Source organism: Arthrobacter sp. 10T416, assembly GCF_056394165.1.
The window spans coordinates 1-55492 of sequence record NZ_JBFTHI010000003.1; the positions used below are offsets into that span (position 1 = coordinate 1).

At 68.8% G+C, this 55492-nt stretch carries 51 protein-coding genes and 1 pseudogene (1 of these 52 cut by a window edge); 21 read left to right on the forward strand and 31 right to left on the reverse strand.

What is annotated here, in order from left to right; genetic code table 11:
* Window positions 1–217 precede the first annotated feature (217 nt).
* A complete protein-coding gene (locus AC1DBE_RS05165; protein WP_476969810.1) occupies window positions 218–1222 on the forward strand; it encodes a CHAD domain-containing protein in 1005 nt (334 codons plus the stop codon).
* A 55-nt stretch (window positions 1223–1277) separates the two neighbouring features.
* Here the strand turns inward: AC1DBE_RS05165 and AC1DBE_RS05170 are convergent, their stop codons facing one another.
* The 3 genes from AC1DBE_RS05170 to AC1DBE_RS05180 all read right to left on the reverse strand — a co-directional run bounded on the left by AC1DBE_RS05170 (window position 1278) and on the right by AC1DBE_RS05180 (window position 4150).
* Window positions 1278–1988: an HAD family hydrolase gene (locus AC1DBE_RS05170; RefSeq protein WP_476969811.1), complete on the reverse strand. Its 711-nt coding sequence runs from the start codon at window positions 1986–1988 to the stop codon at window positions 1278–1280.
* The gene (locus AC1DBE_RS05175) at window positions 1975–2277 is read right to left on the reverse strand and encodes a YegP family protein (RefSeq protein ID WP_476903185.1); all 303 of its coding nucleotides are present in this window, start codon (window positions 2275–2277) and stop codon (window positions 1975–1977) included. The genes AC1DBE_RS05170 and AC1DBE_RS05175 overlap by 14 nt, the downstream gene beginning before the upstream one ends.
* A 109-nt stretch (window positions 2278–2386) precedes the next feature.
* The gene (locus tag AC1DBE_RS05180) at window positions 2387–4150 is read right to left on the reverse strand and encodes a glycoside hydrolase family 15 protein (protein ID WP_476969812.1); all 1764 of its coding nucleotides are present in this window, start codon (window positions 4148–4150) and stop codon (window positions 2387–2389) included.
* Between the two features lie 102 nt (window positions 4151–4252).
* Between AC1DBE_RS05180 and AC1DBE_RS05185 the strand changes: the two genes are divergently transcribed.
* Window positions 4253–5335 (forward strand): App1 family protein, encoded by a 1083-nt coding sequence (locus AC1DBE_RS05185; protein ID WP_476969813.1) that lies wholly within the window; start codon window positions 4253–4255, stop codon window positions 5333–5335.
* Here AC1DBE_RS05185 and AC1DBE_RS05190 read toward each other — a convergent pair.
* The 3 genes from AC1DBE_RS05190 to AC1DBE_RS05200 all read right to left on the reverse strand — a co-directional run bounded on the left by AC1DBE_RS05190 (window position 5332) and on the right by AC1DBE_RS05200 (window position 7888).
* Window positions 5332–6879, reverse strand: coding sequence for a GH1 family beta-glucosidase (locus tag AC1DBE_RS05190; protein WP_476969814.1), 1548 nt, complete (start codon window positions 6877–6879; stop codon window positions 5332–5334). The genes AC1DBE_RS05185 and AC1DBE_RS05190 overlap by 4 nt on opposite strands.
* A gap of 120 nt (window positions 6880–6999) precedes the next feature.
* Window positions 7000–7386: a hypothetical protein gene (locus AC1DBE_RS05195; protein ID WP_476879730.1), complete on the reverse strand. Its 387-nt coding sequence runs from the start codon at window positions 7384–7386 to the stop codon at window positions 7000–7002.
* A gap of 76 nt (window positions 7387–7462) precedes the next feature.
* Window positions 7463–7888 carry an Hsp20/alpha crystallin family protein gene (locus AC1DBE_RS05200; protein WP_476879734.1) on the reverse strand — a complete coding sequence of 142 codons (426 nt, stop codon included), beginning with the start codon at window positions 7886–7888 and terminating at the stop codon, window positions 7463–7465.
* A 139-nt stretch (window positions 7889–8027) separates the two neighbouring features.
* On the opposite strand from AC1DBE_RS05200, the gene AC1DBE_RS05205 reads away from it, so the two are divergent.
* Window positions 8028–8315: a MerR family transcriptional regulator gene (locus AC1DBE_RS05205; RefSeq protein ID WP_476879729.1), complete on the forward strand. Its 288-nt coding sequence runs from the start codon at window positions 8028–8030 to the stop codon at window positions 8313–8315.
* Window positions 8316–8342: 27 nt separating this feature from the next.
* On the opposite strand, the gene AC1DBE_RS05210 is transcribed toward AC1DBE_RS05205, so the two are convergent.
* Entirely contained in the window at window positions 8343–9125 is a 783-nt protein-coding gene (locus AC1DBE_RS05210; protein WP_476879728.1) for a phosphatase PAP2 family protein, read from the reverse strand.
* A 122-nt stretch (window positions 9126–9247) separates the two neighbouring features.
* Between AC1DBE_RS05210 and AC1DBE_RS05215 the strand changes: the two genes are divergently transcribed.
* Both AC1DBE_RS05215 and AC1DBE_RS05220 read left to right on the forward strand, forming a co-directional pair.
* Entirely contained in the window at window positions 9248–10345 is a 1098-nt protein-coding gene (locus tag AC1DBE_RS05215; RefSeq protein ID WP_476969815.1) for a DNA alkylation repair protein, read from the forward strand.
* 102 nt (window positions 10346–10447) lie between these two features.
* Window positions 10448–10657: a hypothetical protein gene (locus AC1DBE_RS05220; RefSeq protein ID WP_476879726.1), complete on the forward strand. Its 210-nt coding sequence runs from the start codon at window positions 10448–10450 to the stop codon at window positions 10655–10657.
* 54 nt (window positions 10658–10711) lie between these two features.
* Here AC1DBE_RS05220 and manD read toward each other — a convergent pair whose 3' ends face one another.
* From manD to AC1DBE_RS05255, 7 genes are all read right to left on the reverse strand, one after another.
* Window positions 10712–11941, reverse strand: a complete 1230-nt coding sequence (gene manD, locus AC1DBE_RS05225; protein WP_476969816.1) for a D-mannonate dehydratase ManD — start codon at window positions 11939–11941, stop codon at window positions 10712–10714.
* Window positions 11942–11993: 52 nt separating this feature from the next.
* Window positions 11994–12968 carry a sugar kinase gene (locus tag AC1DBE_RS05230; RefSeq protein ID WP_476969817.1) on the reverse strand — a complete coding sequence of 325 codons (975 nt, stop codon included), beginning with the start codon at window positions 12966–12968 and terminating at the stop codon, window positions 11994–11996.
* Window positions 12965–13636, reverse strand: a complete 672-nt coding sequence (locus AC1DBE_RS05235; protein ID WP_476969818.1) for a bifunctional 4-hydroxy-2-oxoglutarate aldolase/2-dehydro-3-deoxy-phosphogluconate aldolase — start codon at window positions 13634–13636, stop codon at window positions 12965–12967. The genes AC1DBE_RS05230 and AC1DBE_RS05235 overlap by 4 nt, the downstream gene beginning before the upstream one ends.
* A 5-nt stretch (window positions 13637–13641) precedes the next feature.
* A complete protein-coding gene (dgoD, locus tag AC1DBE_RS05240; RefSeq protein ID WP_476969819.1) occupies window positions 13642–14790 on the reverse strand; it encodes a galactonate dehydratase in 1149 nt (382 codons plus the stop codon).
* 7 nt (window positions 14791–14797) lie between these two features.
* Window positions 14798–15679 (reverse strand): carbohydrate ABC transporter permease, encoded by an 882-nt coding sequence (locus AC1DBE_RS05245; protein ID WP_476969820.1) that lies wholly within the window; start codon window positions 15677–15679, stop codon window positions 14798–14800.
* On the reverse strand, window positions 15676–16638 hold the full coding sequence (locus AC1DBE_RS05250; protein ID WP_476969821.1) for a carbohydrate ABC transporter permease: 963 nt from the start codon (window positions 16636–16638) through the stop codon (window positions 15676–15678). Before AC1DBE_RS05250 ends, AC1DBE_RS05245 begins: the two co-directional genes overlap by 4 nt.
* A 108-nt stretch (window positions 16639–16746) precedes the next feature.
* Complete coding sequence (locus AC1DBE_RS05255) at window positions 16747–18036, reverse strand: ABC transporter substrate-binding protein (RefSeq protein ID WP_476969822.1); 1290 nt, start codon at window positions 18034–18036, stop codon at window positions 16747–16749.
* Window positions 18037–18170: 134 nt separating this feature from the next.
* On the opposite strand from AC1DBE_RS05255, the gene AC1DBE_RS05260 reads away from it, so the two are divergent.
* A complete protein-coding gene (locus tag AC1DBE_RS05260; RefSeq protein ID WP_476879718.1) occupies window positions 18171–18911 on the forward strand; it encodes a FadR/GntR family transcriptional regulator in 741 nt (246 codons plus the stop codon).
* Between the two features lie 64 nt (window positions 18912–18975).
* Here the strand turns inward: AC1DBE_RS05260 and AC1DBE_RS05265 are convergent, their stop codons facing one another.
* Together AC1DBE_RS05265 and AC1DBE_RS05270 are read right to left on the reverse strand one after the other, a co-directional pair.
* On the reverse strand, window positions 18976–20007 hold the full coding sequence (locus tag AC1DBE_RS05265) for an aldo/keto reductase (RefSeq protein ID WP_476969823.1): 1032 nt from the start codon (window positions 20005–20007) through the stop codon (window positions 18976–18978).
* Between the two features lie 51 nt (window positions 20008–20058).
* Window positions 20059–20931: an NAD-dependent epimerase/dehydratase family protein gene (locus AC1DBE_RS05270; protein WP_476879650.1), complete on the reverse strand. Its 873-nt coding sequence runs from the start codon at window positions 20929–20931 to the stop codon at window positions 20059–20061.
* A gap of 199 nt (window positions 20932–21130) precedes the next feature.
* Here AC1DBE_RS05270 and AC1DBE_RS05275 point away from each other — a divergent pair, with 199 nt between their 5' ends.
* Window positions 21131–21577 carry a universal stress protein gene (locus AC1DBE_RS05275; RefSeq protein ID WP_476969824.1) on the forward strand — a complete coding sequence of 149 codons (447 nt, stop codon included), beginning with the start codon at window positions 21131–21133 and terminating at the stop codon, window positions 21575–21577.
* On the opposite strand, the gene AC1DBE_RS05280 is transcribed toward AC1DBE_RS05275, so the two are convergent.
* Both AC1DBE_RS05280 and mgtA read right to left on the reverse strand, forming a co-directional pair.
* Window positions 21574–22905 (reverse strand): phosphoribosyltransferase family protein, encoded by a 1332-nt coding sequence (locus AC1DBE_RS05280; RefSeq protein ID WP_476969825.1) that lies wholly within the window; start codon window positions 22903–22905, stop codon window positions 21574–21576. The two genes, AC1DBE_RS05275 and AC1DBE_RS05280, sit on opposite strands and share 4 nt — an antisense overlap.
* A gap of 99 nt (window positions 22906–23004) precedes the next feature.
* Window positions 23005–25752, reverse strand: a complete 2748-nt coding sequence (gene mgtA, locus AC1DBE_RS05285) for a magnesium-translocating P-type ATPase (RefSeq protein WP_476969826.1) — start codon at window positions 25750–25752, stop codon at window positions 23005–23007.
* Window positions 25753–26071: 319 nt separating this feature from the next.
* On the opposite strand from mgtA, the gene AC1DBE_RS05290 reads away from it, so the two are divergent.
* Entirely contained in the window at window positions 26072–26806 is a 735-nt protein-coding gene (locus tag AC1DBE_RS05290) for a GAF and ANTAR domain-containing protein (protein WP_476969827.1), read from the forward strand.
* Here AC1DBE_RS05290 and AC1DBE_RS05295 read toward each other — a convergent pair.
* The 5 genes and pseudogenes from AC1DBE_RS05295 to AC1DBE_RS05315 form a co-directional block, all read right to left on the reverse strand.
* Window positions 26803–28901 (reverse strand): annotated as a pseudogene (locus AC1DBE_RS05295) (putative bifunctional diguanylate cyclase/phosphodiesterase). The gene AC1DBE_RS05290 and the pseudogene AC1DBE_RS05295 sit on opposite strands and share 4 nt — an antisense overlap.
* A 12-nt stretch (window positions 28902–28913) precedes the next feature.
* Window positions 28914–29657, reverse strand: a complete 744-nt coding sequence (locus AC1DBE_RS05300) for an esterase/lipase family protein (RefSeq protein ID WP_476969828.1) — start codon at window positions 29655–29657, stop codon at window positions 28914–28916.
* Window positions 29654–30451 (reverse strand): alpha/beta fold hydrolase, encoded by a 798-nt coding sequence (locus AC1DBE_RS05305; protein ID WP_476969829.1) that lies wholly within the window; start codon window positions 30449–30451, stop codon window positions 29654–29656. Before AC1DBE_RS05305 ends, AC1DBE_RS05300 begins: the two co-directional genes overlap by 4 nt.
* Before the next feature lie 108 nt (window positions 30452–30559).
* Window positions 30560–30943 (reverse strand): DUF1304 domain-containing protein, encoded by a 384-nt coding sequence (locus AC1DBE_RS05310; protein ID WP_476969830.1) that lies wholly within the window; start codon window positions 30941–30943, stop codon window positions 30560–30562.
* Between the two features lie 90 nt (window positions 30944–31033).
* Window positions 31034–31411, reverse strand: coding sequence for a cupin domain-containing protein (locus AC1DBE_RS05315; RefSeq protein WP_476969831.1), 378 nt, complete (start codon window positions 31409–31411; stop codon window positions 31034–31036).
* A 132-nt stretch (window positions 31412–31543) separates the two neighbouring features.
* Here AC1DBE_RS05315 and AC1DBE_RS05320 point away from each other — a divergent pair, with 132 nt between their 5' ends.
* Complete coding sequence (locus AC1DBE_RS05320; protein ID WP_476880077.1) at window positions 31544–31789, forward strand: hypothetical protein; 246 nt, start codon at window positions 31544–31546, stop codon at window positions 31787–31789.
* 55 nt (window positions 31790–31844) lie between these two features.
* On the opposite strand, the gene AC1DBE_RS05325 is transcribed toward AC1DBE_RS05320, so the two are convergent.
* The gene (locus tag AC1DBE_RS05325) at window positions 31845–32273 is read right to left on the reverse strand and encodes a VOC family protein (RefSeq protein WP_476969832.1); all 429 of its coding nucleotides are present in this window, start codon (window positions 32271–32273) and stop codon (window positions 31845–31847) included.
* Between the two features lie 148 nt (window positions 32274–32421).
* On the reverse strand, window positions 32422–32988 hold the full coding sequence (locus tag AC1DBE_RS05330) for a type 1 glutamine amidotransferase domain-containing protein (protein ID WP_476969833.1): 567 nt from the start codon (window positions 32986–32988) through the stop codon (window positions 32422–32424).
* A gap of 1299 nt (window positions 32989–34287) precedes the next feature.
* On the opposite strand from AC1DBE_RS05330, the gene AC1DBE_RS05335 reads away from it, so the two are divergent.
* Window positions 34288–35685, forward strand: a complete 1398-nt coding sequence (locus AC1DBE_RS05335; protein ID WP_476969834.1) for a DUF320 domain-containing protein — start codon at window positions 34288–34290, stop codon at window positions 35683–35685.
* A gap of 169 nt (window positions 35686–35854) precedes the next feature.
* Window positions 35855–36106 carry a DUF2630 family protein gene (locus tag AC1DBE_RS05340; protein WP_476880081.1) on the forward strand — a complete coding sequence of 84 codons (252 nt, stop codon included), beginning with the start codon at window positions 35855–35857 and terminating at the stop codon, window positions 36104–36106.
* A gap of 99 nt (window positions 36107–36205) precedes the next feature.
* On the opposite strand, the gene AC1DBE_RS05345 is transcribed toward AC1DBE_RS05340, so the two are convergent.
* Entirely contained in the window at window positions 36206–36907 is a 702-nt protein-coding gene (locus AC1DBE_RS05345) for a FadR/GntR family transcriptional regulator (RefSeq protein ID WP_476969835.1), read from the reverse strand.
* A 129-nt stretch (window positions 36908–37036) separates the two neighbouring features.
* Here AC1DBE_RS05345 and AC1DBE_RS05350 point away from each other — a divergent pair, with 129 nt between their 5' ends.
* The 4 genes from AC1DBE_RS05350 (at window position 37037) to AC1DBE_RS05365 (ending at window position 42834) form a co-directional block, all read left to right on the forward strand.
* Window positions 37037–38422 (forward strand): SLC13 family permease, encoded by a 1386-nt coding sequence (locus tag AC1DBE_RS05350; protein WP_476903189.1) that lies wholly within the window; start codon window positions 37037–37039, stop codon window positions 38420–38422.
* 65 nt (window positions 38423–38487) lie between these two features.
* On the forward strand, window positions 38488–39741 hold the full coding sequence (locus tag AC1DBE_RS05355; protein WP_476969836.1) for a CaiB/BaiF CoA transferase family protein: 1254 nt from the start codon (window positions 38488–38490) through the stop codon (window positions 39739–39741).
* A 1-nt stretch (window position 39742) separates the two neighbouring features.
* Window positions 39743–41260, forward strand: a complete 1518-nt coding sequence (locus tag AC1DBE_RS05360; RefSeq protein ID WP_476969970.1) for a carboxyl transferase domain-containing protein — start codon at window positions 39743–39745, stop codon at window positions 41258–41260.
* Between the two features lie 122 nt (window positions 41261–41382).
* Entirely contained in the window at window positions 41383–42834 is a 1452-nt protein-coding gene (locus AC1DBE_RS05365; protein WP_476969837.1) for a S8 family peptidase, read from the forward strand.
* 141 nt (window positions 42835–42975) lie between these two features.
* Here the strand turns inward: AC1DBE_RS05365 and AC1DBE_RS05370 are convergent, their stop codons facing one another.
* On the reverse strand, window positions 42976–44457 hold the full coding sequence (locus AC1DBE_RS05370; protein WP_476969838.1) for a purine-cytosine permease family protein: 1482 nt from the start codon (window positions 44455–44457) through the stop codon (window positions 42976–42978).
* Between the two features lie 147 nt (window positions 44458–44604).
* Between AC1DBE_RS05370 and AC1DBE_RS05375 the strand changes: the two genes are divergently transcribed.
* Window positions 44605–45819, forward strand: coding sequence for a DUF4232 domain-containing protein (locus AC1DBE_RS05375; protein WP_476969839.1), 1215 nt, complete (start codon window positions 44605–44607; stop codon window positions 45817–45819).
* Here AC1DBE_RS05375 and AC1DBE_RS05380 read toward each other — a convergent pair.
* Window positions 45816–46895, reverse strand: coding sequence for an LLM class flavin-dependent oxidoreductase (locus AC1DBE_RS05380; RefSeq protein WP_476969840.1), 1080 nt, complete (start codon window positions 46893–46895; stop codon window positions 45816–45818). The two genes, AC1DBE_RS05375 and AC1DBE_RS05380, sit on opposite strands and share 4 nt — an antisense overlap.
* A 346-nt stretch (window positions 46896–47241) precedes the next feature.
* Here AC1DBE_RS05380 and AC1DBE_RS05385 point away from each other — a divergent pair, with 346 nt between their 5' ends.
* From AC1DBE_RS05385 to AC1DBE_RS05400, 4 genes are all read left to right on the forward strand, one after another.
* Complete coding sequence (locus AC1DBE_RS05385; RefSeq protein ID WP_476969841.1) at window positions 47242–48588, forward strand: ammonium transporter; 1347 nt, start codon at window positions 47242–47244, stop codon at window positions 48586–48588.
* Window positions 48589–48643: 55 nt separating this feature from the next.
* A complete protein-coding gene (locus tag AC1DBE_RS05390; RefSeq protein WP_476969842.1) occupies window positions 48644–50518 on the forward strand; it encodes a Na+/H+ antiporter in 1875 nt (624 codons plus the stop codon).
* Between the two features lie 130 nt (window positions 50519–50648).
* Window positions 50649–50966: a DUF6221 family protein gene (locus AC1DBE_RS05395; protein ID WP_476969843.1), complete on the forward strand. Its 318-nt coding sequence runs from the start codon at window positions 50649–50651 to the stop codon at window positions 50964–50966.
* Window positions 50967–51024: 58 nt separating this feature from the next.
* Window positions 51025–51666: an NADPH-dependent F420 reductase gene (locus tag AC1DBE_RS05400; protein ID WP_476969844.1), complete on the forward strand. Its 642-nt coding sequence runs from the start codon at window positions 51025–51027 to the stop codon at window positions 51664–51666.
* A 23-nt stretch (window positions 51667–51689) separates the two neighbouring features.
* Here the strand turns inward: AC1DBE_RS05400 and AC1DBE_RS05405 are convergent, their stop codons facing one another.
* From AC1DBE_RS05405 to AC1DBE_RS05415, 3 genes are all read right to left on the reverse strand, one after another.
* Window positions 51690–52286, reverse strand: a complete 597-nt coding sequence (locus AC1DBE_RS05405; RefSeq protein WP_476969845.1) for a DnaJ family domain-containing protein — start codon at window positions 52284–52286, stop codon at window positions 51690–51692.
* Between the two features lie 144 nt (window positions 52287–52430).
* Window positions 52431–53309 (reverse strand): MBL fold metallo-hydrolase, encoded by an 879-nt coding sequence (locus AC1DBE_RS05410; protein WP_476969846.1) that lies wholly within the window; start codon window positions 53307–53309, stop codon window positions 52431–52433.
* A 2-nt stretch (window positions 53310–53311) separates the two neighbouring features.
* Complete coding sequence (locus AC1DBE_RS05415; protein ID WP_476969847.1) at window positions 53312–55000, reverse strand: long-chain-fatty-acid--CoA ligase; 1689 nt, start codon at window positions 54998–55000, stop codon at window positions 53312–53314.
* Window positions 55001–55218: 218 nt separating this feature from the next.
* On the opposite strand from AC1DBE_RS05415, the gene AC1DBE_RS05420 reads away from it, so the two are divergent.
* Window positions 55219–55492: the 5' portion of a TspO/MBR family protein gene (locus AC1DBE_RS05420; protein WP_476969848.1), read on the forward strand. Its footprint extends 266 nt past the window's final position; only the first 274 of its 540 coding nucleotides appear in the window; it begins with the start codon at window positions 55219–55221; its stop codon lies off the right edge, out of view.

Below are 55492 nucleotides of genomic sequence, written 5' to 3' on the forward strand. Positions count from 1 at the left end.
ACACCCCCGAGGACCTCCGCCAGGTCGCTGCGAAGCTGAACCGCAGGCCCCGGCCTACCCTGAACCTCGAGACCCCGGCCAACCGGCTGAACCAGCTGCTGCAAGCGGCATAACCACCCGCGTTGCTCCGATCAGTTGACTTTGCCCCCCAAACATTGCCGCGAAGTGCCAACTTGTGGCACCGGCGGGGCCTTGCGTCCGCGTCGTAGAGTGAAGCGTGGCTACCACTGCGGGCGAGGTCCTGCTGGCCTACCTCGGCCAGCAGCTGGCCGAGCTGCGCCAGCACGCTCCCGGCGTCCGGGCCGAGCAGCCCGAGGCGGTGCACCAGATGCGGGTAGCGGCGCGCCGGCTCCGTTCGCTTCTCGCCTCAGGCCGGCCGCTGCTGGATGACAGCGAGGTGCAACCGCTCCGCGCCGAACTCCGCTGGCTCTCCGGGACACTCGGGGCGGCCCGCGATCCGGGGGTCGTCCACGAACGGCTGTCCGCCCTGCTCGCGGACGAACCCGAGGACCTGCGCTTCGGCCCGGCCGCCCTCAGGATCGATGAGGAACTCGATGCCCTGACCGCCGCCGGATTCGCCGCGGCCCTTGAGGCAGTGGCCGGGGAGCGCTACGCCCGGCTGCTCGCGGACCTGGACCGGTTCGTGGCTTCGGCGGCGCTAAGCCCGAAAGCGGCCGCGGACCCCGGGAAAAGGTTCGCAAAGCTCGCAAACCGTGACCGGCGGCGGCTGCGGCGCACGGTCCAGGACCTTCCGGTCAGGGACCTTGCGGTGGAGGACCCTTCGGTCAAAGACGTTAGGGTCGGGACCGGCGGAGACGACGACGGCGGCGCGCCGGATGGGCCCCCGGGCCCCGCGGCGGCCCGAGATGCGGCGCTGCATGAGGTCCGCAAAGCGTCGAAGCGGCTCCGGTACTCCGCGGAACTGGCCGCTTCGGTGCCGAAGGGCTCCACGGGCGACGGCGATGCGGGCCGGACATCCGCCCGGAAGCGGCACCGGCGTGCGAAACGCCTGGCCAAGGCGGCCCGTAAGATCCAGCAGGTCCTCGGAGTGCACCAGGACAGCGTGGTGGCCCGGGCGCGGCTGGCCGGGCTGGGCGCCCGGGCGCTGCGCAGCGGGGAGAACGGGTTCACCTACGGCCGGCTGCATGCCCGGGAAGAGCAGCTGGCGGCCGTCGCCGAGCGGGCTTTCCTGAAACGCTGGAAGAAGTTTCCCGACCGCTGACATCGCCCCCCACACCACGGCGCACCGCACCCGCCGCCCAAGTAAGGGGCCAGGCTCAGACGCCCCGGACGCGGGCGGCCAGCTGGCCGATGGCGCTGCCGGCAAGGTTGTCCAGCAGGGCACGCGGGCTCTCGTAGACCTCAACGGCGCCGGCGTCACGGAGTTCGGCCTCGCTGGTGCCTCCGCACGTCAGGCCGATCGCCGGAATGTCCAGCTTGCCGGCGGCGTAAATGTCCCAGACGGCGTCGCCTACGTAGACGGCGTTGGCCGCGGGCACGTTAACCGCTTCGAGGGCCGCAATCAGGATGTCCGGGGCCGGTTTGCTCTCCTCGGCGTCGGCGGAGCTGGTGGCGGCGTGGATGTAGGCGTCGGCATCGATGGTGGCGCGGAGCATTTCCAGGTCGCGGTCCCGCGCGGACGAGGCGAGGGCCACGGCCAGGCCGGAGTCGAAGCACTGGGCCAGCAGTTCGCGGGCCCCGTCGAGCCGCCGGAGGGCCGGCCAGAAGGTGGAGAACACGGCGGCGTGGGAGGCCATGATGTCGGCGTCGGACCCGGTGTCGCGGCTCTCCGGCAGCAGGTGGGCCAGGAGCTTGTCCCCGCCCATTCCCACCGAGCGGTGGATGCTGGCCATGGGGACGTCGTAGCCGGCCTGCCGGAAGGCCCGCCACCACGCGAGGGTGTGGATGTAGCTGGAATCCACCAGCGTCCCGTCAACGTCGAAGAGGACCGCGGCCCGGCGCCGGCCGCCGGCGTCAGTGGTGGGCACGGGTGCGCTTCGTCGCCGCGAGGGTGCCCCCGGAAAGGGAGGAGCCGCGTCCTGCGCCGCCGCCGGTGCGCCGCTTGGCCATGGAGGCCAGGAGGGCGGACTGACCGTCGCCGCTGCGGTCGCGGATCAGGCCGGTGCCGGCGATTTCCCGGGCCTGGGCGATGCCGGCCACGGCGGCCCGCTTGGTCGGGAACGTCACCGAGACGGCCATCAGGCTGCCGGTGGCGTCCATCATCCTGATCCGGTAGCCGCCGTCGGGCGCATCCACGAGCTCGAAATATCCAGCCATTGCAGACTCCTTCAATCCAGCACCCCGGGCGGGGATATTAGTAAGTATACTTATCTAAGCTCTGGAGAAAAGTCAGGTTCCGGCGGCAGCCCGCGGGCCGTCGTTCAGGTCAGCGGGCGGCCTCCTGAAGCTGGAGCGCGCTCCGCACCAGCGCGAAATGGCTGAAGGCCTGGGGTGTGTTCCCGAGTTGCCGCGCCGCCGAGACGTCCCACTCTTCACTGAGGAGTCCGACGTCGTTGCGCAACGCCACCAGCCGCTCGAAGAGCTCTTTCGCCTCCCGCCGCCGGCCCGCCCCGAGCAGCGCCTCCACCAGCCAGAAGGAGCAGGCGAGGAAGACGCCCTCGCCGCCGGGAACCCCGTCGTCGCTCTTCTCCGGCCGGTAGCGCAGGACAAAACCGTCGTGGGTCAATTCGCGCTGGACGGCGTCGATGGTGCCCACCACCCGGGGGTCGTCGGGCGGCAGGAAGCCCACACGCGGGATCAACAAGAGGCTGGCGTCCAGCTCCGGACGCCCGTACGACTGGACGAAGGTGTTGCGCCCGGCGTCGAACCCGTGGGCCATCACGTCAGCGTGGATGGTGTCACGGAGTTTTTCCCAGCGGTCCGCGGGGCCGGGGAGGCCGAAGTCCCGCACGCCCTTGACCATCCGGTCCGCCGCCACCCAGGCCATGACCTTCGAGTGGGTGAAATGCCGGCGCGGACCCCGCATCTCCCAGAGCCCGTTGTCCGGCTGGTCCCACGCCGTCTCCAGGTGCTCCATAAGGGCGATCTGGACATCCCAGGCGTCGTCGCCGTCCTGCAGCAGTGCGCTCCGGGTCAGGGCCAGGCAGTCCAGCACCTCGCCCCAGACGTCCAGCTGCAGCTGCCCGGCCGCGGCGTTGCCGATCCGCACCGGCGCCGACCCCTCGTAGCCGGCCAGCCAGTCGATGGTGGTCTCCGGGAGCCGGCGCTCGCCATGGAGGCCGTACATGATCTGCAGGTCGGCCGGGTCGCCCGCGACGGCCCGGAGCAGCCAGTCGCGCCAGGCCGCGGCTTCCTCGGAGTAGCCGGAGGCGAGCAGCGCCTGGAGGGTCAGGGTCGCGTCCCGAAGCCAGCAATAGCGGTAGTCCCAGTTGCGCTGGCCGCCTATTTCCTCCGGCAGGGACGTGGTGACCGCCGCCACGATCCCGCCGGTGGGGGCGTACGTGAGGGCCTTGAGGGTGATGAGTGAACGCAGTACGGGCTCGCGGTACGGACCGGTGATTTTGCATTTGTCGGACCACTCCTGCCAGAAGGATTCGGTGGCGGCGAGTACGCCTTCCGGGTCCACCGCCCGCGGACGGCCGAGGTGGCTGGGCGCCCAGGTCAGCACGAAGGGAATCCGCTGGCCAGCCGTGACGGTGAACTCGCTGGCGGTCTGCATGTGCTCGCCCCGGAGCGGGGCATCGGTGACCAGATAGGCGGCATCCGGGCCGGCCACCGCGTGGATGCCGTGCTGGTCGTGGCGGACCCACGGGACGATTTCGCCGTAATCGAAGCGCAGCGAAAGTTCGCCGCGCATCGGCACGCTCCCGCGGATGCCTTCGACGATCCGCACAATGTCCGCCGCGCCGTCGCGCGGTGACATAAAGTCGATCACTTTGACCTTGCCGTCCGGGGTTTCCCATTCGGTCTCCAGGATCAGGCTGTTCTCGCGGTAGCGGCGCCGCGTGCATTCGCCGCCGGAGGCCGGTGCGAGGAGCCAGCGGCCGGCCTCGGGTGTGTCCAGCAGGGCGTTGAAACACGCCGGCGAGTCGAAGCGGGGCAGGCAGAGCCAGTCGATGGAGCCTTCGGTGCTGATCAGAGCGGCGGTGTGGAGGTCGCCCACCATTGCGTAATCCTCGATGCGTGCCATGGGTCTTACAGTGCCATACGACCCCGCGCCACAGGGCCACGGGTGGCCGTGCCGCTCCGTGCCGGTGGTCCGCGGCCCGCTGCCCTGTGAAAGAGTGGAGGCATGGACATGGCGTCGCAGGAACCCCGGCAGGAACCAACGCAGCCCCGGAAGATCTCGGGCAGCCAGGCGTTCAGGTTCGCCCATCTGGTCTCGGATACCGTCAACCACCTCCGGCTGAAAATGGCGAGGCGCTGGAAGTTCGCCCCGCAGACCATCGCCTACCAGGGGTACGGGTCCACCGAGTGGGTGCGGGTCCTGGGCCGGGTGCTGCTCACCAGCAAACCGACGCCCGGCAGCCGGGCCGAGCAGGCGGCGCAGAACGGCAACCAGAACATCCGCGGCTGGCGCGCGTTCACGTCCGTCCCCATCCAATTCGTGGATGTGGACATCGAGATCGGCGGCACCACCACCCGGGTCCAGGCCGACCGCGGCGGCCTGGTGGACACCGTGGTGCCGGTGGCGCTTGCCCCCGGCTGGCACACGGCAGTGCTGCGCGCCGCGGGCACGGAGCCGGCGGAGGCAAAGATCTACGTCATCGCGCCCGAGACCACCCTGGGCATCGTCTCCGACATTGACGACACGATTATGGTCACGGCCCTTCCCCGGCCGTTCCTGGCGCTGTGGAACACGTTCGTCCTCAACGAACGGGCCCGGATGGCGACCCCCGGCATGGCGGTCCTGATGGACCGGCTGCGGGTGGAGCATCCCGAGGCGCCGGTGATCTACCTTTCCACGGGCCCGTGGAACGCGGCCCCCACCCTGGCCCGCTTCATCACCCGCAACATGTACCCCTCCGGCACCCTGCTGCTGACCGACTGGGGCCTGACCCACGACCGCTGGTTCCGCAGCGGCCAGGACCACAAGCGCCGGAACCTGGAACTGCTGGCCAAGGAGTTCCCCAACATGCGCTGGCTTCTCTTTGGCGACAACGGCCAGCACGACGAGGCGATCTATTCGCAGTTCGCCCGGGACCACGGCGACAAGGTGGCGGCCATCGGCATCCGCCAGCTCTCCGCGGGCGAGGCCGTGCTGGCCGGCGGCCACTCGGAGAGCGGCGACCACACCGGTTCAGCGGTCCCGTGGGTCTACTCGCCGGACGGCGCCGGCATGGCTACCCGTCTGCAGGAGCTCCACATCCTTTAGCCTGCTGCGGCCGGTTCCGCGCCGGCGGCCGGGGGTTCGACGACGGCGGCTGGTTCAGCGGCTGGGGCCGGCTCTACGGCAGGTTCGACGACGGCGGCTGCAGCCTTCGACCGGGCGGCCATCAGTTCCCGGAGCCAGTAGAAGGACGCTTTGGGCGTGCGCGCCATGGTGTCACGGTCCACGTGAAGCAGGCCGAACTGCTGCTTGTAGCCGGCGGACCATTCAAAGTTGTCCATCAGGGACCAGATGTAATAACCGCGCAGGTCGATCGACTCTGCGGCGCCGCCGGGCGAGGTCGCCTCGATGGCCGCGCCGATGTGCTCGGCGAGGTACCGCACGCGGCGCTCATCCGGGACCACCAGCCGGCCTTCGGCGTCGTGGATCTCCAGGTCTTCGAAGCTCGCACCGCCCTCGGTGATGTAGACCGGCGGCAGTTCCGGGTAGCGTTCGGCCATTTCCGCGAGCGCCACGGCCATGTAGTCCGGCTTGATCGGCCAGCCATAGGCGGTGATCTCGGTGTCCGGGAAACTCTCGACGTGGAACGGGGTGGCGCCGCCTCCGCCGTTGAGGTCGTTCCCCATGGCTTCCGCCATCCCCTCCGGCACGGTGCCCTCACCGGGCCCGGCAGCCACGCGGGTAGGCATGTAATAGTTCAGCCCGTAGAAATCCAGCGGCTGCGAGATCAGCTCCATGTCCTCCTTGGACGGGCTGAAGGAGGAGAAGAAGGTGGCGGCACGGATGGCGTCCGGGTACTTGCCCAGCAGCACGGGGTCGGCGTAGAGGCGGTTCTGTGCCATGTCCATCAGGCCTGCACTGACCTTGTCCAGTGGGTTGACGGTGGCGGGGACCATCGGCGAATACACGTTGGTCAGGCCGATTTCGCCGGGAACCTTGGCCGCCCGCAGTGCCTGCATCGCCAACCCGTGGCCCAGCAGCTGGTGGTGGACGCTGGGGAGGGCCTTGAGCATGTGGGCTTCACCCGGGGAATGCACGCCCAGCATGTAGCCGTTGGCGCTGACGGTGGCCGGTTCGTTGATGGTTACCCAGCGGGCCACCCGGTCCCCGTAGGCTGTGGCGGCAATCGCGGCGAACTCCCCCAGCCGGTAGGCGGTGTCCCGGTTCATCCAGCCGCCGGCCTCGTCCAGTTCCAGCGGGGTATCCCAGTGGTAGAGCGTGGCCATCGGTGCGATGCCGTTGGCCAGCAGCAGGTCGATCAGCCGGTCGTAGAAGTCCAGGCCCTTGGGATTGACCGGGCCGCTGCCGCCGGGCTGGATCCGCGGCCAGGACAGCGAGAACCGGTAGGAGTCGATGCCCAGGTCCTTCATCAGGGCCACGTCTTCGGGCATCCGGTGGTAGTGGTCGCAGGCCATGGCGGGGCTGTGGTCATCGACAATCGTGCCGGGCTTCGCGGCGAACATGTCCCAGCCGGAGGGTCCGCGGCCGTCCTCGTCCAGCGCCCCCTCGATCTGGAAGGCGGCGGTCGCCACGCCCATGGTGAAACCGGATGGCAGCAGTGCGGCCAGGTCGTGGGCGGAAGCGTTCATTGGCGGATCCCCTATGCAGTTGCGCTGGTAGTGGATTGATTTTAGGCCCCGCCGGGAGCCCGCGCCACACACGGCGCGTCAGCATGGTCCGCGTGCCGTCGTGCCGTGGCCGCACCGCCCTCAGCCAGCGGCTTCGGTGCCGAAGAGGAACTCCTTGGCGTGGGCCACCGCCTTCCTAAAGGCGTCGTTCCGCAGGCCCAGCAACTGGTCTCCGTCCTCTGCCGCGGGCTCGAGGTAGCCGGTGAACCCGGGCCGGAGCACCCAGATGTCCCCGGCCGGCGGCAGGTAGAACACCCCGAATGAGCGGTGCTGGCTGTCCTCCGCGGCCCAGACCGGCACCACGGCCAGGGCCGCCCCGGTGTCCACGTTGATCCACTGCGCCCGCGGAAGGGGCAGTTCGTGCGCTTCCGGGTCGAGGAACGGAGCGGTGCCCTCGCCCCAGCGTTCTTCGAACCTTTCATGGAAGACCGGCATCAGGTGTGAATCGTAGCGCCGCCACGCGCTCATGGCTGTACTCCTTATCCCCCGGGCGGCGGGAACCGGCGGCGGCGCGGGGAAGATACCGCCGCGCCGCCGCCGGCCGCTATTGTCCGACTTCCTGCAGTTCGTCCCGTGCGTGGGTGATCTCGATCTTCCGCGGCTTGGCTTTCTCCATGACCGGTATGCGCAGGGTCAGGACGCCGTCGGCATAGGTCGCCTTGACTGCATCCGTGTCCAGCGTGTCGCCCAGGATGAGCTGGCGGCTGAAGACTCCCCGGGGCCGCTCCGAGGCGATGAGCTCAACGCTGGGCTGGGTCGCGTCGGCCCGTTCGGCCCGTACGGTGAGCACGTTGCGTTCGATATCCAGATCCACCGAGTCGACGTTGACGCCCGGGAGGTCAAAGGCGACGACGAATTCGCCCTGTTCCTGCCAAGCGTCCATCGGCATGGCAGCGGGCCGCGCAGTGGTTCCAAAAACCTGCTGGGTCAGCCGGTCCAGCTCACGAAACGGATCCGTACGCATCAACATCATTTCCCACTCCTTCATGTGAGATCTCGAAATTTTCGCTGTATCCGGCCATCGATTATCTGTTCTGTCGGATATAGATTTTTTATAGCACCGGTGCGACACTGAGGCAAGGGGTTTTTCGGGAACGAAAGGGCGGCAGATGGCGGCACAGGAGTCCGGCGTCGGGGTCTACGCGATCTCCGTCGTGGCACAAATGGTCGGAACCGGCCCGCAGAACATCAGGCTGTACGAGCGCAAGGGACTGCTCACGCCGGACCGCACGGCCGGCGGCACCCGGCAGTACAGCGAGCTGGACCTGTTGGTGCTGCGGCGCATCAGCGGCCTCCTCGCGGAGGGCCTGAACCTCGCGGGGGTGGCCAAGGTGCTGGAACTGGAGGCCGCCAACGCCAGGCTTCGGGCCGAGCTGAAGCGGAGCAGGGCGCGCTGAACAGCCAGGCGCCCTGCCGTGCCGCCACTACTCGGCGACGTTCTCCTCTTTGGAGAGTTCCCCGGTGATCGGCTCGCCCTCAATCCGGGCCGTCCGCCACGTGTCGAGCAGGATGACTGCGCCGAGGACCACGAAGGAGATGGACAACGAAGCCAGGGCGTCGGTGGTCCAGTGATAGCCGAGGTAGAGCCGGCTCACTGCGGCGAAGAAAATGCCGACGCCGGCCACCACGAAGCCCACGACGGCGGACTTGGGATTCGAGCGTCGGGAAAAGATCAGGAACGTTGTGACCAGCAGGAAGTCACAGGCCCCGAGGACGTGTCCGGACGGGAAGGAGAACGTGGTGTCCGCGCCGAAGAGCATAAGATCCACCGGCGGACGGTGCCGCTCGACGATATGCCCGATGAGCTGGGCCAGGATGACGCCGGTCAGCATCGCTCCGGCAAGGACCATCGGCCGCCAGGCGTGCTTGGCGAACAAGCCCCAGGCGACCGTGAACACCAGGATGATGATGGGCAGCCCGATCGGGCCGAAGACAATCGCCAGGATGATCATGATGGTGGTGGTCGGTTCACCGCGGAGAGTGACCAGGCCGGAGCGCACCGGCTCATCCACGACGCTGATCCCGCCGTGCGTCAGGACGCTGACCAGGATAAAGGTGAACAGCACGGCGCCGACGATCATCAGTCCGACGGCGGTCCGGTACAGGTTCCGGCGCGCCCCGGCCTCCATGTAGCGCTCCTCCACCACAAACTTGTCGTGGAAAACCCGCCACCAGCCGGACGATTTCCCGGTCTCTTGCTCTGCCATTCCCGCATCCGCCTCTGCACCGTGTGTTGACATTCCCACCGTGAAGAATATCCCCGTTTCCCGCCAGCGGCCGCTTCGGGGCTCCGGCCGCACCGCGCCGCACCCGCCGGTACCCTGAGGCCATGGGCATTATGAATGAACTGATCAACCCGGGGGTGGTCGGCTCATTGGGGCGGATCCTCGCCGCGGCCTCCCCCGGCACCGGGTTCACGCACCTCGCCGGAGCTGCCCGGCAGCTTGATGACCTGAGCCTGCGCGGGCGCACCGACCTGCTCAGCGGCGCGCTCCTTGAGGACCTGCCCGCCGGATACGCCCCGGCGGCCGCAGTGTTCCGCCGGGCGCTGGCGGACCCGGAATTCACCGGGTGGATGATCTGGCCGGTCAGCGAGGCGGCTGCCGCCCTGGCGCTCGCCGGGACGGAGCCGGGAGACTTCGAGGACTGCCTGTCCCTGCTGGCCGAGCTGACCCCGCGCCTGACGTCCGAGTTCGCGATCCGGCGGCTCCTGGCCGCAGACCTCGACCGCGCCCTTGCCGTCGCGGCCGGCTGGACCGGCCATCCCGACTGGCACGTCCGCCGGCTCGCCAGCGAGGGGACCCGGCCCTACCTGCCGTGGGCCGTCCGCGTTCCCGGGCTCACGGCCCGGCCCGAGGCCACCCTGCCCCTCCTGGACGCCCTGTACCGGGACCCGGTGGAGGATGTCCGCCGGTCGGTGGCCAACCACCTGAACGATCTCGCCCGCCACGCCCCGGAGGAGGTGGTGGCCACCGCCGCCGGCTGGATGGCCGCCCCGGACGCCCAGACCGCCAGGGTGGTCCGCCACGGCCTGCGGACCCTGATCAAGAAGGCCCACCCCGGCGCCCTGCAGTTGCTGGGCTTCCCGCCGGCCTCGCTCACCGTCACCGCCCTGCGGCTCGACCGCGCTGTGGTGGAACTGCCCGGCGAGCTGGGGTTCGATTTCGATGTGGCCAACACCGGGTCAGCGGAGGCCCGCATCGCCGTCGACTACGTGGTGCACTACGCCAAAGCCAACGGCACACTCGCGGACAAGGTGTTCAAGCTCGGGACGGCCGTCCTGGGGCCGGGTGAATCGAAGACGTTCACGAAGCGTCACGCCTTCCGCCAGATGACCACCCGGGTCCACCATCCCGGCGCTCATTCAGTCCAGCCGCAGGTCAACGGGGTGAGGTACCAGTCGGCCGGATTCACGGTCCTGACCTAGGCCCACGGGCACGTCGCGTGGTGATTTGACTCACATTTAAACGAGACGTAATCTCGCTTCAGCCGCGGACGCCGCGGCCACCCTTCCAGGAAAGACAGTGCGATGACGACAGCAAGCGACTGCATCGAGATCCAGGTCGAAAACCGACTCCTGCTGGACGACCGGCTCAATGACGCCGTCCTCGGGCTGCAGCGGCTGGCCATGCTGACGGGCACCCACGGCATCCTGCTGACACGGCACAAACCCGGGCACTACACGGCAGCACTCTCGGACCAGGTTCCCTTCGGAATGACCCGGGAAATCGTCCACTAGACGGCAAGCCTTAACGACCCCGCAGTGTTTTGCTGCGCCGCCGGTGGCGGACTATTACCAGTCGTGAACCGTGCCGTCGACGAGCCGGTTGTAGGGCAGGTAGGCCTGCTGGTACGGGAACGCAGCGGCGGCCTCCTCGTTGAACTCGACGCCGATGCCGGGCTGGTCCCCCGGGTGCAGGTACCCGTCCACGAACGTCATGGACTGCTCGAAGACCTCGTTGGTCTTGTCCGAGTGCTGCATGTATTCCTGGATGCCGTAGTTGTGGATGGCCAGGCCCACGTGGAGCTGCGCGGCGAACCCGACCGGGGAAATATCGGTCGGCCCGTGGAACCCGGACTTGATCTGGTACTGGGCGGCGAAGTCCATGACCTTCTTCAGCGGGCTGATGCCGCCGAAATGCGTGGACGCGGCACGGACGTAGTCGATCAGCTGCTCTTTGATGATGGTCTGGTAGTCGTACACGGTGTTGAAGATTTCGCCGATCGCCAGCGGGGTGGTGGTGTGCTGCCGGACCAGGCGCAGCGCCTCCTGGTTCTCCGCCGGGGTGCAGTCCTCCAGCCAGAAGAGGTCGTAGGGCTCCAGCGCCTTGCCCAGCTTCGCGGCCTGGATCGGGGTCATCCGGTGGTGGCCGTCGTGCAGCAGCGGGATCTCCGGGCCGAACTCGTTCCGGACGGCTTCGAACACCGTGGGCAGGTGCCGCAGGTACGCCCGGGTGTCCCAGTCCTCCTCCTGCGGGAACGCCCCGCGTCCGGCCGGTTCGTAGTCGTACCGTTCCCCGGAGGCCTGCGCCTGGGCCGCGACGCCGTAGACGGCCTTGATTCCGGGCACGGCGGTCTGGATCCGGATGGATTTGTAGCCGAGCTCCAGGTGCTCGCGGACGGAGTCGAAGAGGGACTCCAGGTCCGAACCCGACGCATGGCCGTAGGCCCGCAGCCCGTTCCGGGACGCCCCGCCCAGCAGCTGGTAGACCGGCATCCCGGCCAGCTTGCCCTTGATGTCCCACAGGGCCATGTCCACCGCCGCGATGGCGGCCATGGTCACCGGCCCGCGGCGCCAGTAGGAGGACCGGTACAGGAACTGCCAGGTGTCCTCGATCCGGTGCGGATCCTTGCCGATCAGCAGCTGCGCGACGTGCTCCTTCAAGTACGCGGCCACCGCGAGTTCCCGCCCGTTCAGCGTCGCGTCCCCGATGCCGGTAACACCGTCCTCGGTGGTGATCCGTAACGTCACGAAGTTACGGGAGGGGCTTGTCACGAAGACTTCAGCGGCAATGATTTTCACAGCAGATCCAGGCTTTCGGTGTGGGCCGGAGCGATTCCGGGCAGGGTGGGTATTAGCGGTGGGTGCTGCCGTCCGGGGCTGCACCCAGCAGGGCCAGCTCGGCGGCGCTCGGCAGGCCGTCGCAGTCCCCGTGGGTGCTGACGGCAAAGGCGCCGGCCAGGGTTCCGCGGCGCAGGCGTTCGGCGACGTCGCCGCCGTCGAGCAGCGCGGACAGGTAGCCGGCGGTAAAGGCGTCCCCGGCGCCCACGGTGTCCACGCTGGTCACCGGGACGGCGGGGGCTTCGCAGCGGCCGTCCGCGGTGTAGACACCGGCTCCGGCGGCGCCGCGCTTGACCACCACTTCGCGGACACCCTGCCCGAGGAGTGCGGCGGCAGCGGCCTGCTCGGCGTCGTCTCCCCCGGTTCCGCCGGCGGCCGTGCGGCCGCCGGCAACCAGTTCGAGTTCGTCGTCGGAGGCGACCAGGACGGTGGCGTGCCGGGCCAGCGGGGTCAGCACGGCGCGGGCCTCGTCGCGGGACCAGAGTTTGCTGCGGTAGTTCACGTCGAGTGAGACCACCAGGCCCTCGGCGGCGGCCCGCGCGGCGGCATATTCGACGGCGCGGCGGGCGTCGGGGCTGAGTGCGGCGGTGATGCCGGTCAGGTGCAGGGCCCGGGGTCCGGCGGTGAAGGCCCGGTCCACGTCCTCGCGGCTGATCGTCGATCCGGCGGACCCCGCCCGGTAGTAGAAGGCCCGGCTGAGGTCCGCGGTGCGCCGTTCGAGGAACATCACGCCGGTGGACCGGGCCGGGTCCACCCGGTGCTGTACCGCGATTCCCTCGCTGCGGAGCTGGCGCAGGATGAATTCGCCGTGCGGGTCGGCGCCGAGCACGCCGGCCCAGGCAACGCTATGGCCCAGCCGGGCGACGCCGACGGCCACGTTGGATTCCGCCCCGGCCACGTGCATGCCCAGGCTGCCGCCGGCGGACAGCGGGCCGGCCGAACGCAGGGACACCATCGATTCCCCGAGCGTGAGCAGATCCACGCTCACCGTGCCGTCCCGGCGGCGTGCCGGCCGTGTTCCGCGGCGAGACTGACGAAGGCGCGGGCCCTCTCACGGACCGGTTCGAGGTCGCCGCCGGAGCCTGCGTCGCCAAACAGCGGGCCGCCGAGTCCGACGGCGATCGCGCCGGCGCTCCAGTACCCGGCGGCTTCGCCGAGTCCGACCCCGCCGACGGCGATGAACGGGATGTCGGGGAATGGATCGCGGAGCGCCTTCAGGTAGCCGGGGCCGCCGATGGAGGCCGGGAAGAGTTTCACCGCGGTGGCGCCGCGGTTCATGGCTTCGTAGGACTCGCTGGGTGTCAGGGCCCCGGCCAGGATGGGGATGCCGAGCCGGGCGGATTCCTGGATGGAGTCCGCCAGCGACGGGGTGACCATAAACTGGCCGCCGGCGCCGGCCACGTCCTCCACATCGGCGGCGGTGAGGACGGTGCCTGCCCCGACGAAGCAGCCGGCGGGTGCCGCTGCCCGGACGGTGCTGATCGCGGCCAGCGCCCCCGGGGTGGTGAGGGCGATCTCGACGTAGCGGAAGCCCTCCTCCATGGCCACCAGGGCCGCCTTGGCGGCGGCTCCGCCGTCGGTGCCGCGCACGATCGCGACCAGGCGGGTCTCGCGGATCCCGGCCAGCAGGAGCTCGGGGGTGATGTCGGTGCTCATGTGGTTCACCATTCTGCGAAGGCGCCGTCGGAGTGGCGCCAGACGGGTCCGCGCCAGGCATGCCCGCGTTTGTCCGCGGCGCGGACCACGGCCTCGTCGATCTCGATGCCGAGGCCCGGTCCGGTGAGCCGTTCGATGTGCCCGTCAACGAACTTCAGCGGGGTTTTGTCCACCACGTAGTCCAGGACCTCGGCGCCCTGGTTGTAGTGAATGCCGATGCTTTGCTCCTGGATCAGGAAGTTGGGGGTGGCGAAACCGACCTGCAGGCAGGCGGCCAGGGCCAGCGGTCCCAGGGGGCAGTGCGGGGCCAGCTGGACCTCGTAGATTTCGGCGAGCGAGGCGATCTTGCGGACCTCGGTGATGCCGCCGGCGTGGGAGAGGTCCGGCTGGGCCACGGCGATGCCGGCCTGCAGCGCGGGCAGGAATTCCTGCCGGCTGTAGAGCCGCTCACCGGTGGAGACCGGCGTCGTGGTCGAGGACGTGAATTCCCGCAGCAGGTGGGTGTTCTCCGGAACCACGGGTTCTTCGAGGAAGAACGGCCGGTACGGTTCCAGCAGCGGCGCCACCCGCCTGGCGTTGGCCAGGCTGAAGCGTCCGTGGAAGTCGACGGCGACGTCGCGGTGCTCGCCCAGGACCTCGCGGGCGGCTGCGACCCGGCGGACGACGCCGTCGAGCTCCGCGACGGAGGCGATCGGGCTCATCCGGCCGCTGGCGTTCATCTTGACCGCGGTGAGTCCGACCTCCAGCTGCGCGCTGATCTGGTCCGCCACCTCGTTCGGTTCATCGCCGCCCACCCAGCCGTACATCCGGATCCGGTCGCGGACGTGGCCGCCCAGGAGCTGGTGCACGGGGGCGTTGAAGTGCTTGCCGGCGATGTCCCACAGGGCCTGGTCCAGGCCGGATACCGCGCTGGCCAGGATGGGCCCGCCGCGGTAGAAGGAGCCCTTGGTCATGACCTGCCAGTGGTCCTCGATGCGGAGGGCGTCGTTGCCGATGAGCAGTTCGGAGAGCTGTTCGACGGCGGTGCGCACGGTTTCGCTGCGGCCCTCGCAGCTGGCCTCGCCCCAGCCGACGATGCCGCTGTCGGTTTCGATCCGGACGAATAGCCACCGCGGCGCGACGAGGAAGGTTTCAATCCTGCTGATGAGTGTCATGTGCTGCCTAGCCCTTGGTCGCCCCGGCGGTGAGGCCGGAGACGATGTACTTCTGCGTGAAGAGCGCAATGATCATGATCGGGATGGTGACCACGGTGGCCGCCGCCATCAGTCCGCCCCAGTCGATGCTGGCGTAGGAGACGAAGTCGAAAATGGCCACCGGCAGGGTCTTGGTTTTGGAGCCGGAGAGCACCAGGGCGAACATGAAGTTGTTCCACGAGAAGATGAAGGACAGGATCCCTGCCGTGGCGATCCCGGAGACGGAGAGCGGCAGCGTGATGCGGCGGAAGGCGCCGATGGGAGTCAGGCCGTCCACCTGGGCCGATTCCTCCAGCTCGAGCGGCAGCGAATCGAAGTAGCTCATCATGATGTAGACGATCAGCGGGAGCGCGACGAACATGTGGCTGAGGATCAGCACCTCGAAGCCGCCCACCATTTTCAGGTTGGAGAAGACGTAGTACCAGGGCACCAGCAGGGATACGCCGGGGATGACGCGGGCCATCAGGACCACCAAAGCCGAACGATGCATGGTGAAGCGGCTCATCGCGTACGCGGCCGGGACGCCGAGGACCAGTGACAGCGCGGTGGAGACAAAGGCCACCCAGAAGCTGTTGAAGATGAAGATGAAGTAGTTGTTCCGCTGCAGCACGTTGGCGTAGTTCTCGCCCGTGGGGGTGAAGAGGAACGATTTGGCGGTGTCGTAGATGTCCACGTTGGTCTTGAACGAGGCCAGCAGCATCCAGAACAGCGGCGCGACCAGGAACAGCACCACGGCCACCAGGGCAACCACCCGGAACACTTTGTAGGCGCGGGTGCCCAGCGGCTTGCGGCGGCGCGGGGCCGGGGCGGGACGGGTCCCGGAGGTCTGGGATTGGGTCAGGACGGTCATTTGCTTACCGCTTTCTTGCGCATGGTCAGCAGCCACATGGTGCCGATGATGATCATGAAGAACAGGATCAGCACCGCGGAGGAGAGCCCGTACTGGTTGTAGTCGAAGCTCAGGCCGTAGGCGTAGACGTTGAGCGTTTCCACCTCGTGGAAGGATCCGCCGCCCTTGCCCTTGGTGGCGTAGAGGATGTCGAAGGTCTTCAGGGCGTCGATGCCCCGGAGCAGGATGGCGACGATCACGGTCGGCATCATCAGCGGCAGGGTGACGAAAAAGAAGCGCTGGAACGCGTTGGCGCCGTCCATCCGTGCGGCCTCGTCCGGCTCTTCGGAGAGCGAGGTCAGGCCGGCGAGGAGGATCAGCACCACCATGGGGGTCCACTGCCAGATGTCCATAAAGATGGTGGTGCCCAGCGCGGTGTCCTGGCCGGAGAGCCACGGCTGCGGCGGGATGCCGATCATGCCCAGGAGCTGGTTGACGAAGCCGATGTTGGGGTCGAAGATCAGCCGCCACATCATGCCGACGGCCACGGGGGTGGCGACGAGCGGCAGCAGGATGGCCACGCGGACCCACTTTTCACCGCGGAACGGGCGCCAGAGCAGCAGGGCGATGCCCATGCCCAGAACAACCTCGCACACCAGGGCGACGCCGGTGAAGGACAGGGTACGTCCGACGGCGGGCCAGAACCGTTCGACGTCGGAGAGTACCGTCAGATAGTTCTCCAGGCCGATGAACTCGGTGGCGGCGCGGACCGAACCCTGCGAGTCGGTGAGGCTCAGGTAGAGCGTCCAGGCGAGCGGGAAGACGATCAGGACGCCCACGAAGATCATGGCCGGCGCGGCGAAAAGCCACTTGCGGTGCCGGTTGGCCCAGGCGGAGAAGTTCTCGCGGGGGCCCGGGGTAGGCGCCGCGCCGCGCTTCGCGCCGCTGGTGGTGCCGCGGGAGGTGTTCAGTACAGACATGGTTCACCTAAGGAGTTGGGGGTGAAGTGAAGAGCGTGGCCCGGCGGGGCGGCGGCTTGGGCAGCCGCCCCGCCGGGCGTGGTGCGTGAAGCAGGGTGCGCCGGGGCGCTACTTCTTTTCGCTGTCCAGGAACTTCTGGAAGGCGTCGTTGGCCGTGTCAGCCGCTGCGGAGGCATCGGAGCCGGTGATGGTGGCTACGATCGGGCCGCCGACGATCTCGCGGGCCTTGCCGACGGTGATGACGAGCGGACGGTCGTGGCCCACGCCAACCTTGGCACTGGCGGCGATGGCCTCGGCCAGGTCCTTCGGGTAGGTGGACGTTCCGGCCGGGTCGGCCCAGACGGAGGCACGCGGGCCGGGGACGCCGGCCTTCTGTGCCGCCAGCGTGCGTTCCTTGCTGGTGGCCCACTGGATGAACTTCCAGGCGTTGTCCTGGTTGCCCGAGGCCTGGTTGACGCCGAGGGCCCACGACGGGATGTTGTACGGCTTGGAACCGGCGGGGCCGGCGGGCAGGGCAGCGAAGCCGACCTTGTCCGAGACCTTGGACTTGGCCGGGTCGGTGGCGTTCTTGTAGAGCGAGTCGGCTTCGGTGTAGAAAGCGGCCTTGCCCTGGGTGAAGATGGCCATCGCCTCGGGCCAGCTCATGTCGGTGCTGACGTTCTTGGGGCCGTAGTTCTTGATCAGGCCGCCGTAGTAGGCGTACGCCTTCTTGGCCGCGTCGCTGTTCACGGCGGACTTGCCCTGGGCGTCGGTGAAGTCACCGCCGAAGCTGTAGAGGAAGCTGGAGAACTGGGTCACGGCGGCGGACTTGCCGGTGCGCGCTACGAAGCCGGCGGTGTCCGGGTTGGCGGCGGCGATCTTCTTGGCTGCGGCTTCGAGCTCTTCCATGGTCTTGGGGACCTGGACTCCGGCGGCCTGCAGCAGGTCCTTGCGGTAGTAGAGCACTTCGCGCTCGGTGATGATCGGGACGCCGACAACCTTGCCGTCCGCGGTGGTGGCCTTGACGGGGCCCTCCTGGTAGTCCTTCCAGTCCCAGTTGGCGTCGGAGGAGACCTTGGACGTCAGGTCGGCGAGGTAGCCGTTCTTAGCGAACGCTTTACCTTCCTGGAGCGGGCGGTACATCATGACGTCGATTTCGTCGCTGCCGGCGTTGAGCTTGACGTTGTACTGGTCCGAGAGCTGGTCCTCGCCCAGCTGGGTGAGCTCTACCTTGAGGCCGGTGGCCTTCTCGAACTCGGGGATGGCTGCCTTGATACCTTCAGTCCACACGTGGTTGGCCAGGGTGACCCGGACGGTGCCGGCGGCCTTGGCGTCGCCGCCGCCACCACCGCAGGCGGTCAGCCCGAGTGAGAGCGCGGCGGCTACGGCCGCGTACTTCACAATTGAACGTCGCTTCATTACGACTCCCTTGTCTTCAGGGCCGGATCAACGTCCAGCCGCCCGCGGATGCATCTTTACATCTGCTCTGGAGCGATCTTAGATAAATAAAGCAGACTTAAACAACCCCTTGCGCTCACCCGTATGATTTATTTATGCAAACCCCAAAGGCGGAGTCTTCAGCAGACCTGCACTCAGTGCTCGTCCAGAGCCTGGGGCTCGCCATTGCCGAGGGGACCCTGGCGCCGCACTCGATTCTGCGGCTGGACGAGCTTGAGGCGCAGCACAGTGTTTCGCGGTCCGTGGTCCGGGAAGCAACCCGCGTCCTGTCGTCCATGGGAATGCTGGAATCACGGCGCCGGCTGGGCACGGTGGTGCGGCCGGAAGAGTCCTGGAACCTCTATGACCCGCAGGTGATCCGCTGGCGGCTGGCGTCCTCCCGCCGGGTGGACCAGCTGCGGGCGCTCAACGAACTCCGCGGCGCCGTCGAACCACAGGCCGCCCGGCTTGCCGCCGAACGCGCCTCCTGGGATACCGGCAGCGACCTCGTCGCTCAGGCCGCACGGCTCTGGGCAGCGGGCCAGCGCGGCGACCAGGACGAGTTCCTGCGGCTGGACATCGAATTCCATGCCTCCGTGCTGCGGGCCTCGGGCAACCCCATGTTTTCCCAACTGCACAACCTCGTTGCCGAGGTCCTCACGGGCCGTACCGAGCACGGCCTGATGCCGCAGCTGCCGCAGCACGAGGCGCTCCAGCTGCACGTGGACGTCGCCAGCGCCATCCAGCGCGGCGAGATGGACCGGGCCCACGAGGCAATGCGCCGGATCGCGGAGCAGTCCACCGAGGAAATCGGCGACATCTGGTCCAGCCACCAGGGCACCGCCCCGTCCCAGTAACTCCGGTCCGGGGCCGGCGCAGCTCAGACCCGCGGCCTGGCCCCGCACCGACCCCGCGGCGCTGTTACCGGCCGCCCTCCAGCTTCCGGCTGCGCTGCTCCTGGGCCATCGGGCCGTACGGATAAACGCCGACGCGCGGCTGGCTGGCGTCGGTCAACCGCTGCGTCTCCTCCGGGGTGAGCCGGAGATCGGCGGCGGCCAGGTTGTCCGTGAGCTGGCTGGTGGTCCGTGCGCCCAGGATCACCGACGTGACCGCAGGCCGGTCCGCCAGCCACGCGAGTGCCACTTGGGAGGCGCTGACGCCGTGCCGTTCCGCGGTTTCCTGCACTTCGGCCAGGACCTCCCAGGTTTGCGGGTCCGCGTTGCGGGCCTCCCAGGCCTCCATGCCGCGTTTGGGGTTCTCGCCCAGCCTGGTGGCCCCGGCCGGCGGCTGGTCGCGCTTGTACTTGCCGGAGAGCCAGCCGCCGCCCAGCGGCGACCACGGCAGCAGGCCGATCCCGGCATCGAGCGAGGCCGGGACGATCTCGGATTCGATCTCGCGGACCAGCAGGCTGTACTGCGGCTGCAGCGTTACCGGGGCGCTCCAGCCGTGGGACTTAGCCACGTGGACGGCCTTGGTCAGCTGCCAGCCCAGGAAGTTGGAGAAACCGTAATAGGCAATCTTGCCGCTGGTCACCGCGTCATGCAGGAACCGGAGTGTCTCCTCCAGGGGCGTGACCGGATCCCACGCGTGCAGCTGGTACAGGTCGATCTGCTCGACGCCGAGGCGGCGCAGCGAGTCATCCAGGGCCCGGACCAGGTGCCGGCGCGAGGTGCCGACGTCGTTAGGGGCCTGCCCCATCGGGAAGCGGCCCTTGGTGGCCACCACGGCCCTGTCCCGGAACTCCGTCCTGTCCGCCAGCCAGCGGCCGATGATCTCCTCCGAGACCCCCGAACTGTAGACGTCGGCGGTGTCGATGAAGTTGCCGCCGGCCTCGAAGTACGTGTCCAGGATGGCGTGGGACTGTTCCTCGGTGGCTTCGGCGCCGAAGGTCATGGTGCCCAGCGCGTAGTTGGAAACAACGGCTCCGCTGTTGCCCAGGGTGCGGTATTGCATGGAACTCCTCAGTGGCAGGTGGATGGTGGCAGGTCGGTGGTGGACGGGACGTCAGTCCTCGGTCGGCGTCGTCCGGTTCGAATGGTAGGTCCGCCAGCTGTGCTCCGGAGCGAATCCCAGGAGCCGTTTGGCCTTGTCGATCGAGAGCATCGTCTCGTGCTCTCCGAGGTCCTTGACCACCTTGACGCGGGGAAACACTTCGGCCGCGAGCTCGGCACTGGACCGGCCCATCACCGTGTCCGCGTTGGCGATGATAAACGCCTCAAACCCCGGAGCGCCGTGCTCCAGCGCACGGGCCACCGCCTGGGCGCCGTCGCGGCCGTCGATGTAGCCCCAGAGGTTCCACTTGCGCAGCCGCGCGTCGGCGTCGAACGAGGGGAACTCCTCGTAGTCTTCCGGGTCCATCACATTGGAAAACCGCAGGGCGCTGATGCTCAGGGTGGGGTCCCAGCGGGTGAGTTGGATCGCCATCTGCTCCTCGAGGTGTTTGACCAGGGAGTAGGTACTTTCCGGCCGGGCCTGGTATTCCTCGTCCACCGGGATGTAGGGAGGGTCGACGTCGAATGGCAGTCCCAGGACCGTCTCGCTGGAGGCGTAGACGATCTTCTTGATCCCGGCACGGCGGGCGGCCTGGAACACGTTGTAGGTCGCCTGCATGTTGTTCTCGAACGTCGCGGCGTCCGGGGCGAGCCCCGGGGCGGGGATCGCCGCGAGGTGCACAATGGCGTCGAAGCCCTGGTGCCGGTCGTCCAGGCCAAGGATCACGTCCACCACCTGCCCGTAGTTGCGCAGGTCCACCCGGGTGAAGCCCGGTGAGCGGTCCCCGGACTGGTCCAGGTTGGTGACCTCATGGCCATCGTCGACGAGCCTGCGGACGACGCTCTTGCCGAGCTTTCCGCTTCCTCCGGTCACTGCAATTCTCATCAGGATCTCCTCGGTGCTGGGGACGGCTGCCGTGCCTCCACCCTAGAACGGAGTCCGGCCCCGTGCACCCCCGGCGCGGCGGGCCGGGGATGCAGGCAGGGCCGGCGGGCCGGGGATGCAGGCAGGGCCGGCCGGCCGCCGGCCCGCGGTGACCTTTGGCCCTAGGCACTCCCCGGGGACACCGGGCAGGGTGGGGGCCATGAGCGCAGACCAGCGGATCGTCGTGGGCGTGGACGGCTCCGAGTTTTCAACAAAGGCGCTCCGGCTCGCCGGGCGCATGGCCGCCAGCCTGAATGCCCCGCTGGAGGTCATCACGTGCCTTGGCACCTCGGACTTCTTCCTCGCTTCCCATCTTCCGGAGGAGCGCACCGCGTCTGCAGGCGAGCTGGAGGAGACGGCCACGCGCCTGGTGGAGGAGTCGCTGGAGCGGGCCTTCGGCGATGCCCGACCTGAGCAGCTCACCCGGCAGGTCAAGTTTGGTGCGCCGGCCAAGGTCCTGATCGAGGAGAGCAGGGACGCGCAGCTTTTGGTGGTGGGGCGGCGCGGCCGGGGCGGTTTCCTTGCGCAGGTGATGGGCTCGGTCAGCGGCGCCTGCGCCGCGCATGCCCAGTGCCCCGTGCTGGTGGTCGGCCAGGGCGCAGGCTAAGCCGCCGGGAGTAACTGCCGGACAAACCAGTCTCGGGCCAGGATGGCGGCTGCGGCCAGCGTTCCGGGCTCCTCGAACAGATGCGTGGCGCCCTGCACCACGGCGAGCTGGCTGGGGCAGCGCATCATGGCCTTGGCCTTCCGGTTAAGCTCCAGCACCTCATAGTCGAAGCTGCCCACAATCAGGAGGGTCGGCGCCCGGACGGCGGACAGCCGCGGCCCGGCGAGGTCGGGACGGCCGCCGCGGGAGACCACGGCGGCCACCCGGGCTGAGGGTTCGGACGCGGACCACAGCGCGGCCCCGGCCCCGGTGCTCGCCCCGAAATACCCGACGACGCAGGCTGCCGTGTCGTCCCGGGTGGCCAGCCAGTCAGTGGCGGAGGAGAGCCGGCGCGCGAGCAGTTCGATGTCGAAGACGTTGGCGCGGTTCCGCTCCTCCCCCGGCGTCAGCAGGTCCAGCAGCAAGGTGCCCAGCCCGGCCCGCTGCAGGACGCTGGCCACAAAACGGTTCCGGGGACTGTGCCGGCTGCTGCCGCTCCCGTGGGCGAAAACCACCACCGCCGTGGCCGGGACCGGCAGGTGCAGCTGGCCCTGGAGCCGGACCCCCCGGGACGGGATTTCCACCTCTTCATCGGATTCCACCGGTTCCCCGGACGCGGCCGCCGGCACGGGGGCCCGTGGCGCGTCGTTCATCCGGCGCGCAGCGGCGTCCAGGAGCTGGATCACCTCGTCGTCGTCGGTCGGGGAGAAATCCCGGTAGTGGTAGCCGACGGCGGAGAACTGCCGGGGCGTGGCGAGGCAGACCACCTCGTCGGGTTCGCGCAGGTCCGCCAGGGTGTCGGCCGGCGCGACCGGCACAGCCAGGACCACCCTTGCGGCGCCCAGTTTGCGGGCGATCCGGCAAGCGACCCGGGCGGTGGACCCGGTGGCGATGCCGTCGTCGACGATCACCGCGATGCGCCCGGTCAGGTCCTGCCGGACGCGGCCTTTCCGGAACCGCGCCACCCGGTTCTCCAGCACCGCCCGCTCGCGGGCCTCGACGCCCTGCAGCTCCTGCTCGCCTACCCGGGCCTGGGCCAGTACGTGCTCCTCCAGGACCCGGGCGCCACCCTCGCCGATCGCGCCCATGGCGAGCTCCGGCTGGTACGGCAGCCCGAGTTTGCGCACCACGATCACGTCCAGCGGAGCGTCCAGGGCCGCGGCCACTTCGAAGGCCACCGGCACGCCGCCGCGGGGAAGACCAAGCACCACAATGTCCTTGCCCCGCAGGTCCGACAGGCGCCGCCCCAGTTGCCGCCCGGCGTCCACCCTGTCTTCAAAAATGCTCATTGCCTTGGCTTTCCAATCGGGCGCCGGCCTCCGGGCACTTCGGGCCCTGCGCTCCGCGGGCCGGGCACCGGACCAAGTGGCCGTTTTCTCCACTATCCGTCAGGTGTTCCGGGGATGTGAGGGCCCTTGTACCCGGTTTCGCCGGGACCCGCCGGGCCGTCCCCGGCGCGGTGCCAACGGGGATCGCCGGGAGCGGAGCACGGCCTGGTCCGGGGTGCTGAACCGCGCCGCGCGCCGGGCAACATGATGGTCCGGTCCGCGGCGCCGGACCCGCGGGAGGGCCGGGCCGGGCGGCTGTTGGGCGGCCCGGGAGAAAAACCATTGCTTGGCGAACTCAACCAGCACCAGATACACCACGGTCATGCCCAGCAGTGCCAGGAAGAACGGGACGGGCAGGGAGTCGAACCCCAAAATCCCGGACAGCGGGGACAGCGGGAGGTAAATGCCCAGCGCCACGACCCCTAGGGCGGCGCATAGCAGCCCGGCAGACGGGCGGCTGCGGAGGAACGGCACCCGCCGGGTCCGGATCGCGAAAATGATCAGCGTCTGCGTGGCGATCGACTCGATGAACCAGCCGGCCCGGAATTCCCCGGGGACGGCGTTGAAGACGAAGAGCATCAGGGCGAACGTGGCGAAGTCGAACACCGAGCTGATGGGGCCAAAGAGGAACATAAAGCGCCGGATGAAGGCAATGTTCCAGTGCGCGGGCGCCAGCAGTTGGTCCCTGTCCACCCGGTCACCGGGGATGGCGAGCTGGCCGGAGTCGTACAGCAGGTTGTTGAGCAGGATCTGCCCGGGCAGCATCGGCAGGAAGCTCAGCACCACGGACGCCGTCGCGGCGCTGAACATGTTACCGAAATTGCTTGAGGTGCCCATCAGCACGTATTTGATGGTGTTCGCGAAGATCCGGCGGCCCTCCATTACGCCATCGGCCAGCACCCCGAGGTCTTTATCCAGCAGCACAACGTCCGCCGCGTCTTTGGCGACGTCGGTGGCGCTGTCCACGGAGATGCCGATGTCGGCCTGGTGGAGGGCGAGCGCGTCATTGACTCCGTCACCCATGAACCCGACGGCGCCGCCGCTCTGGCGCAGCAGGCGGATGATCCGGGCCTTCTGTTCCGGCGAGACCCGGGCGAAAATGCTCGCCTCCCGGGCGGCCGCGCTAAGGTCCGGGTCTGACATGGCCTCGGCTTCCGCGCCGGTAACAGTGCGGCCGGAGAGAACACCAAGTTCCTGGCAGACCTTTTCGGCCACTTTCGCGTTGTCCCCGGTGGCGACCTTAACCGTGATACCCAGCGCCTCCAGCCGGTCCAGGGACTCGCGCGCGTTGGGTTTGGGCCGGTCGAGGAACACCAGGAACCCGGCAAGCATCAGGTTCTTCTCGTCTGCGGGCACCAGGTCCGTCATCCCGGGAGCCGGCCGGGTGGCCACCGCCACCACGCGGGAACCGGCGTCGAACTGTTCATCGAGCAGGTCCTGCACCGGCCGGGGCACCAAGTCACACAGGGCCAGCACGTCCTCCGGCGAGCCCTTGGTGATGATCCGGGAGGGACCGCCCGCGTCCCGTACCAGCACACTGGTGCGCCGCCGCAGGTGGTCAAAGTCGATAACATCGAGCCGTTCGTACTTCGAGGGGTCGAACGCCGCCGCGTCCGGGGCCTCCCACAGGGCGGCGTCCAGGGAGTTCTGGCCCACGGCGGACCGCTGAGCCTCGGCGTAGTCCGACTGGGTGGCGAGCAGCCCGAGGGTTAGCAGGCCGCCGGCGGACAGCCCGGCCTGCACCGGCAACGCAGCCGTGAAGCTGATCCGGCCCTCCGTGAGGGTACCGGTCTTATCCGTGACGAGGATGTCCATATCCCCGAGGTCCTCGATGCAGACCAGGCGTTTGACCAGCACTTTGCGTTTGGCCAGCCGCCGGGTGCCCGTGGCCAGGCTGGTGCTGACGACGGCGGGCAGCAGTTGCGGGGTGATTCCTACGGCGATGGCGAGGGAGAACAGCAGTGACTCGATGACCGGGCGCTGCAGCAGCAGGTTGGCGATGAAAATGAGTGAGGTCAGCCCGACGGCCACCTGCAGGAGCAGGTAGGAGAACCGCTTGAGGCCCAGCTGGAACTCGGTCTGCGGCTGCCGCGCCCCCAGGCCGAGGGCGATCCTGCCGAACTCGGCCCGGCTGCCGGTCGCCACCACCACTCCCGTGCAGCTGCCGGACTGCACCACGGTGCCCATAAAGAGGCAGGACGTCAGGTCACCCAGCGCGGCCCCGCCGGCCACGGGAGCCGGATCCTTGGCCGACGGCAGCGACTCCCCGGTCAGGATGCTTTCGTCGCAGAGCAGGTCCTTCGCCGTCAGCAGGCGGAGGTCGGCGGGGATGACGGCACCCAGGCCAAGCTGCACGACGTCGCCCGGCACCAGGGCGGTTACCGCCAGTTCCCGGGCGGTCCCGTCGCGGAGGACGACGGCGGTGTGCGTCACCCGGGAATGCAGCGCCTCCGCCGCCCGTTCGGCGCGGAACTCGTTGCTGAAGCCCAGGCCCACGCTGACGAACAGGATCACGCCGATCACGACGGAGTTGGTCGCGTCGCCCAGGAAGAGCGACAGCCCGGCGGTGATAAGCAGCAGGATCAGGATGGGGCTGCGGAACTGCCGGCCCAGCACGGACCATCCGCTGGCCTGGTGGGTCCGGACCGCATTGGGTCCGAGTTCATCGAGCCGCTCCCGGGCAACGGTTTCGGACAGGCCGCCGGGGGCCGACCCCAGCCGGGCGAGCACCGTGTCCGGTCCCCTCTGGGCGGCGTCGGCGATGGTCAGGGTCGGGGAGGACGACTCCCACGTTGCAAGCTGCGGCATATAGATTCTTTCCGGATCCCTCGGGATAACGCTAAGACTACGTCCGGAGCAGGGGGAGTCATAGGGGTGTGACCGGCGGGCTGACGGGTCCCCCGCGGCGCGGCGGTGCGGTCACGGACCGGGCAGGGACCGGGCAGGGACCGGGGCATTTTCACCGGAAAGTCCTGTATATAATTTCCCCGGTACGGTTTAGCAGAGGGCCGTTGGATAGTTCTTCGATCCGGCTCCTGCCCCCGCTACCACCGCTACTGACTTCCACAGTGGTTGCGATGCACCTGGCCGGTTCGATTCGATTCGAGCGAAACGGCATCAAGGAATAGTGGCAAGCGAGTCAACTGCAACATCGATCGACCAGCACCTGCATCAGCTGGTGCTGAACAGCGCCGACGTCGAGGCGTTCCTCAGCGAGTTAGCCCGGGTCTCGGCGCTCAGTCTCTCTGAACCCGATGACGAGATCCTGTGCGGGATCACCCTGCTGCGGCAGCGCAAGGCCGCCACGGTGGCCAGCAGCAGCGCCGCGGCGCAGGCCATGGACGAAGTCCAGTACGGCTTCGGCGACGGGCCCTGCATCACGGCCTCCCGCGAACAGAAGACGGTGTACATCCCCGATCTGGACACGGACGAACGCTGGCCGCAGTGCGCCGCGATGGTCCGTGAGCACGGTATGCGCTCCATCCTGGCTGTGCCGTTCGAGCTGGACGGTGACACCCGGGCGGCGATGAACTTCTACTCCCACCGGCCGAACCGCTTCGATGACCGGGCCCGTGCGCTGGCGAGTGCCTTCGTGACCCAGACCACCATGGCGTTGCAGCTGGCGGTGCGTTTCGCCCAGTTCAGTGACACGGCGGACGACCTGAAGGCCACGCTGGAAACCCGCACCGGCATCGACGTCGCAATCGGAATCATCATGGCGCAGAACCGCTGCAGCCAGGACGAGGCCTTTGAGCTGCTGAAGGCGGCCTCGAGCGCCCGGAACGTCAAGCTGCACACAGTTGCTGCGGGCATTGTTGACGCCCTGGGCCAGGGCCCGGCACGGACGCACTTCGAGGGCTAGCTGTCCTGGCCGTCGGCGTCGGCTTCGGCGCGGATTTCGCGGATGAGCCAGTCGACAATCATACGGCTGGCACCGGAGCTGGTCTGGGCGCTGTGTTGCTGGGCGTGCCAGCGGCCAACGTCGCCCTGTGCGGCGCCGCGGTAGTCGAGGTAGCCGCTGAGCGGGCAGTCCTGAACGGTGTGCGGGTGCGGGGAACCGAGGCGCAGGAACCTCCAGTGGAACGCCAGCGCACCGAGGGCTGTCCGGATCCCGCGGGTGCCGGGTCCTCCCCCGAACCCCGCGGCCCAGGCCGGAACCTCCGCCGCCGGCATGGGCCGGCCCAGGTGGTAGCCCTGGCCGAACTGGGCGCCGAGCATGGTGACAGCCTCTGTCATGCCGCGGTCCTCGAGACCTTCGGCCACGACCGTCATATCGAAGTCCCGGCCTACCTGCACCAGGGTGGCGATCAGGCTCAATGATTCCAGCGGCGTGCTCCGCAGCCCGGTCAGCATGTCCCGGTCTATCTTGACGGCAGTGAAGGGCAGCATCGAAAGCCGCTTGAGGCTGCTGTAACCGGCGCCGAGATCGTCCATAGCGACGCCAACACCCAGCCCCACGAGGTGGCGGAGGGGTTCACTGAGCAGGTCCCATTCCGCGCCCTCGGTTTCGAGGAGTTCCAGGACCAGGCGTGCGGGTTTGATGTGGTGCCCGCGAGGGCTTCCTCGACGAAAGCGGGGAAGCCGGGATCCACCAGGGTGGTCGGCGCGAGGTTGATGGAGACCTTGGTGGAGAACCCGGCCGCGTCCCACTCGGCGAGCTGGGCAAGCACCTGTTCCAGTCCCAGCCGGAACAGGCGGTCGACGTCGGCGGGCTCAAGGTGCGGAAGGAAAGCGGCCGGCGGAACATAGCCGCCGTCCTCGAGCTGCAGCCGGGCCAGGGCCTCGAAGAGGTAGACCCCGCCCTGCGACAGGTCCACTGCGGGCTGCAGGAACATCCGCAGTCCGCCGTTGAAGAGCCGCTCGGTGTAGCCGGTCGCGGCGTCGGGCGCCGCTGCCGCCGTCCCGTCGCCCGGAGCGGCGCCCGGGTCACGCGGTTCAGCGGCCGGTCCGGCGCCCTCCGGTGCGGCCGCCGCCTGGGATGCGGCCGGGCGCGACCCAACGGGGCCTGCCAGCTCCCACCACTGGCCGCGTCCGTTCTCCCGCGATTTGGCAAGCTTCAGGGCGGTATCGGCACTGCGGAGCAACCCGCGGGTCTCCGTTCCGTCCCGCGGAGAGAGCGCCAGCCCGGCGCTCATCCCGACGCGCACGGCGCCGCCGCCGGCGTCGAACGCTGACTCGACGCTGCCGCCGAGCCGTTCAAGGACATCAGCCAGGGCCTCCCGGGCGCCATCCTCGGGGACGTCCTCGACCACCAGGACGAACTCGTCGCCGCCCATCCGTGCCAGGAACTCGCCCGGCAGCAGCCGGGCCTGCAACCGGGCGGCCCAGCCGGCGAGGACCTCGTCGCCGGCGTCGTGGCCCAGCGCGTTGTTGACGTTCCGGAGGCCGTCCAGGTCCAGGAGTCCGACGGCGATCCTGGCTCCCGGGCCGCCGTCGCCCTCCAATGCCCCGGTGAGGTGGGGATCCAGGGCCGCACGGTTGGGCAGGCCGGTCACGGCGTCGTGGGTGGCCTGGAAGCGGAGTTGCTCGTGCAGGGCCATCCGGGTGGTGACGTCCCGCTGGACGCTGACGAAATGCGTGGGGCGTCCGTCATCGCCCAGGAGCGGGGTGACCTTCAGGGCGTTCCAGAACGGGGAGCCGTCTTTGCGGTAATTCAGGATGTCGCCGCGGAATTCCTCGCCCCGCGCCAGCGTGTCACGGATGGTCTTGACCACCTCGCGCGAGGTGCCGGGCCCCTGGAGCACCCGGCAGTTGCTGCCCAGCATCTCCTGTTCGGAGTATCCGGTGATGGTGGTGAAGGACCTGCTGGCGTGCAGGATGTTCTGCGCGGCGTCGGTGATCAGGGAGATCTCGGAGGTGGCGGCCAGCGCGCGCATCAGAAGGGCCCGCGGCACACCGTCCGCGATGTGGGGCAGGGCATCGATGGCCAGCGGGGCCGGCCGTCCTGGGTGTGTCATGCAGAAGCCTTGCTACGGTCGGTCCGGCATCCCGGACACTGGTAAGTTCACTGACAGACTAGCGGCATTGCCGCCGTCACGGGCCGGAGACCCGGCTTCGGAGAGGACCAAGTTAACGGTGTCCGGGTGGGCGAGGATGCGGAAGTGACCGCCGGTGTCCAGTTGGATGTTCCGCGCCCCGGGGAGCTCGCTGCCCTCTGGGATGTGCGGGTCGAAGAGTCCATAGACGGACGTGATGCGCGCATTGACCCCCTGCTCGCGGGAGAGCTGCAGGGTGACGGCGCTGCGCGGAGAGAGGGCCCGCAGGCTGGGCAGGAGCAGGTACGCCGCATACCGTGAACCGGAGAACGGCGAACACACGGCCACCATCCGGCTGATGCGCAGCTCGGGATCCAGCGACAGCATGGCGAACTTGCCGATCAGGCCGCCCTTGCTGTGCGCCACGATAAGGACATCCGTGAGGTCCTTCTCCTGGAGGTGCCGGGCGATCAGGGCGGCTGCCTTGGCGACCTCCAGCCGGTTGCGCTGCAGCACGGTCACAACGTGCACGGGATGGCCGGCGGCGTGCAGTTCCTGGATCAGGGGCAGCATAAAGCGCCAGTCCTCGAAAATGCCGGGGATCACAACGACCGGCCGGCGGTCACCGCTGAGGAATTCGCCGGGGCTGACCCGGGACACCGCACTTGACAACTGCCGGCCGACGGCATAGGCGTAGTCGCGGGCCCACCAGCCAGCGTTCCTGAGCACGGTGCTCACGCGGCGGATCCCTGTGGCGCTTCTGTCCCGGGGGCGGCCACGCCGGCGAAGGCGAGGATGGCGCCGGCCACCTCCACGGCCCGGTTGTGCTGGACAACGTGCCCGGTCCCGTCGATCTCGAGGACCTGCGCGGCGGGGGCACGGCCAGCGAGCCGGCGGCACCACTGCAGCGGCGCAACGGGGTCGTGGGCTCCGCGCATCACCAGGACCGGGGCCTCTACGCCGGCGACCCTTTCCTCAATGCGGTAGTCCATCATGACCCGCAGGTTCTTGAGGTACCAGCGGAGGCCGCAGCGCAGGTAGTCGGTGAAAACCAGGGCGTTCGAGGACGGGCTCTCGTGGAACATACAGTCCCGGCCCAGCGCCCATGCCTGCTGGGCCACGCTGCGGCGCCGGTCATTGACCACGGGACCCATCAGGACCAGCCGCGGGATCCGCGAGGGCTGAAGCCGGGCGGCCTCGACCGCGAACTGGGTACCCATCGAATGGCCCACCACCACGAACTCCAGCACACCCAACTGTTCCAGGGCGCCGAGGATGTAGGTGCCGTGTTCGGCCACGCTGAGGGTGTGCGACGGACGCGGGGTGGCGCCGAAACCCGGGAGGTCGATCGAATACGTGTCCACCGTTCGCGCCAGCAGTCCGTGCAGCCGGCGGAGGTAGCGGTGCGAGGCGCCGATGCCGTGGAGGAGCACGACGGCGGGTCCCGCAGACTCACCGGCCGGGCGCGGGGAGGCGAACACGTGACCCACATGGCCCGCAGCCTCTACCTCGATGCGGGCGGGGCTTCCCATGGGGGCACTCGTTTCTGTGGGCGCTGCCGGTCAGGGCTTTGCCGGCGCGGCGTCCAGTAAGCATACTGACAAAAGCCGGGAGTAAGCCGAGTGACGGCCCTGCGCCGCTCAGAGTCCGACGAGCGTTGCGATGACGGCGAGGAGCGGCAGCGTTCCCTGGCGCAGGGCGGCGGACCGCTTCCCGGGGTTGGAGAGGAACAGGACCGTCGCGGCGGCCGCCATCGAGCCGGTGCCGGCCAGGACCAGCGCGGGACCCACCCCCGGTCCGGAGGCGATGACGAAGCCGATGCCCACTGCGGTCACAACGGCCAGGAACAGGTTGTAGAAGCCCTGGTTGAACGCCAGGACCCGGGTGCTCTCCACCTCGGCCGCCGAGGCCGGGCCGAAGACCCGCCGCGCCGCGGGGCCGTCCCAGGCCAGCGACTCCATCCAGAAGATCACCACGTGCAGGGCGGCAGCGAGCCCCGCAAAGACCATTCCAACCACCAGCATGAGACCCCTTACGACGTTTACAGCCCAGTATGGCCGATCATTGTCGCCGGGCTGTGCAGATTGGGCGCGGGGAGGCCCGCCACGTCGGGGCTAGCCCGGTCCCGGCCCGAGCGGTCCCGCGCCCTGCGGGCCGTCCGGGCCGTCCGGTGACGACCCATCCAGTGGTGCGGCCGGTTCTTTGAGTTCCACGAAGATGGCGTGCGTTGGCGTGGCACCGGTATTTTCGCCGGAGTGCGTCTGGGCCGGCAGCCAGCGCGCCAGCCCGGAAGCCAGTTCGACGTCGACCGTCCGGCCGTCGGCGGACAGCCTGCGCCGGAAGTCGCTGAGGGTGACCATCACACTGTCCGGGTGCGCGTGCTCCACCGATTTCTCCCCCGGCTGGTCCGTGTACTCGAGCACCCGCACCCGCTCGTTCTCGAAGAGAACCCGATACAAATCGGGGTTGGTGGCCACCGGGTCCTTGTCCATGGCGTGACTCTAGTCCCGGGGCCGGCGGCCCGCCAGACTCCGCACCCCCGGCCTGTACGGCACTCCCCTGCCGTTATAGCTTGGAAGGGACATCGCGGCAGGCTGTCGCGCCCAGCAGCATCGGAGGAACGCATGAGCACCAAGCCGAGCGACCCGGAGGACATTGTCAGCGACGGAGTGGACGACGACGGGAAGCCGGTGCCGCGCGACACCGGAACCGGCGGCACAGCCCTCCCCCAGGAGGCCGGGGCGTCGGGCGCGTCCGGGGGACGCGTCCCGGGCAAGAGCGACGCCCACAAGGTGCCCGGCCCCGCCGAGGAGCAGGACGAAAAAGCCGAGGATGACCGGGGCCTGACCACGGACACCAGCCCGGACTGAAACGCACACAAAATACCGGGCCGGCCCTCGCGGAGGGCCGGCCCGGTATTTTTTGTTAGCTGGTGGCAGATGCACCGTCGGCGGGTGCGATGTTGACGAGCCAGTCCACGCCGAACTTGTCCTTGCACATGCCGAAGGTGTCGCCCCACGGGGCCTTCTCCAGCGGGACGGTGACCGTGCCGCCGTTGGACAGCTTGTCCCAGAAGCCCCGGAGCTCGGCTTCATCGTTGCCGCTGAGGGACACGGAGAAGTTGTTGCCCGGGGTGAAATCCATGCTGTTGGGCGTATCGGCCCCCATAAGCACCAGCCCGTTTTCGCCGGTCAGCATGCCGTGCATGATCTTGTCCTGCTCGGCGGGATCCTCGCTGGCCTGATATTCGGCGAAGGTGCTCATGTTCAACTGACCGCCGAACACGGTCTGGTAGAACGTCATGGCGTCCCTGGCGTTGTCGCGGAAGCCGAGGTAGGGGTTGAGCGTGGTCATATCCGGGACTCCTTGATTGCAGGTTGCGGTACCGCGGCCGCTCGGCGGGCGGTCCCCGCGACGGCGCAGCTTACAGGCATATCCTGCCCGAAAGCGTGCGCACTGCATAGGGCCATGACGGCCTCTGACCACGGCCGACGACGGCGGGTCAGGCGGTCTGCCCCGCGTGCTCGCCTTCGGCGATTTCTTCAAGCAACTTGTCATTGAAGGCCGGCAAGTCGTCGGGGTTCCGGCTGGTCACCAGGCCCTGGTCAACCACCACCTCTTCATCCGTCCAGTTCGCCCCGGCGTTCTTGAGGTCGGTCTGGAGGGTGTGGTACGAGGTGACGTTTCGTCCGCTGATAACGCCGGCGTCGATCAGGAGCCAGGGCCCGTGGCAAATCGAGGCCACCGGTTTGTGCTGTTCGAAGAAGCCACGTGCAAAGGTCTGCGCAGCCTTATCGACGCGGAGGTGGTCTGCGTTGACCACGCCGCCGGGAATCACCAGGGCGTGGAAGTCGGAGGCGTTGGCCTGGTCGGCGGTGAGGTCGACGTCGAACGTCTCACCTTTTTCCGTTCCGTCGAATCCCTGCAATTTTCCGCTCTTGAGCGAGACCAAGGTGGGTTCGCCCCCGGCGTCCTTGACTGCGTTCCAGGGACTGGTCAGCTCGATTTGTTCGACGCCGTCCGTCAGCAGGAAAGCAACTTTTTTGCCCGCGAGATTGTGTTCCGACATGTGTCCTCCTCGTAGCCAGCGCGGGGACTGACCAACGTTCCGGCCGTGCCTATCCCCGCGGAGAATGTGATGCCTTACGGGTCCAACTCTAGGAAGCCAGAAAATAATAAGCAAGCTGATTATTCATGTTTTTCTCGGCTTAGGGTATGGACTTTCCGTGACAGGCGTGACTATGGGGACGGAAGTTGCCGAACATTCGTCTCGATTTCTGCGCCACACCTGGGGGGTGTTGCACGTGAAGCACGAACGACACTCCGGGCGCGCCTCGCGGCTCCTCCGCCCAGTGCTGCTGGCCGGTGCGGCGACGGTGGCTTGGCTGGCACTTTCCGCGACGTCGGCCAGCGCCGAGACCGGCCCTGACCTCGATGCCGCAGCCCGCGGCCTCACATCGGGCATCTCATCGCTGGCAGCGCCCAGCCCGCATGCGGCCAAAGCAGCCTCGCCTTCAGGTTCCGGGGGCGACAGTTCTGGGCTGTTGTCCCCGGTTACCCGTGGAGTCACCGGTTCCGTCGACCGGATTGTGGCTTCGATTCCCGTCACCTCACGGATCGTTCCAGTGGAGACCGTAACCAAGGTGGTGTCCCCGCCGGTTGAGGTGATTGACCGCGCTGCCGCCGGCACTGTGGGGGCAGTGGTTCCCATAGCTACCGACTTGGTGGCAGCGGCCGAACCCGTCCTGGCTCCGGTCACGGGGGCCGTGGTGGACACCGTTCCGCTGCCAGCCCTTCCGCCGGTGCAGCCGCCGGTGGCGACGGTTCCTGCCGCCGCTCCCGTGCAGCCAGCGGCACCCGCTGCCACCGCTCCCCGGACGACCACCGGGGCTCAGGCGACCGACACGGGCGCCAAAAACGCGGCCGCAGAGCGCAGCACTTCTCATCTCGACGCTGCGGCCCTGACCTCAGCACCTTCCCCCGCGGAAACCGCCATGCCGACGGGCCAAGCTCTGGCCCGGCCCTCGGCGTCGAGCGCTGTGCAGGAAGGGCCGGCACCTCTCGGCGGAGACCCTGCAGGTGATCGGCCAGGAACTGTCCCCGCGATCCCCAGCTCCAGCAGTGGGATCACCGCGTCCGCTTCCAGTCCGGGCGCCGGCAGTGCGGCTGAGACTTCTGACTTCAAACTTCTGCCGCCACCAGGGACGCTGGAGAACAGCGATCTCCTGCTTCGGCTACCGGCCGCGGTGTCATTCGACCCCGGCTCTTCTCCCGACTAGTTGGTGCCTGCCTGCCCCCAAGGGGCGGGTGACGGCTCATCGGGCTGCCTCGAAGGCGGCCCCCACCAACCAATCCAGGAGAAACAACCATGCATACGAACTTGCGCAGAGGGCTGCTAGGCACCCTCTTTGCCGGCGGCCTGCTGGCCCTCGGAACCTCAGTCGCGTCGGCGGCCGACACAACGTCAGGCAGTGACGGGACCGCCTCCGGCACCCAGGCCATCGCTCCGATCACCGCTCCGGTGAGCCTTGGTGCGACGTCGGTCGGCCTGCTGGGCGATTCCACCGCCACCGGAACCAACCCGGCAGGAACCACCGCGGGTACGGCGCCGGCCACCGGCGGCAGCAGCACCACCGGTACTGACGGGACCGCCTCCGGCACCCAGGCCACCGCGCCAGTCACCGCCCCGGTAACCCTCGGTGCGACGTCGATCGGCCTGCTCGGCGACTCCACCGCCACCGGAACCAACTCGGCAGGAACCACCGCGGGTACGGCGCCGGCCACCGGCGGCAGCAGCACCATTGGTACTGACGGGACCGCCTCCGGCACCCAGGCCACCGCGCCAGTCACCGCCCCGGTAACCCTTGGTGCGACGTCGGTCGGGCTCCTCGGCGACTCCACCGCCACCGGAACCAACCCCGCCGGAACCACCACGGGTACGGCACCGGCCACCGGCGGCAGCAGCACCACCGGTACTGACGGGACCGCCTCCGGCACCCAGGTCACCGCGCCGATCACCGCCCCGGTGACCCTTGGTGCGACGTCGGTCGGGCTGCTCGGCGACTCCACCGCCACCGGAACCAACCCGGCCGGGACCACCTCGGCACCGGCCACCGGCGGCAGCAGCACCACCGGCACTGACGGGACCGCCTCCGGCAGCCAGGTAGCCGCGCCAGTCACCGCCCCGGTAACCCTCGGTGCGACGTCGGTCGGGCTGCTCGGCGACTCCACCGCCACCGGAACGGCACCCGCAGGGACCACCACGGCACCGGCCACCGGCGGCAGCAGCACCACCGGCACCAGCGGGACCGCCTCCGGCACCCAGGTCACCGCGCCAGTCACCGCCCCGGTAACCCTTGGTGCGACGTCGGTCGGCCTGCTCGGCGACTCCACCGCCACCACCGAAGGAGCCGCACTCGCACCGACGGAGCCCGGCACCACGGAACCCGGCACCACGGATCCCGGCACCAACGGCCAGGGCACCACTGACCCGGCCATGCCCGGCGAGGACACGGGTAGCTCAGCCGAGGGCAGCGCTGACGGTGGAGTGGGGATAACGGTCGGGACCCAGGGCAGCGTCCAGGCCGGGGCAGCCGCCTCGGGCCACGCCGCTTTGGCCGCCGGTGCGCAGCTGCAGGCTTCCGAATCCGGCACGTTGGCCATGACCGGGGCGAGCAGTGGCACCTACGCCGCAGCACTGGTCCTGCTTTGCGGCGGCGCCCTGCTGCTGATGCTGCGGCTGGCGCTGCGGCGTCGCAAGGCCTAAGCAGTCGCAAGGCCAAGCAACTGCCGGACGCGCCCGCACTTGGGGCACGATTGCGGGCGGACCCCTCCGAAGGGATGGGTCCGCCCGCCCAGCGCGCTCTGGCCACGGCGCACACCCGTGATTACGCTGGCAGGTACCCACCGCGGTTCGAAGCAGGAAGAAGGACACCATGGACGAACGCGACATCCTCCAACGCATCACCGCCCTGGTCGATGAGGAGCGCGACCTCAGGGAGCAGGCGGAATCCGCGAGCGCCGACCATGACCACGTCCCCGACCGGCTCCGGCTCAGGCAGCTCGAGGAAGACCTCGACCAGTGCTGGGACCTGCTGCGGCAACGGCGGGCCAAGAGGCAATACGGCGAGGACCCGAACGATGCGGAGGCGCGGCCCGTCACGCAGGTCGAGGGCTACAACGGCTGACGCAGTCGGGAATCCGCGAGGAGCCGCGCGGATCGGCGCGGATCGGCGCGGCCCTGCTGCTGCTTGCGTGAGCAGCCCGACCTGCGTGAGCAACCCGACTTACTTGAGCAGTTCGACGTCGGACACCAGGTCAATGTGCGCCATCATGGCTGACGCCGCACCGGCGGCGTCCTGGGCGCGGATGGCGTCAGCGATCTTGCGGTGCGACGCGATCGACTGCTCCGGGCGGCCGGGCTGACCCAGCGATTCAAGCCGTGTTTCCAGGATCATTTCCGCGATGAACGCCATCAGCTGGCCCAGCACCGCCGAGTGGGCGGCGGCCGTCACAGCCTGGTGGAAGAGCTCGTCACCGTGCGCGCCCCTGGAACCGGAGGCAACTTCCTCCGTCATCGCCGCGATAGCCGCGTCGATCGCCTGCATGTCCTGGTCGGTGCGGCGGACGGCGGCAAGTTCGGCCAGTTTCACTTCCAGCGTGCTCCGGGCTTCAACGATCTCCGGCAACCTGCTCCGGTGCTCCCGCAAGCCCTTGATCACCGCCGGCACGTTCGGCCGGTAGACCAGCACCGCGCCTGTCCCATGCTGGACGTCGATGACTCCAAGCACCTCCAGTGCCACGAGCGCCTGCGCCAGCGTGGCACGGGAGACACCCAGCCGCTCCGCGAGGTCGCGCTCGGCCGGAAGCAGGTCCCCGGGGCCCAGCTCGGCCGATTCGATGAAGTCCAGGAGCTGCGCCACTAGCTGCTCATAGAGCCGGGGCCTCGACACCCGGGAAATCTCTGGGACACCTGACTTCTTCGCCATCTTGTTTCCTCTTCGACGTTGCGCTGCCGCCATCCTACAACAGAGGAGTATTGACAAACTCACCTACTGTCTAAGAGGCTAGGCCAGTAGTCCTGTTGTCTACGTCACACTAATCCCGGAGGAACAAAGATGTCCGCTCCCGTGCTTTCCATCATCGTCCTGGCGGTGATGTTCCTGTTGGCCACAGTCCTTCCCCTCAACATGGGGGCGCTCGCCTTCGTCGGCGCCTTCCTGCTGGGTTCCGTCTTCCTTGGTATGTCCACCACCGAGATCCTGGCCAACTTTCCCGGCGGGCTCTTCCTGACCATCGTCGGCGTGACTTACCTGTTCGCCATCGCCCAGAACAACGGCACCATCGACCTCCTGGTCCGCGGCGCGGTGCGCCTCGTGGGCAGCAAGGTCGCCCTCATCCCCTGGGTCATGTTCGCCATCACCGCGCTCATCACGTCAGTCGGCGCCCTCTCCCCGGCCGCCGTCGCCATCATCGCCCCGATCGCCCTGAGCTTCGCTGCGAAGCACAAGATCAACCCGCTCATGATGGGCATGATGGTGATCCATGGCGCGCAGGCCGGCGGCTTCTCCCCGATCGCCGTCTACGGCGTGACGGTCAACGGCATCATCGCCAAAACCGAACTCGCAGCGAGCCCCATGGCCATCTTCCTGGCCAGCTTCTTCTTCAACCTCGTCATCGCCCTGGTGCTGTTCATCGTCCTCGGCGGCAACAAGCTGCTCTCCTCCAAGACCGGCCGGCTGATCGAACAGGCTGCCGAAACCCGCATGAAGGTCAGCGTCGGCTCCCGCGCGGCCGGCGTCACCCTGCAGGGCTCCGGATCGGACATCTCCTCCTCCAGCGTCTCCGCCAAGGGCAGTGCCGCCTCAGCGTCCGACGGCGACGCCACCACCGGGGGCGCCCGCGCCACCATCGCCCAGCTCGTCACCGTCGCCGGCCTGATCGCCCTGGCCGTGATCTCCCTCGGCTTCAAGGTGGACGTCGGATTCGTCTCCATCACCATCGCCATCATCCTGGCCCTGGTCTCCCCGGAGGCCCAGAAGGGTGCAGTGAACAAGATCAGCTGGTCCACCGTCCTACTCATCTGCGGCATGCTGACCTTCGTCGGCGTCCTCGAAGAGGCCGGCACCATCAAGTTCGTCTCCAGCAGCGTCGCCGGCCTCGGTATGCCGCTCCTCGCGGCCCTGCTGATCTGCTACATCGGCGGCATCGTCTCGGCCTTCGCATCCTCCACGGCCATCCTCGCCGCGCTGATTCCCTTGGCGGTGCCGTTCCTGGCCAGCGGCGAAATCGGAGCTGTCGGCGTCATCGCCGCACTGGCCGTGTCCTCCACGATCGTTGACGTCTCGCCGTTCTCCACCAACGGCGCCCTGGTCCTGGCCAACGCCCCCGAGGACGTGGACAAGGACAAGTTCTACAAGCAGATCCTGGCCTACAGCGGCATCGTCGTCGCCGCTGGTCCGGCCGTCGCCTGGCTCGTCATGGTGGTCCCCGGCTGGCTGTAGCCCTCCCGCCGGCCGACGTCGGCCGCCACCGCATCCGCTGGAACTGCAACACAAAGGACCCAACCATGAGCAACGATTCCCACCCCCAGAACGACGGCCCGCTGTCCGGCTACCTCGTCGTGGACCTCAGCCGCGCCCTCGCCGGCCCGCACGCAGGCATGATGCTGGGCGATCTCGGCGCCAGGGTGATCAAGGTCGAGAACCCGGGCGGCGGGGACGACACCCGCGGCTGGGGCCCGCCTTTCGTCGGCCCCGAGGATGACCCGCAGGCGACGTATTTCCTCTCGTGCAACCGCAACAAGGAGTCCATCGCCCTGGATCTGAAGGACGACGGCGGCCGGCAGGTTTTGCGGGAACTGCTGGAGCGGGCCGACGTCGTGGTGGAAAACTTCCGTCCCGGCGTCCTGGACCGGCTGGGCTTCTCCACCGCGGAGATGCACGCGCTGAATCCAAAACTCGTGATCCTCTCCATCACCGGCTTCGGGCACGACGGGCCCGAAGCCTCCCGCAGCGGCTACGACCAGATCCTCCAGGGCGAAGCCGGGCTGATGTCGCTCACCGGTGCCGGGCCGGACGATCCGCAGCGCGTCGGGGTGCCCATCGCGGACCTGCTCTCGGGAATGTACGGCGCTTATGGCGCCCTCGCGGCCCTGCTGGAACGTGAGCGCACCGGCAAGGGCCAGGTGGTCCGGACCTCCCTGCTCTCGGCCCTGATCGGAGTGCACGCGTTCCAGGGCACCCGGCAAACCGTGGCCGGGGACCTGCCGCAGGCCCAGGGAAACCACCACCCCTCGATCGCCCCGTACGGCCTGTTCCACTGCCGGCAGGGGAAGGTGCAGATCAGTGTGGGCAGCGAGAAGCTCTGGCATGCGTTCGCCACGGCGTTCGGGATCGACACCGACCGCCCGGAGTTCGCCTCCAACGCCCACCGGGTCCGCAACCGGGAGAAAGTGATCGAGGCGGTGGAGGATGCGTTCGCCGGGTACGAGGCCGAACCGCTGCTCGCCAAGCTCAACGAGGTCGGCATCCCGGCGGGCAAGGTCCGGAATCTTAAAGAGGTGTACGAATGGGAGCAGGTCCACTCGCAGGGCCTGGTGGTCGACGTCGAGCACAAAATCCTGGGGACAATCAGCCTTCCCGGCCCCCCGCTGAGGTTCTTCAGCCAGGGTGACGCCCACGAAACCACCCTGAGGTCCCACACCGCGCCGCCGCTCCTGGACCAGGACGGGGACCAGATCCGGCGCTGGCTGGAACCGGACCGCACGTCCGCGGCCGGCACGTCCGGCGGGCCGGGTGCCTCCGGCGGGCCGGGTGCCTGAGGTGCTCACCGACCAGAAGGTCCGCCACCTCGACGCCGCCGAACTCATCACCACGGTACTGGACACGGGTTCGTACCTCAGTTGGGACGCCCCGGTGCGGGATCCGGATCCGGACCCCGCCTACGCGGCCGAGCTTGCCGCCGCCCGCGAAAAGTCCGGCGTCGACGAATCCGTGCTGACCGGCGAGGGGCTGATCCGCGGCCGGCGGGTCGCGGTGATCGTCAGCGAATTCCGGTTCCTGGCGGGTTCCATCGGAGCAGCCGCCGCGGAACGGATCGTGCGCGCCGTCGAGCGGGCCACAGCCGAGGGCCTGCCGCTCCTGGCCGGGCCGGCCTCCGGCGGCACCAGAATGCAGGAAGGCACCCTGGCGTTCCTGTCGATGGTGAAGATCTCGGCCGCCGTGCGCGCCCACCGGCAGGCCGGGCTCCCCTACCTGGTCTACCTGCGCCACCCCACCACCGGCGGCGTTATGGCCTCGTGGGGTTCGCTCGGCCACATCACCGTTGCCGAACCGGGGGCGCTTCTGGGCTTCCTCGGCCCGCGGGTCTACGAAGCGCTGTACGGGCTGCCCTTCCCGGACAATGTCCAGGTCGCGGAGAACCTCTTCGTCAAGGGACTCGTGGACGCGGTGGTCCCCCCGGAGCAGCTGCCCGACGTCGTCCACCGCGCCCTGAACATCCTGCTGGCCGACGCCAAGGCCCCCGTCCTGCCGCCGCAGACCCTCGAGGCCGAGCCGTCGGGGGTTGAGGCCTGGACCTCGATCGGGATTTCACGCAACCCCCGGCGGCCGGATCTGCGCCAGCTTCTGGCCTACGGGGCGCTCGATGTGCTGCCGCTCAACGGGACGGGCCAGGGCGAAAAGGACCCCGGGCTGCTGCTGGCCCTGGCCCGTTTCGGCGGCCAGTCGTGTGTGGTGCTGGGCCACACCCGGCCCCGGCCCTCGCAGCAGACCGCCATGGGCCCGGCCTCCCTCCGCGAGGCCCGGCGCGGCATGCGGCTCGCGGAAGAGCTCGGCCTGCCCCTGCTGACGGTGATCGACACCGGCGGGGCCGCGCTGTCCAAGGAAGCCGAGGAAGGCGGGCTGGCCGGTGAAATCGCGCGGTCGCTGCATGACCTGATCGGGTTGCAGTCGCCGTCCGTCTCGGTGCTGCTGGGGCAGGGGGCCGGCGGCGGCGCACTGGCCCTGCTCCCGGCGGACCGGACCGTCGCCGCGCAGCACGCCTGGCTCTCGCCGTTGCCGCCCGAGGGGGCCAGCGCCATCATGCACCGGAGCACGGAATTCGCGCCGGCCATGTCCGCGTCGCAGGGCGTCAACGTGGCCGCCCTGCACGCCAGCGGGCTGATTGAGCACATTGTCGACGAACGCCCGGATGCGGCGCTGGAGGCCAGGGAATTTTGCCGGCGGATGGGGCGGGCCATCGAGTACGAGCTGTCCCTGGTTGCGGCCACAGGCGTGGAGGAACTGCTCGCTCGCCGGCTCCTGAAGTACCGGAATCTGGGCGGGTCGGTCCCGGGATAGAGCCGCGGACGGGAGGACGACGCCGGCGCCGGTCTCCGATTGGCCCTGATTATTCCGCGCCGCAGGGCCTACCATATGGACGGGGGGCACTCGAAAAGCATCATGCTTAATGGGAGGCCACGATGTTAACCACCGTCCGCAATCTTTTTCCGCACGCGCACTGGACATTCGTGGGCGCCGGCCGGCGCCGGCCCCGGCGCGGAACCGCCGCCGCCCCGCCGGACATAACGCGGCGGCGGTGGGTCGGCGGGCTGGCCGCGGTGGCGCTGGTTGCAGGCGGCGGCCTCGCCGCCGCAGCACCGGCCTCCGCCGCGGAGCCGGCGCAAAGCTACATCGTCGTCCTCAAAGACGGCACGGGCGACGCCGGCGCAGTTGCCGCCGCGCAGCAGGGAAAATTCGGTTTCCACGCGTCCAACGTCTATCGCAGCGCGGTCAGCGGCTACGCCGGAACCATGACGGCGTCCCAGGCTAACCGGCTCGCCACCGATCCCAGCGTCGACTTCGTGACGCTCTCCCGCCACTTCCAGGAGCCCGAAGAGCCCGCGACACCCAACACCGAGGTGGCGCCGCTGTGGTGGCAGCGGATTGGCGGCGATCCGGACGCGGCAAAGGATGCGGTCCGCGCCGGCACCGGGAACGATAACGCCGTCAACGTCGCCGTCATCGACAGCGGCATCGACGGCAACCACCCGGACCTGAACGTCCAGGGCGGCATCGACTGCAGCTCCGGGCAGCCCGTCGAGGAAACACCGGTTGACGTGCTGGGCCACGGGACGTCGGTGGCAGGCGTCATCGGTGCCCGCAACAACGGCACGGGCATCATCGGCACGGCGCCGGGCACCCCGCTCTGGTCTGTCCGGGTTGTTTCCCCCGGCGGCGCGATCACCGAAGCGAGCCTGATCTGCGCCATCGACTGGGTCACCTCAACCCACAAGGACGACGACCCCAGCAACGACATCGACGTCGCCAACATCAGCATCGGCGGCCCGGGTTCGGACACCCCTAACTGTGGCAAGGGCACCGATCCCATGCACTACGCGATCTGCCGGTCGGTGCGGGCCGGAGTGGCCTACGCCGTCGCCGCCGGCAACTCGGCCACCAACCTCGCCGGCACGGTCCCCGCGGCCTATCACGAGGTGTTGACCGCGACCGCCATGGCCGACTTCGACGGGAAACCCAACGGGCTCGCGCCGAGCCTCTGCGGCCACGACAACTGGCGGACCATCGGCCAGCGCGACGACCAGCCGGCGGTGTTCTCCAACTTCGCCGTCAGCCAGCGGGACAGGGAGCACACCATTGCGGCTCCCGGGGTCTGCATCCTGTCCACCGTCCGGGGCGGCGGCTATGGCGTGAACCACGGCACCAGCTTCTCCAGCCCCGCTGTGGCCGGCGCCATGGCGTTGTGCATCAGCGAGGGCGCCTGCCAGGGGTCGGGCGCAGAGGTCACCCAGCAGTTCCTGGACAGCGCCGAATCGTACAACACCCGGCACCCGGACTTCGGCTTCGGGGGTGACCCGCTCCGACCGGTCGGCGCCAAGTACTTCGGCTACCTGACGCAGATCACCCGCCTCTGAGGTCCCCGGCGCCTCGGCCTCCGTGCCTCGCCCGTTTCGACGGTTCCGCGCCGGTTCGACGCCCCGACGCGTCGAGTGCACACGGAACCGTCGAAACGGCGCTGCGGATGGGGTCCGATGTCGGGAAAGTCCGACGGCGGGTCAGGCCACCGGGGTGCCGGCGAGCCGGTCCGCTGCGGGCGCTGAGGCGCGCTGGCCGCCGTCGTTCGGGTAGATCATCTCCGCCGGGGCGTTGGAGTTGCGCTTGGCAAGGGGGTAAAACACCAGCGCGGTGACCACGAGGCCCACCAGCCACGAGATGTCGGCCCCGCCCAGGACCTCGGTCATGGGGCCGGTGTAGAGGGTCTGTGCCAGGAACGGGATCTGGACGACAATCCCGATGCCGTAGGCCAGCAGCGCCGTCCGGTTCCACCGCCCGTAGCGGCCGTTCGGATCGTAGAGCGCCGGGATGTCCACCTTTTCCTTGGAGATGAGGTAGTAGTCCACAAGGTTGATGGAGCTCCACGGGATGAAGACCATCAGCAGCAGCAGGACGAAGTTCTTGAAGTTGGCGATGAAGTCCGGGGACGCCAGCATGGCGATCAGCACCGTGAGGCCAATGAAGCCGATGACGTATGCGAAGCGGGTCCGCGACGGGGCGGCGGTTTTGCGGGTGAACGCCGAGACCGAGGTCAGCATGGTCATGTAGCCGCCGTAGGCGTTGAGCGTGTTCACGGTCAGCTTCCCGGTGACAATGACCAGGTAGATGACGACGGCGATCAGCCCGCCGCCGCTGAGGTTGCCCAGGAAGGCGACCTGCCCGTCAAGGAAACGCTGGCCTTTGGGCAACGCCAGCGACGCGAACAGGGCGCCGAGGGTCATGGACCACTGGGAGCCCAGGACGGTGCCGAGGAACGCGGCGAGGAAGGTCTTGCGCGCCGGGGTGTTGGAAGGCAAGTAGCGCGAGTAGTCCGCAACGTAGGGTCCGTAGGTAAGCTGCCACCCGGCGCCCAGCGAGATGGCGAGCAGGAAGGTGGGGAACTCGAAGGACCCGGAGGCCAGCAGGGCTCCGACGTCCTGGCTGGCCAGCAGCCGGATACCGAGGTAGGTGAAGCCCAGGACGCCGATGACCGTGGAGATCCGGCCCAGGAGGTGGATGTATTTGTAGCCCAGGGTCGCGACAAGGACCGTGAGGGCGCCGAAGATCAGCATGCCGACGGCGGGGGTTCCCGTGTGCGTGATCTGGTCGACGGCCTGGCCCGCGAGGACGGTGCCGGTCGCAGCGAACCCGAGGTACATGATGATGACGAGCACCAACGGAATGACGGCCCCGAACACACCAAACTGGGCACGGCTGGAGATCATTTGCGGCAGGCCAAGCTTCGGACCCTGTGCCGCGTGCAAGGCCATCACCGCTCCGCCGAGCAGGTTGCCCACGAGGAGGCCCAGGATCGCCCAGAGCGCGTCGGCGCCGAACAGCACGGCCAGGGCGCCGTCCACAATGGCGGTGATTTGCATGTTGGCGCCGAACCACAGCGTGAACTGCTGCCCGGGAGATCCGTGCCGTTCATTCTCCGGAACGAAGTCGATGGAGCGGCGCTCGACGCGCTGCCCGGCGGTTCCCGTTCGTGTCGCAGCTTGCATGGTTGTCCTCACTAAAACTCAGGCTGGGTTGGTCAGTACATCTGAGCATGCACGGTGACCTGCATCACGGGATAAAACCACATTTTTGTCCGGGATTCCGGACTGCCCGCCACTCCGGCGCACCCCGCCTCAATTAGGCTGGCGGGCATGGGGATACGCATGGGGGCTACGGCGGGCAGCACAACGGCGGCAGTAACGGTAACGGCGGCGGCCTTCGGTTGGCTGCTCAGCGGCGGCTTGTTCGCGGCATTGAGCTGGTTCGGCAGGGTCCCCGCATCCTTCGCCCGGCTGGTGGTTCCGGAAACCGTGGCCGCGGCCAGCTGGCATTCGGTGATGCCGTGGCCAGTGGTGGTCCCGGCCCTGTCGGCGCTGACCTTGATGGGCCTGTTGACAGTCCTGCTGCGTGTTGCCGTCCCGCGGCCGACGGCGGTCGGGGCCGGTGCCCGGGCCGGGCTGATGAGCGTGTGGTTCAGCGTGGTGCTCGCATCTTTCCTCACCAGCGCGTTGTGGTCCGCGGGGAGCATCCTGGCGCAGTGGCCGCCGATGCGCGCCGCCTCACTGTTCGACGGCGTTGGGCCCGCGGTGCTCGCCGGCGGCTACTGGGGCATCGTCTGGGGCTGGGTCCCGGCCCTGGTGTGGCGGTTTCTGGCGGCCCGGACCCGCGACGGACGGGCCGGCGGCGACAGTGGCGCGGCCGGCGTCGGTGGCGCGGCCGGCGTCGTCGTCGACGGCAACCAAGCCGGGCGCCGCGCGGCGGGCGGGACCGTCCTCACGGTGACCGCCGTCTTCGCCGTCCTGCTGGTGGCCGCCGCTCCCCTGTCCGGGGCGGCGAACCGGGCAGCGGCCGCGCAGCTCAGTCCGGTCCCCGCGCCGACGCCCACCACACCGCCCGTGGTCTACGGTTCACCGACAGTGGGCCCCTCGTTCCAGGCTCCCGAGCCACGCTGGTGCCGCAGCGCGCAGGTGAAGATCTCGCTCGGTGAGCCCGACGCCGCCACCGGACACCGGGGCATGCCGGTCCGGCTCGTCAACACCGGCCGGGCCCCGTGCGTCCTCAACGCCTACCCGGATGTTGCCTTCGACGACACCGCCGGCTGGGCCATGGACATCCTGCCGGTCCACGGCGGTTCGTTTATGACCACGGACCCGGGCGCCCGGTCCGTCACCCTGCCCGCGGGCGCTGCCGCGCAGGCGTTCCTGGGCTGGAACGCCATGGCCGGCGCCGGCGACACCAGGGTGGGCACAGTCCTGGTGGCGCCTTTCCCGGGCGCAGCGCGGACCAGCCTGCCCGCGGACCTCGACGTAGTGAACGGCGGGTACGTGGCCGTGACGGCCTGGAGCCTGGCCAAGCCCGCGGCTTAGACGGGCCTAGCCGCCGACGGGGTTGGCTGAGTCGCTGCCGTCACTGCGGCAGCGCCGATCTCGCGGTTCACGGCGGGCATGATTTCCGTGGCCAGCAGTTCAATGGAGCGCGCCGTCTCGGCGAACGGCAGGCCGCCGAGCCCGATCTGGGCCATGTACCGGCTGTTGCCCAGGGTCGAGTGGATTTCGAGCAGCTTCTCCACAACCTGCTGCGGACTTCCCACCAGCAGCCCGCCGCCGGGCTCGGTCCACTCATCGAAGGTGGAGCGCGGGAAGTGGTCCACGGGGCGGGGCATGTTCTGCTCGAAGTACGCCCGGTAGTACGGGTAAAAGGTGTCGCGGGCCTGCTGGGAGGTGGGCGCCGCGTAGAAATGCCCGCCCGCGCCCACCTGCATCCCGGCGGGGTCGTGTCCGGCGTCGGCGGCGCTCTGGCGGTACAGCTCCACGAGGCGCCGGAACCTGGCCGGCCCGGAGAGCAGCGCCACAAACAGCGGCAGGCCCAGCCGGCCGGCCCGCGCGAAGCTGGCCGGTGTCCCGCCCACCCCGACCCAGACGGGGAGCCTGTCCTGCAGCGGACGCGGGGCGATGTCCAGTCCCGCCAGGCTCTGCGTGAGGGTTCCCTGCCAGTGGCCGACGGCGTTGTCCCGCAGGTCCAGCAGCATCCGCAGCTTCTCGTCAAAGAGGGCGTCGTAGTCCTCCAGCCGGTGGCCGAAGAGCGGGTAGGACTCCACGAAGGCGCCCCGGCCCGCGATGATTTCGGCGCGCCCGTCGGAGATCAGGTCCAGGGTGGCGAACTGTTCGAAGAGGCGGACCGGGTCCTGGGTGGAAAGGACCGTGACGGCGGTGCTGAGCCGCAGGTTTGTGGTCTCCCGGGCAATGGCGGCGAGCACGATTTCGGGTGCGGAGAGGGCGAAGTCGTGGCGGTGGTGCTCGCCGAGGCCCAGGAACCCGAGTCCCGCCTGGTCAGCGAGTTTGGCCAGCTCGATGAGTTCCTTCAATCGCTGGTGCGGGGACAACGCCTTTCCGGTGCTGAGGTTGCGGGATAGTTCGCCGAAGGTAAAGATGCCAAAGTCCATACTTTATTGAACATTCAAGTATCCCGATTCATTCCGCACCTCGCCCCGGCACCCACATACCTGCCCCCCGGCCCCGTTTCGACCGTTCCCTGCCGGTTCGACGCCCAGACACGTCGAGTGGGCACGGAACCGTCGAAGCGGCGGGTGGGCGGGGACGGGTGGAGAGGCCCCGTTAACATCCCCGAAACACACCCGTCACGCGCCCTTCACGAAACAGCGATTCCTGTAACGTCCCCGCAACGCAGGTCCCGACTGCCTGAAACACTGCCCGGCGAAGATTAAACCCGGTTGGGGGCCGGCGGCGAGGTGTCCCGGTACAGCGAATTTGTTGAGAAGGGACACGCAGGTGGAACTCACCGCGGGAAACATCTGGATCATGGTCTCCACGGCCCTCGTGCTGCTGATGACCCCGGCACTCGGCCTCTTTTACGGCGGCATGACGCGGGCCAAGGCCTCACTGAACATGATCATGATGAGCTTCGTCTCGGCCGGCATCGTCGGTGTGGTCTGGGTCCTCTGGGGCTACTCGATGACCACAGGCAAGGGCGTCCTCGGCATCTTCGGGGACCCGTTCGCCACCGCGGGACTGAGCCGGCTCATGGGCTCCCCCGAGCTCCTCAAAGCCGCCTTCAGCGCAACTTTCGCCATTATCACCGTCGCCCTGATCAGCGGCGCCATCGCTGACCGTGCCAAGTTCACCGCGTGGGCACTCTTCGTCCCGCTCTGGATCACCGCGGTCTACTGCCCGCTGGCCTACATGGTCTGGGGTGGCGGCCTGATGAGCGCCGGCGGCGCCGTCAGCTCGGTCTTCGGCCAGGTCATCGACTTCGCCGGAGGCACCGTCGTGGAGATCAGCTCCGGCACCGCGGCCCTCGTGCTGGTCTTCATCCTGGGCAACCGTCACGGCTTCGGCAAGGATCCGGCCCACCGCCCGCACAACATCCCGTTCGTTATGCTCGGTGCCGGAGTGCTGTGGTTCGGCTGGTTCGGCTTCAACGCCGGCACCGCGACCACCGTGGAGCAGGCGGGCCTGATCTGGATCAACACCCTCGCCGCCCCGGCCGCGGCCATGCTGTCCTGGCTCGTGGTCGAGAAGATCCGCCACGGCCACCCCACGTCCCTCGGCGCGGCCTCCGGCGTCGTGGCCGGCCTGGTCGCGATCACCCCGTCCTGCGCCAACATCAGCCCGCTGGCCGCCGTCGGCCTGGGCCTGGTGGCAGGCGCCGCGTGCTGCGTCTTCGTGGACCTGAAGTTCAAATTCGGCTTCGATGACTCGCTCGACGTCGTCGGCGTCCACCTCGGCGGAGGCCTGGTCGGAACCCTGGCACTGGGCCTCATCGCCCTGCCGGTGGACGGGCACGGCGGCGGCCTCTTCTACGGCGGCGGGCTGCACCAGCTGGTGGCTCAGACCGTTGCCGTGCTGATCACGGTCGCCCTCTCCGGGCTGGCGACGGCGGTCATCGGGCTCGCCATCCACAAGACCATGGGCTTCCGCGTCAGCCACGAGGCCGAGGTGGCCGGGGTGGACCGCTCCGAGCACGCGGAGACCGCCTATGAATTCGACGGCCTCGCGCACAGCCGCTTCAACCCCTTCGGCCACCACCAGGCCAACACCCCCGTCCACGGAACCGCCGTCCGGACCGCCACACCCCACGCAGCGCCCGAGCACGTGAAGGAAGACAGCTTCGCCTAGCACCGCCGGCACTGCCCGGCACCGGGCCCGCGGCGCCGCCTGACAGAATGGCCTTATGGAACTCGCCCTCGGACTGCTGGTCCTCGTGGCCGTCGTATGCGCCGGAAGCGCGCTGGGCCGGAAACTCAACATTTCCGTCCCCCTGCTGCTGGTGCTGGCCGGCGTCGCGGGTTCCTTCCTCCCCTTCATCCCGCCCATTGAGCTGAACCCGGAACTGGTCCTCGTGGGGCTGCTGCCGCCGCTGCTCTACGCCGCCGCGCTGCGGACCTCGCTCTTCGACTTCGGCTCCAACCGGCGCGCCATCAGCCTGCTCTCGGTGGGTTACGTGATCTTCGGAACCATCACCGTTGGCCTGGTGGTCTGGTGGCTGTTCCCCGAGATCCCGCTGGCGGCCGCCATTGCCCTCGGCGCAGTCGTGGCCCCGCCTGACGCCGTCGCCGCTACCGCGATCGCCCGGAAAGTGGGTATGCCCCGCCGGATCGTCACCATCCTCGAGGGCGAGTCCCTGGTCAACGACGCCACCGCCCTGGTCTGCCTCCGGGCCGCCATCGCCGCGATCGCCGGGACGGTGTCCGCGGCCGGCATCGCGGGCGGTTTCCTGCTCGCGGCCGGCGGCGGACTGGTGGTAGGGCTGGCCGCCGCCTACGTGCTGACCGAGCTGCGCAAGCGGATCCGCAACGTCGCGATCAACACCTCGACGTCGTTGATGGCGCCGTTCGTCGCCTACCTTCCGGCCGAGGCAATCCACGCATCCGGCGTCCTGGCCGTCGTCGTCACCGGACTCGTTATGGGGACCAAAGCGCCGTCCATGCCAAACGGCGCCGCCCGGTTGAGCCAGCGCAGCAACTGGAACACGGTGCAGTTCCTGCTGGAGAACTCCGTGTTCCTGCTGATCGGGCTCCAGGTCCGGACCATTATCGAGGGTGTCCAGGACGACTCCCTCGGCGCCGGCCGGATCTGGGCGGGCTGCTCCGTGATCCTGCTGGCGGTCCTGCTGCTGCGGCCGGTCTGGGTGTTCCCGGCGACGTACCTGCCGCGGCTGATCCCGGCCGTGCAGCGGGCCGACCCTGCCCCGCCGTGGCAGTTCGCGGCGATCGTGTCCTGGGCGGGGATGCGCGGGGTGGTGACGCTGGCCGCGGTTCTTGTGCTCCCCGCGGACCTGGAGCACCGGTCCGTGCTGATCCTCGCCGCCATGGTGGTGGTCGGCGGGACGCTGACGCTGCAGGGCTTCACCCTGCCCACGCTGGTGCGCCTGCTGCGGATGCAGGGCCCCGACCGGCGCGAGGACGCCCTGAACCAGGCCTCCCTGATGCAACTGGCGACCGCCGCCGGAGTGGCGCGGCTGCAGGAACTGCGCACCGACGACGACCCGCCGGAGGTGGTGGCCATGCTCAAGCGGCGCACCCAGGAGCGGGGCCTCGCCGCCTGGGAACGCCTGGGCCGGCCCAGCTCGGAGGCCGCGACCCCCAGCCAGCGCTACGCCAAGCTCCGGATGGCCATGCTGGACGCGGAACGGGCCAAGGTGCTGGAACTGCGCCGCGGCGGCGAATACGCCCACGAGGTCCTCAGCGAGGTCCTGGACCGGCTGGACGTTGAAGAGTCCATGCTCGACGTCGCACTGGACGAGCTGGACACCGCCGCTGAGGGCGGCGGCGAGGGCATCGCCCGGCCGGGCGGCGTGTGCGGACACCTCGAATCCGCACCGGATCCGCTGCCGCCGTCCGAGCCCTTCTGCGCGGATTGCCGCCGGGAGGGTACGACGCCGGTCCACCTCCGGATGTGCCTGGCCTGCGGAACCGTGGGCTGCTGCGACTCCTCCCCCGGTACCCACGCCTCCAAGCATTTCGATGCCACGGGCCACCCGGTGATGCGCAGCATCGAGCCGGGCGAGGACTGGCGCTGGTGCTACGAGGACGAACTCCTCGGCTAAATCCCCGCCCGGCAGCCGCTAGGCGTTGAGTCCGTGCGGCGCGGAAGAAGCCCGGGATAAGCGCGGTCTGAACCCGGAACAGCCTGTCCGGGTAATGCCAAGCCGGGCCGCCGCGCGTACCCTCGGCTGTGTGGACATTGTCGAGTTTTTGTCCGAACGCATTTCCGAGGACGAGGCCGCAGCCCGGACGCTCCTCAGCAGCCGGACGGTCTCCAAGTCGGGCGAATGGTACGAGCAGCGGCTGCTTCTCGAATGCGAGGCGAAGCGGCGGCTGATCGGCGTCGTGGAGGCAGCCAGGCAGTCCGCCCTGGCAGCCATGGTCAGCGACTCGCTTCAGGAGACCCATTGGGCACCCCGGTCTCTGGACTGGATGGAACGCTCGCTGCAGGCCCTGGCCCTGCCCTACCTCGAGCACCCGGACTTCGAACAGGACTGGCTGCACCCCTGAACTCCGGCCCGGACCCGGTCTGTGAAATATCCCCGGCCGTCCTGCCGTTAGCCCGGGTATGACAACTATCGGAATCATCGGTGCAGGACACATTGGCAGCCAGCTCGCACGGAAGGCCGTGGAACTGGGCTACGACGTCGCGATCAGCAACTCCCGGGGACCGGAAACCCTGGCGGACCTTGTCGCCGAACTGGGCCCGCACGCTCGTGCGGTCACCGCGGCCGAGGCAGCCGCGGCGGGCGATTTCGCCGTCGTCACGGTGCCGTTGAAGAACATCAAGGAGCTCCCGGCGGAACCGCTGGCCGGCAAGACCGTGATCGACACCAACAACTACTACTGGGAGCGCGACGGCCGCTTCCCGGCCCTGGACAACGGTGAGGCCACCACCTCCGGGCTCCTGCAGGAACACCTTTCTCAGTCCAAGGTCGCCAAGGGCTTCAACCACATCATGGCCGCCCAGATCACCACTGACGGCACTCCCGCAGGAACGGTCAACCGCCGCGCACTGGCCACCGCCAGCGACTATCCCGAGGCTGCCGAGCTTGTCACGCGGCTCTACGACGAATTCGGCTTCGACACCGTCAACATCGGCCCGCTGTCCGAAAGCTGGCGCGTGGAACGTGACCGTCCGGCCTACGTGGTCCGGCAGAACGCCGCCGAACTGCGCGAGAACCTCGCGAAGGCGCCCCGCACCGTCTGACCTCCCGGCCAAACCAGGCGGCCTTAGGGCCTGCGCGTCCGGAGCCGGCGCCACCAGGGGCGCCGGGCTTCCGGCTCGGGCACGACGACGTCGGCCGCTGCCGCCCGCCGCTCACGCCAGAGTGCCACCTCGGCGTCGACATCCCGTGTTTTGGTGGTGACGGGTGGCCCGCCCTGCAGCTGCCGGCGGGCGTCAATGACGCGGGTATTGAAGTCCGTGAGGAGCTCCCGCACCTGCGCCTCCGAGAACTGGGCGTCGAGGCGGGCGTCCAGTCCGGCATCCTCGCCGCGCAGCAGGATCGCCGTCGGGCCAAGCCCGGTGATGTTCTCGCGTTGGAGCAGCCCCTTCACCCACCAGTCAGGGTCGTAGGCCTCGCCCAGCCCGGGGATGGGCTTGCCCGCGTATTTGAGGTTGTCGAACTTTCCCTGCGCCATGGCGTCACGGACCAGGTAGTCGGCGCGGGCGGCTTCGTCCACGCCGGCGCGCTTTTGCCGGAGTTCTTCCTCGGCGGCGCTGACCTCGTCGTTTTCCTGCACCGTGCTGCCGCTGGCGCGGATGGAGCGCAGTTCGGCCGCACGCTCCACCCGGCGCCGGAACGCCGAGCCTTCCCCGCCACTCATGGCCACCGCCCTCTCAGCCGTCTCGGCCGCCCGGAAATCCGGGATCGGCTTCCAGTATGCGCAGGTCGGCCGGCCCGCCGAAAGTGCAGTTCGCGGCAGTGCTTTGCGCAAACATTTGCCGTGAAGTGCCTACTCGCGGGGCGCTTAGTCCCCGTCGAGGCAGATCACGAAGCCGGGAAACGCGTGGCGGCCGGGCCGGCCGCCCACCACGTCCATTGCCTCGCGAAGCTCGCGGAGTTGGTCCACACTCATCTGCAGTGGCGGTTCATCGGGCTGGTAGGTGGTCAGGACGGGGTAGTCGACGCCCGGCTCCCCAGCCATCTCGATGTGGCAGCCCAGCACGTGGCTGACCGGGTGGTCGGCGCAGAAGCGCAGGAGCCCGTCGATGCTGCGGACGAAGGCCGGCCAGTCATGGATGTAGAGCCGGCCCGGGTAGACGGTGTCCCCGGTGAGCAGGAACCCGGTGTACGGGTCGTAGAAGGTGACTGCAGCGCGGTGGTGGCCGGGGCTGGGCCAGCACCGCAGTACCCGGCCGCCGAGGTCCACCTCAGCCGGACCGCCGTCGTCGTCCGTGAAGCCAAAGTATGCCCAGGCGGAATCCAGCCCGGCGTCCACCACCTGGGTCCGGGGCCGGCCGGTGAACTGTGAGTCGCCCGCCACGTGGTCTCCGTGCGGGTGGGTGTGCAGGACCAGGAGCCCGTAGCCGGGGCGGGGGTGGGCGGTCAGCCAGGTGTCGATGAGACCGTCAATGACGCGGCGGAGCGGGAAGAAATCCGCCGAGGCTGTGGCGCCGGTGTCGATCAGCACGGCGCGGGTGTTGCCGAAGAGCAGGAACATAAATGGCGCCTCGTAATTCACCGCCATGTTCTGCCGCAGGATGAACGTGTGATCATCGTAGGCGTGGACCTGGATCTCCGGGTCCGTATTGTGCATCGCGGACTCGGAGCCGTGAATCCAGGCCACCTCCAGGTCACCGGGCCGGGGGACGCCGGAGGTGAAATCGACCGCTGTTGGCGAAGCCATTCTTAGAGGCCCGGCAGGACTTGTTCGCGGACCTGTTTCCGGAGGATCTTGCCCAGCATGGAGCGCGGCAGGTCCTCGATCGTGACAATCCGGCGCGGGACCTTGTACCCGGCCAGGTGCTCGCGGCAGTATCGGCGCAGGGCTTCCTCGTCCAGCTCGGTTCCCGGCTCGAGTTCGACGGCGGCCACCACCAGTTCGCCGCCGCGCTCCAGGGGTTTGCCGACGACGGCGGCGTCCCTGATGTCCGGGTGCAGCCGCAGCACGGCCTCCACCTCGGTGGGCGAGACGTTGAACCCGCCGGTGATGATGAGTTCCTTGGCGCGGTCCACCACGGTGGTGAAGCCGTCCGCGTCCACGGTCACCACGTCCCCGGTGCGCAGCCAGCCGTCGGCGGTGAGGGTTTTCGCGGTCTCGTCCGGGTTGTTCCAGTAGCCCTGGAAGACCTGCGGGCCCTTGATCAGGAGCTCGCCCGGCTGGCCCTGCGGAACCTCCGTTGAGGGGACTTCGACGTCGACCACCTTCATCAGCGTGGACGGGAACGGCACTCCGATGGTTCCGGTGCGGCGGGTGGGATGGAACGGGTTGCCCAGCGCCACCGGGGAGGATTCGGTCATGCCGTAGCCCTCCACCAGCAGGCCGCCGGAGACTGACTCCCAGAGCTCCACCACGTGGTCCGGCAGGTTCATGGCCCCGGAGATGCAGTACTTGCAGGACCGCAGCGAGATGCCCTTCTCCTTCGCGGCCATGGCCGTGCGCTCGTAGATCGGCGGGACGGCGCAGTACACCGTAGCCGGCGACTTCTTCATCGCGGCCAGCACCAGGTTCGGATCGAATTTGGGGAACAGGACCAGCAGGGCCTGTTTGCGGATGCCGTAGGTCAGGTAGAGGGTCATGCCGAAGGCGTGGAACATCGGCAGGATCGCGTAGAAGATTTCCTTGCGGTACTCCGCGCCGGCCATCCACGCCTCGCCCTGCAGCGCGTTGGCGTACAGGTTGAAGTGCGTCAGCATCGCACCCTTGGGCCTGCCGGTGGTGCCTGAGGTGTACTGGATCGCCGCGAGGTCCTCCACCGCCGGCCGCGGGTGCGACGGGTCGATCCGACCGTGGCCCAGGAGTTCCTTCCACGGCATGGTGCCCGGGGCGGGGGCGGTCAGGGACTCCCGGGTGCTGCGCAGCTTCTTCACCGGCAGGCCCAGGGCGAGGCGCTTGGCGGCGGGGAACGCCTCGAGCAGGTTCACCGAGACCACGTGGTCGATCTCGACGTCGGCCGGGAACTCCCGGATAGCAGCCGCGGCCTTGTCCCAGACGATCACCACACGCGCCTGGTGGTCCTCGAACTGGTGGCGCAGCTCGCGGGAGGTGTACAGCGGGTTGTGTTCAACCACGACGGCGCCCAGGCGCAGCACCGCGTAGAACGCCACCACGTGCTGGGGGCAGTTCGGCAGGATCAGGGCCACCCGGTCGCCGGCCCGGACGCCCAGCCGGCGAAGCCCCTCAGCGGCCCGGTCAACCTGCTCGCCCAGCTCCGTGTAGCTGGTCCGGCGGCCGAAGAATTCCAGCGCCGGGGCGCTTCCGGCCTCGGCAACGGAGTGCTCCAGCATGGCCACCAGCGATTCCGTGGGCAGGTCAATCTCCGCAGGGACGCCGGGCTGGTAGTTCTTCACCCAGGGTTGCTGGTCCGTATGCTCCATGCCCACATCATTTCGCGAACTGCCGGCCGGGGCGAATCACGGACTCCCCCACCCGTGCGGCTGACCAGCGGAAACAACACCGCCACTGCAACGTACCTGCGAGCTTCCGGATTTACCAACGGAGGCCTTACCTATGCCGTCATTGCGCGCCTGGCGCCCGCCGCACGTCCCGCCGTCGCAGTTTGACGCGGGGGCCTTCGGTTGTCCACAGTAAGTCAGTGCTCTTGAACGTTGATCAAATGGCCCCGGGCACCGTTGCCCCCGGCGCCCGCCCGCTACCGAAGCAAATCGCAGCGCTGGCCGGCTTCCTGGTGGCGTCCTGGGCCGTCTCGTTGCTGGCCTCGCTGCCGATCAGGACCAACGGCGCCTGGTACGCGGCCGCGGACAAAGCCTCGTGGACCCCGCCAGGGTGGATGTTCAGCTCTATCTGGCTGGCGCTGTACGCGGCCATGGCCGTGGCCGCGTGGCTCGTGTGGCGGCAGCAGCGCTACC

Excerpts from the sequence above, each read along its gene's own strand:
- AC1DBE_RS05390 (WP_476969842.1), top strand. The coding sequence starts at position 48,644 with ATGGAACTCGCCCTCGGACTGCTGGTCCTCGTGGCCGTCGTATGCGCC.
- dgoD (WP_476969819.1), bottom strand. The coding sequence starts at position 14,790 with ATGACACTCATCAGCAGGATTGAAACCTTCCTCGTCGCGCCGCGGTGG.
- AC1DBE_RS05405 (WP_476969845.1), bottom strand. The coding sequence starts at position 52,286 with ATGAGTGGCGGGGAAGGCTCGGCGTTCCGGCGCCGGGTGGAGCGTGCG.
- AC1DBE_RS05275 (WP_476969824.1), top strand. The coding sequence starts at position 21,131 with ATGAGCGCAGACCAGCGGATCGTCGTGGGCGTGGACGGCTCCGAGTTT.
- AC1DBE_RS05345 (WP_476969835.1), bottom strand. The coding sequence starts at position 36,907 with ATGGCGAAGAAGTCAGGTGTCCCAGAGATTTCCCGGGTGTCGAGGCCC.
- AC1DBE_RS05315 (WP_476969831.1), bottom strand. The coding sequence starts at position 31,411 with ATGGACAAGGACCCGGTGGCCACCAACCCCGATTTGTATCGGGTTCTC.
- AC1DBE_RS05305 (WP_476969829.1), bottom strand. The coding sequence starts at position 30,451 with ATGGGAAGCCCCGCCCGCATCGAGGTAGAGGCTGCGGGCCATGTGGGT.
- AC1DBE_RS05330 (WP_476969833.1), bottom strand. The coding sequence starts at position 32,988 with ATGTCGGAACACAATCTCGCGGGCAAAAAAGTTGCTTTCCTGCTGACG.
- AC1DBE_RS05185 (WP_476969813.1), top strand. The coding sequence starts at position 4,253 with ATGGACATGGCGTCGCAGGAACCCCGGCAGGAACCAACGCAGCCCCGG.
- AC1DBE_RS05175 (WP_476903185.1), bottom strand. The coding sequence starts at position 2,277 with ATGGCTGGATATTTCGAGCTCGTGGATGCGCCCGACGGCGGCTACCGG.
- AC1DBE_RS05410 (WP_476969846.1), bottom strand. The coding sequence starts at position 53,309 with ATGGCTTCGCCAACAGCGGTCGATTTCACCTCCGGCGTCCCCCGGCCC.
- AC1DBE_RS05365 (WP_476969837.1), top strand. The coding sequence starts at position 41,383 with ATGTTAACCACCGTCCGCAATCTTTTTCCGCACGCGCACTGGACATTC.
- AC1DBE_RS05280 (WP_476969825.1), bottom strand. The coding sequence starts at position 22,905 with ATGAGCATTTTTGAAGACAGGGTGGACGCCGGGCGGCAACTGGGGCGG.
- AC1DBE_RS05375 (WP_476969839.1), top strand. The coding sequence starts at position 44,605 with ATGGGGATACGCATGGGGGCTACGGCGGGCAGCACAACGGCGGCAGTA.
- AC1DBE_RS05355 (WP_476969836.1), top strand. The coding sequence starts at position 38,488 with ATGAGCAACGATTCCCACCCCCAGAACGACGGCCCGCTGTCCGGCTAC.
- mgtA (WP_476969826.1), bottom strand. The coding sequence starts at position 25,752 with ATGCCGCAGCTTGCAACGTGGGAGTCGTCCTCCCCGACCCTGACCATC.
- AC1DBE_RS05400 (WP_476969844.1), top strand. The coding sequence starts at position 51,025 with ATGACAACTATCGGAATCATCGGTGCAGGACACATTGGCAGCCAGCTC.
- AC1DBE_RS05380 (WP_476969840.1), bottom strand. The coding sequence starts at position 46,895 with ATGGACTTTGGCATCTTTACCTTCGGCGAACTATCCCGCAACCTCAGC.
- AC1DBE_RS05310 (WP_476969830.1), bottom strand. The coding sequence starts at position 30,943 with ATGCTGGTGGTTGGAATGGTCTTTGCGGGGCTCGCTGCCGCCCTGCAC.
- AC1DBE_RS05270 (WP_476879650.1), bottom strand. The coding sequence starts at position 20,931 with ATGAGAATTGCAGTGACCGGAGGAAGCGGAAAGCTCGGCAAGAGCGTC.
- AC1DBE_RS05220 (WP_476879726.1), top strand. The coding sequence starts at position 10,448 with ATGACGACAGCAAGCGACTGCATCGAGATCCAGGTCGAAAACCGACTC.
- AC1DBE_RS05180 (WP_476969812.1), bottom strand. The coding sequence starts at position 4,150 with ATGGCACGCATCGAGGATTACGCAATGGTGGGCGACCTCCACACCGCC.
- AC1DBE_RS05200 (WP_476879734.1), bottom strand. The coding sequence starts at position 7,888 with ATGTTGATGCGTACGGATCCGTTTCGTGAGCTGGACCGGCTGACCCAG.
- AC1DBE_RS05215 (WP_476969815.1), top strand. The coding sequence starts at position 9,248 with ATGGGCATTATGAATGAACTGATCAACCCGGGGGTGGTCGGCTCATTG.
- AC1DBE_RS05195 (WP_476879730.1), bottom strand. The coding sequence starts at position 7,386 with ATGAGCGCGTGGCGGCGCTACGATTCACACCTGATGCCGGTCTTCCAT.
- AC1DBE_RS05335 (WP_476969834.1), top strand. The coding sequence starts at position 34,288 with ATGCATACGAACTTGCGCAGAGGGCTGCTAGGCACCCTCTTTGCCGGC.
- AC1DBE_RS05255 (WP_476969822.1), bottom strand. The coding sequence starts at position 18,036 with ATGAAGCGACGTTCAATTGTGAAGTACGCGGCCGTAGCCGCCGCGCTC.
- AC1DBE_RS05190 (WP_476969814.1), bottom strand. The coding sequence starts at position 6,879 with ATGAACGCTTCCGCCCACGACCTGGCCGCACTGCTGCCATCCGGTTTC.
- AC1DBE_RS05370 (WP_476969838.1), bottom strand. The coding sequence starts at position 44,457 with ATGCAAGCTGCGACACGAACGGGAACCGCCGGGCAGCGCGTCGAGCGC.
- AC1DBE_RS05210 (WP_476879728.1), bottom strand. The coding sequence starts at position 9,125 with ATGGCAGAGCAAGAGACCGGGAAATCGTCCGGCTGGTGGCGGGTTTTC.
- AC1DBE_RS05235 (WP_476969818.1), bottom strand. The coding sequence starts at position 13,636 with ATGAGCACCGACATCACCCCCGAGCTCCTGCTGGCCGGGATCCGCGAG.
- AC1DBE_RS05205 (WP_476879729.1), top strand. The coding sequence starts at position 8,028 with ATGGCGGCACAGGAGTCCGGCGTCGGGGTCTACGCGATCTCCGTCGTG.
- AC1DBE_RS05245 (WP_476969820.1), bottom strand. The coding sequence starts at position 15,679 with ATGACCGTCCTGACCCAATCCCAGACCTCCGGGACCCGTCCCGCCCCG.
- AC1DBE_RS05350 (WP_476903189.1), top strand. The coding sequence starts at position 37,037 with ATGTCCGCTCCCGTGCTTTCCATCATCGTCCTGGCGGTGATGTTCCTG.
- AC1DBE_RS05260 (WP_476879718.1), top strand. The coding sequence starts at position 18,171 with ATGCAAACCCCAAAGGCGGAGTCTTCAGCAGACCTGCACTCAGTGCTC.
- AC1DBE_RS05265 (WP_476969823.1), bottom strand. The coding sequence starts at position 20,007 with ATGCAATACCGCACCCTGGGCAACAGCGGAGCCGTTGTTTCCAACTAC.
- AC1DBE_RS05320 (WP_476880077.1), top strand. The coding sequence starts at position 31,544 with ATGAGCACCAAGCCGAGCGACCCGGAGGACATTGTCAGCGACGGAGTG.
- AC1DBE_RS05415 (WP_476969847.1), bottom strand. The coding sequence starts at position 55,000 with ATGGAGCATACGGACCAGCAACCCTGGGTGAAGAACTACCAGCCCGGC.
- AC1DBE_RS05340 (WP_476880081.1), top strand. The coding sequence starts at position 35,855 with ATGGACGAACGCGACATCCTCCAACGCATCACCGCCCTGGTCGATGAG.
- AC1DBE_RS05325 (WP_476969832.1), bottom strand. The coding sequence starts at position 32,273 with ATGACCACGCTCAACCCCTACCTCGGCTTCCGCGACAACGCCAGGGAC.
- AC1DBE_RS05250 (WP_476969821.1), bottom strand. The coding sequence starts at position 16,638 with ATGTCTGTACTGAACACCTCCCGCGGCACCACCAGCGGCGCGAAGCGC.